Annotated in this window: 46 protein-coding genes (2 of these 46 cut by a window edge); 31 read left to right on the top strand and 15 right to left on the bottom strand. The window is 63.5% G+C overall.

Going from position 1 to position 57,671, the window contains the following annotated elements; translation table 11 throughout:
* From prpC to SB822_RS13920, 4 genes are all read right to left on the bottom strand, one after another.
* Window positions 1-626: the 5' portion of a 2-methylcitrate synthase gene (gene prpC, locus SB822_RS13935; protein ID WP_410854937.1), read on the bottom strand. Its footprint begins 550 nt before the window's first position; only the first 626 of its 1,176 coding nucleotides appear in the window; its start codon is at window positions 624-626; the stop codon falls past the left edge of the window.
* 25 nt (window positions 627-651) lie between these two features.
* Window positions 652-1,563: a methylisocitrate lyase gene (prpB, locus tag SB822_RS13930; protein ID WP_091790457.1), complete on the bottom strand. Its 912-nt coding sequence runs from the start codon at window positions 1,561-1,563 to the stop codon at window positions 652-654.
* Complete coding sequence (locus tag SB822_RS13925) at window positions 1,560-2,567, bottom strand: HpcH/HpaI aldolase/citrate lyase family protein (RefSeq protein WP_410854936.1); 1,008 nt, start codon at window positions 2,565-2,567, stop codon at window positions 1,560-1,562. Before SB822_RS13925 ends, prpB begins: the two co-directional genes overlap by 4 nt.
* Before the next feature lie 212 nt (window positions 2,568-2,779).
* Window positions 2,780-3,763: a malate dehydrogenase gene (locus tag SB822_RS13920; protein WP_007579561.1), complete on the bottom strand. Its 984-nt coding sequence runs from the start codon at window positions 3,761-3,763 to the stop codon at window positions 2,780-2,782.
* 547 nt (window positions 3,764-4,310) lie between these two features.
* Here SB822_RS13920 and SB822_RS13915 point away from each other — a divergent pair.
* From SB822_RS13915 to gltA, 7 genes are all read left to right on the top strand, one after another.
* Entirely contained in the window at window positions 4,311-5,111 is an 801-nt protein-coding gene (locus SB822_RS13915; RefSeq protein WP_007579562.1) for a GntR family transcriptional regulator, read from the top strand.
* A 151-nt stretch (window positions 5,112-5,262) separates the two neighbouring features.
* A complete protein-coding gene (sdhC, locus tag SB822_RS13910) occupies window positions 5,263-5,679 on the top strand; it encodes a succinate dehydrogenase, cytochrome b556 subunit (RefSeq protein ID WP_079487703.1) in 417 nt (138 codons plus the stop codon).
* A gap of 4 nt (window positions 5,680-5,683) precedes the next feature.
* Window positions 5,684-6,052 (top strand): succinate dehydrogenase, hydrophobic membrane anchor protein, encoded by a 369-nt coding sequence (gene sdhD / locus SB822_RS13905; RefSeq protein WP_007578582.1) that lies wholly within the window; start codon window positions 5,684-5,686, stop codon window positions 6,050-6,052.
* 3 nt (window positions 6,053-6,055) lie between these two features.
* Window positions 6,056-7,831: a succinate dehydrogenase flavoprotein subunit gene (sdhA, locus tag SB822_RS13900; protein WP_007736307.1), complete on the top strand. Its 1,776-nt coding sequence runs from the start codon at window positions 6,056-6,058 to the stop codon at window positions 7,829-7,831.
* A gap of 20 nt (window positions 7,832-7,851) precedes the next feature.
* Window positions 7,852-8,556 (top strand): succinate dehydrogenase iron-sulfur subunit, encoded by a 705-nt coding sequence (locus SB822_RS13895; protein WP_115104951.1) that lies wholly within the window; start codon window positions 7,852-7,854, stop codon window positions 8,554-8,556.
* A 1-nt stretch (window position 8,557) separates the two neighbouring features.
* Entirely contained in the window at window positions 8,558-8,827 is a 270-nt protein-coding gene (locus tag SB822_RS13890) for a succinate dehydrogenase assembly factor 2 (protein WP_114222014.1), read from the top strand.
* A 92-nt stretch (window positions 8,828-8,919) separates the two neighbouring features.
* Window positions 8,920-10,221 carry a citrate synthase gene (gene gltA / locus SB822_RS13885; RefSeq protein WP_007579626.1) on the top strand — a complete coding sequence of 434 codons (1,302 nt, stop codon included), beginning with the start codon at window positions 8,920-8,922 and terminating at the stop codon, window positions 10,219-10,221.
* 293 nt (window positions 10,222-10,514) lie between these two features.
* Here the strand turns inward: gltA and SB822_RS13880 are convergent, their stop codons facing one another.
* Window positions 10,515-11,102: a hypothetical protein gene (locus tag SB822_RS13880; protein WP_410854935.1), complete on the bottom strand. Its 588-nt coding sequence runs from the start codon at window positions 11,100-11,102 to the stop codon at window positions 10,515-10,517.
* A 366-nt stretch (window positions 11,103-11,468) separates the two neighbouring features.
* Here SB822_RS13880 and leuC point away from each other — a divergent pair, with 366 nt between their 5' ends.
* The 17 genes from leuC to SB822_RS13795 all read left to right on the top strand — a co-directional run bounded on the left by leuC (window position 11,469) and on the right by SB822_RS13795 (window position 30,352).
* Window positions 11,469-12,878 carry a 3-isopropylmalate dehydratase large subunit gene (gene leuC, locus SB822_RS13875; RefSeq protein WP_007579624.1) on the top strand — a complete coding sequence of 470 codons (1,410 nt, stop codon included), beginning with the start codon at window positions 11,469-11,471 and terminating at the stop codon, window positions 12,876-12,878.
* Between the two features lie 7 nt (window positions 12,879-12,885).
* On the top strand, window positions 12,886-13,038 hold the full coding sequence (locus SB822_RS13870; protein WP_007579623.1) for an entericidin A/B family lipoprotein: 153 nt from the start codon (window positions 12,886-12,888) through the stop codon (window positions 13,036-13,038).
* 76 nt (window positions 13,039-13,114) lie between these two features.
* Window positions 13,115-13,768, top strand: coding sequence for a 3-isopropylmalate dehydratase small subunit (leuD, locus tag SB822_RS13865; protein ID WP_007734827.1), 654 nt, complete (start codon window positions 13,115-13,117; stop codon window positions 13,766-13,768).
* Window positions 13,769-13,824: 56 nt separating this feature from the next.
* Window positions 13,825-14,892: a 3-isopropylmalate dehydrogenase gene (leuB, locus tag SB822_RS13860; RefSeq protein WP_007579621.1), complete on the top strand. Its 1,068-nt coding sequence runs from the start codon at window positions 13,825-13,827 to the stop codon at window positions 14,890-14,892.
* Between the two features lie 300 nt (window positions 14,893-15,192).
* Window positions 15,193-16,314, top strand: a complete 1,122-nt coding sequence (asd, locus tag SB822_RS13855) for an aspartate-semialdehyde dehydrogenase (protein WP_079500469.1) — start codon at window positions 15,193-15,195, stop codon at window positions 16,312-16,314.
* Between the two features lie 146 nt (window positions 16,315-16,460).
* The gene (locus SB822_RS13850; protein WP_410854934.1) at window positions 16,461-18,773 is read left to right on the top strand and encodes a FimV/HubP family polar landmark protein; all 2,313 of its coding nucleotides are present in this window, start codon (window positions 16,461-16,463) and stop codon (window positions 18,771-18,773) included.
* A complete protein-coding gene (gene truA, locus SB822_RS13845) occupies window positions 18,773-19,576 on the top strand; it encodes a tRNA pseudouridine(38-40) synthase TruA (protein ID WP_410854962.1) in 804 nt (267 codons plus the stop codon). The genes SB822_RS13850 and truA overlap by 1 nt, the downstream gene beginning before the upstream one ends.
* A complete protein-coding gene (locus SB822_RS13840; RefSeq protein WP_410854933.1) occupies window positions 19,573-20,280 on the top strand; it encodes a phosphoribosylanthranilate isomerase in 708 nt (235 codons plus the stop codon). The genes truA and SB822_RS13840 overlap by 4 nt, the downstream gene beginning before the upstream one ends.
* Window positions 20,281-20,340: 60 nt before the next feature.
* A complete protein-coding gene (gene trpB / locus SB822_RS13835) occupies window positions 20,341-21,534 on the top strand; it encodes a tryptophan synthase subunit beta (RefSeq protein ID WP_007734833.1) in 1,194 nt (397 codons plus the stop codon).
* 11 nt (window positions 21,535-21,545) lie between these two features.
* Window positions 21,546-22,460 (top strand): DNA-methyltransferase, encoded by a 915-nt coding sequence (locus SB822_RS13830; protein WP_410854932.1) that lies wholly within the window; start codon window positions 21,546-21,548, stop codon window positions 22,458-22,460.
* Between the two features lie 37 nt (window positions 22,461-22,497).
* Window positions 22,498-23,313, top strand: a complete 816-nt coding sequence (gene trpA, locus SB822_RS13825) for a tryptophan synthase subunit alpha (RefSeq protein ID WP_410854931.1) — start codon at window positions 22,498-22,500, stop codon at window positions 23,311-23,313.
* A gap of 82 nt (window positions 23,314-23,395) precedes the next feature.
* Entirely contained in the window at window positions 23,396-24,268 is an 873-nt protein-coding gene (gene accD / locus SB822_RS13820) for an acetyl-CoA carboxylase, carboxyltransferase subunit beta (protein WP_007579613.1), read from the top strand.
* A gap of 121 nt (window positions 24,269-24,389) precedes the next feature.
* Window positions 24,390-25,700, top strand: coding sequence for a bifunctional tetrahydrofolate synthase/dihydrofolate synthase (folC, locus tag SB822_RS13815; protein ID WP_410854930.1), 1,311 nt, complete (start codon window positions 24,390-24,392; stop codon window positions 25,698-25,700).
* Between the two features lie 27 nt (window positions 25,701-25,727).
* The gene (locus SB822_RS13810; protein ID WP_410854929.1) at window positions 25,728-26,654 is read left to right on the top strand and encodes an SPOR domain-containing protein; all 927 of its coding nucleotides are present in this window, start codon (window positions 25,728-25,730) and stop codon (window positions 26,652-26,654) included.
* A 7-nt stretch (window positions 26,655-26,661) separates the two neighbouring features.
* Window positions 26,662-27,156 (top strand): CvpA family protein, encoded by a 495-nt coding sequence (locus SB822_RS13805; protein ID WP_007579610.1) that lies wholly within the window; start codon window positions 26,662-26,664, stop codon window positions 27,154-27,156.
* A gap of 135 nt (window positions 27,157-27,291) precedes the next feature.
* On the top strand, window positions 27,292-28,842 hold the full coding sequence (gene purF / locus SB822_RS13800) for an amidophosphoribosyltransferase (RefSeq protein WP_007579608.1): 1,551 nt from the start codon (window positions 27,292-27,294) through the stop codon (window positions 28,840-28,842).
* Window positions 28,843-29,161: 319 nt separating this feature from the next.
* The gene (locus SB822_RS13795) at window positions 29,162-30,352 is read left to right on the top strand and encodes an O-succinylhomoserine sulfhydrylase (RefSeq protein ID WP_410854928.1); all 1,191 of its coding nucleotides are present in this window, start codon (window positions 29,162-29,164) and stop codon (window positions 30,350-30,352) included.
* A gap of 86 nt (window positions 30,353-30,438) precedes the next feature.
* Here SB822_RS13795 and SB822_RS13790 read toward each other — a convergent pair whose 3' ends face one another.
* Together SB822_RS13790 and SB822_RS13785 are read right to left on the bottom strand one after the other, a co-directional pair.
* Window positions 30,439-31,209 carry a helix-turn-helix domain-containing protein gene (locus SB822_RS13790; protein ID WP_410854927.1) on the bottom strand — a complete coding sequence of 257 codons (771 nt, stop codon included), beginning with the start codon at window positions 31,207-31,209 and terminating at the stop codon, window positions 30,439-30,441.
* Window positions 31,210-31,252: 43 nt separating this feature from the next.
* Window positions 31,253-31,594, bottom strand: a complete 342-nt coding sequence (locus SB822_RS13785; protein WP_007579605.1) for an FKBP-type peptidyl-prolyl cis-trans isomerase — start codon at window positions 31,592-31,594, stop codon at window positions 31,253-31,255.
* A 124-nt stretch (window positions 31,595-31,718) separates the two neighbouring features.
* Here SB822_RS13785 and SB822_RS13780 point away from each other — a divergent pair, with 124 nt between their 5' ends.
* The 5 genes from SB822_RS13780 (at window position 31,719) to SB822_RS13760 (ending at window position 35,461) form a co-directional block, all read left to right on the top strand.
* Window positions 31,719-32,519: a sensor histidine kinase gene (locus tag SB822_RS13780; protein WP_410854926.1), complete on the top strand. Its 801-nt coding sequence runs from the start codon at window positions 31,719-31,721 to the stop codon at window positions 32,517-32,519.
* A gap of 124 nt (window positions 32,520-32,643) precedes the next feature.
* On the top strand, window positions 32,644-33,987 hold the full coding sequence (locus tag SB822_RS13775) for a hemolysin family protein (protein WP_007579603.1): 1,344 nt from the start codon (window positions 32,644-32,646) through the stop codon (window positions 33,985-33,987).
* A 197-nt stretch (window positions 33,988-34,184) separates the two neighbouring features.
* Entirely contained in the window at window positions 34,185-34,667 is a 483-nt protein-coding gene (locus SB822_RS13770) for an Hcp family type VI secretion system effector (protein ID WP_114222003.1), read from the top strand.
* A gap of 12 nt (window positions 34,668-34,679) precedes the next feature.
* The gene (locus tag SB822_RS13765) at window positions 34,680-35,162 is read left to right on the top strand and encodes a DUF2778 domain-containing protein (protein ID WP_410854925.1); all 483 of its coding nucleotides are present in this window, start codon (window positions 34,680-34,682) and stop codon (window positions 35,160-35,162) included.
* Window positions 35,159-35,461, top strand: a complete 303-nt coding sequence (locus tag SB822_RS13760; RefSeq protein WP_410854924.1) for a hypothetical protein — start codon at window positions 35,159-35,161, stop codon at window positions 35,459-35,461. The genes SB822_RS13765 and SB822_RS13760 overlap by 4 nt, the downstream gene beginning before the upstream one ends.
* Before the next feature lie 29 nt (window positions 35,462-35,490).
* Here SB822_RS13760 and treY read toward each other — a convergent pair whose 3' ends face one another.
* From treY to SB822_RS13720, 8 genes are all read right to left on the bottom strand, one after another.
* Window positions 35,491-38,328: a malto-oligosyltrehalose synthase gene (gene treY / locus SB822_RS13755; RefSeq protein WP_410854923.1), complete on the bottom strand. Its 2,838-nt coding sequence runs from the start codon at window positions 38,326-38,328 to the stop codon at window positions 35,491-35,493.
* The gene (gene malQ / locus SB822_RS13750) at window positions 38,325-40,505 is read right to left on the bottom strand and encodes a 4-alpha-glucanotransferase (protein ID WP_079500460.1); all 2,181 of its coding nucleotides are present in this window, start codon (window positions 40,503-40,505) and stop codon (window positions 38,325-38,327) included. The genes treY and malQ overlap by 4 nt, the downstream gene beginning before the upstream one ends.
* 12 nt (window positions 40,506-40,517) lie before the next feature.
* A complete protein-coding gene (gene treZ / locus SB822_RS13745; protein ID WP_410854922.1) occupies window positions 40,518-42,419 on the bottom strand; it encodes a malto-oligosyltrehalose trehalohydrolase in 1,902 nt (633 codons plus the stop codon).
* Between the two features lie 90 nt (window positions 42,420-42,509).
* On the bottom strand, window positions 42,510-44,723 hold the full coding sequence (gene glgX, locus SB822_RS13740; RefSeq protein WP_007579599.1) for a glycogen debranching protein GlgX: 2,214 nt from the start codon (window positions 44,721-44,723) through the stop codon (window positions 42,510-42,512).
* 872 nt (window positions 44,724-45,595) lie between these two features.
* Window positions 45,596-47,821, bottom strand: a complete 2,226-nt coding sequence (gene glgB / locus SB822_RS13735; protein ID WP_410854921.1) for a 1,4-alpha-glucan branching protein GlgB — start codon at window positions 47,819-47,821, stop codon at window positions 45,596-45,598.
* The gene (treS, locus tag SB822_RS13730) at window positions 47,814-51,272 is read right to left on the bottom strand and encodes a maltose alpha-D-glucosyltransferase (protein WP_007582613.1); all 3,459 of its coding nucleotides are present in this window, start codon (window positions 51,270-51,272) and stop codon (window positions 47,814-47,816) included. Before treS ends, glgB begins: the two co-directional genes overlap by 8 nt.
* Window positions 51,269-54,712: a maltotransferase domain-containing protein gene (locus tag SB822_RS13725; RefSeq protein WP_410854920.1), complete on the bottom strand. Its 3,444-nt coding sequence runs from the start codon at window positions 54,710-54,712 to the stop codon at window positions 51,269-51,271. Before SB822_RS13725 ends, treS begins: the two co-directional genes overlap by 4 nt.
* A 485-nt stretch (window positions 54,713-55,197) precedes the next feature.
* The gene (locus tag SB822_RS13720) at window positions 55,198-55,848 is read right to left on the bottom strand and encodes a DUF1345 domain-containing protein (protein WP_410854919.1); all 651 of its coding nucleotides are present in this window, start codon (window positions 55,846-55,848) and stop codon (window positions 55,198-55,200) included.
* A 375-nt stretch (window positions 55,849-56,223) separates the two neighbouring features.
* Between SB822_RS13720 and SB822_RS13715 the strand changes: the two genes are divergently transcribed.
* Together SB822_RS13715 and SB822_RS13710 are read left to right on the top strand one after the other, a co-directional pair.
* Entirely contained in the window at window positions 56,224-56,799 is a 576-nt protein-coding gene (locus SB822_RS13715; protein ID WP_410854918.1) for a sugar dehydrogenase complex small subunit, read from the top strand.
* Window positions 56,800-56,916: 117 nt separating this feature from the next.
* Window positions 56,917-57,671, top strand: partial view of a GMC family oxidoreductase gene (locus SB822_RS13710; RefSeq protein WP_007750153.1) — the 5' end (the start) only. It continues 847 nt past the right edge of the window; 755 of the gene's 1,602 nt are visible here — the first part of the coding sequence; its start codon is at window positions 56,917-56,919; its stop codon lies beyond the right edge, outside the window.

Raw genomic sequence — 57,671 nt, 5'->3', positions numbered from 1 at the left:
AACGTCGATGCGTTGAATTCATGTTCCGCGTACAGGTTCAGCGACACATGCATCGCATCGACCCATGACTTCGGCGGCTCCACGCCATGCAGCAGATGCAGGAAGTGGCCACCGATCGAATCGTCGTCGGTTTCGACTTCGATCCGCTTGCCGTTGTGCGAGTAGTGATACCAGTACAGCAGCATCGAGCCGAGCGAGGCCATCAGCTTGTCGGCGATATCGCGCGCGCCCGGCAGGTTGTGATCGTCTTTTTCCGGCAGCACCGTGCCCAACACGGAGACGCCCGTGCGCATCACGTCCATCGGGTGCGCGGCGGCGGGAATCCACTCGAGCGCGGCCTTCACGTTCGCGGGCAGGCCGCGCAGCGCTTTGAGCTTTTTCTTGTAAGCGGCGAGTTCGGCGACGTTGGGCAGCTTGCCGTGCACGAGCAGATACGCGATCTCCTCGAATTCGCTGGCGCAAGCGATATCGAGAATGTCGTAGCCGCGGTAGTGCAGGTCGTTGCCCGTCTTGCCGACCGTACACAGCGCGGTGTTGCCCGCCGTCACGCCCGACAGGGCCACGGATTTCTTCGGCTTGAAGCCGCTTGTTGTTCCCGGTGCAGCCGCTTGCGTCGTATCGCTCATTCCAGGGGTCTCCTTGATGTGCCGCTCACTTGTCCTGCTCGTTGTTCCGCGTGCCTTGGCTGAACAGCGCGTCGAGCTTTTGCTCGTACGCGTGATAGCCAATGCGATCGTACAGTTCCTCGCGCGTCTGCATCGTGTCGACGACGTTCTTTTGCGTGCCGTCGCGGCGAATGGCCGTGTAAACGTTTTCAGCGGCCTTGTTCATCGCGCGGAACGCCGACAGCGGATAAAGCACCAGCGAGACATCCGCGCCACGCAGTTCATCGACGGTGAACAGGGGCGTCGCGCCGAACTCGGTGATGTTCGCGAGAACGGGGACCTTCACGGCCTGCGCGAACTGCCGGTACATGCCGAGCTCCGTCATCGCTTCCGGGAAGATCATGTCGGCGCCGGCTTCGACGCAGGCCATCGCGCGGTCCATCGCCGCTTGCAGACCTTCGACGGCGAGCGCATCGGTGCGCGCCATGATGACAAAGTTGGGATCGGTGCGCGCGTCGACGGCCGCCTTGATGCGGTCGACCATCTCGTCCTGCGTCACGATCGCCTTGCCCGGCCGATGCCCGCAGCGCTTCGCGCCGACCTGATCTTCGATATGCATCGCGCCCGCGCCGGCCTTGGTCAGCGCCTTCACGGTGCGCGCAATGTTGAACGCCGACGGGCCGAAGCCCGTGTCGACGTCGACCAGCAGCGGCAGATCGCACACGTCGGTGATGCGGCGCACGTCGGTCAGAACGTCGTCCAGCGTCGAAATGCCGAGATCGGGCAAGCCCAGCGAGCCAGCCGCGACGCCGCCGCCCGACACGTAGATCGCCTTGAAGCCCGCGCGTTGCGCAAGCAGCGCGTGATTCGCGTTGATCGCGCCGACCACCTGCAACGGTTTTTCGGTGGCGACGGCTGCGCGGAACGCGGCGCCCGCGGATGTGTTTGCGTTGCTCATGATGCGGATTCCTCGTTCGGTCCGAACAGCGGGGCGGCTTCGGCGGGCACGCTGCGGCCCGTCGAGCGGGCGCGGCGCAGCACCGACCAGTAATAGCGATAGCTCGCGCGATCGTGCAGCGTGTCGCGATGGCGCGTCGGGCCCCATTGCGCGGATTGCGCGGCGAGCAGGATTTCCGTCGCCGTCGTGATCTCTTCGTCGCGCGGCGCAAAGGCCGACACGATTGCGGGGATCTGCGCGGGGTGAATGCTCCACATGCGCGTGTAACCGAACTCGTTGCGCGCGCGCAGCGCGTCGTTCGCGACGACGTCCATGTCGCGCACTTCCGTGGATACGTTGTGCGACGGCACCTTGCCGTGTGCGTGGCAGGCCGCCGAAATCTCAAGCTTCGCGCGCCGCACGAGCGGGTGATCGAACTGGCCCGGCGAGCGCATCGCGGTATCGGGAATCGCGCCGTCGTGCGCGGAGACGAAGTCCATCAGGCCGAAGCTCAGGGATTCGACGGCGGGCAGCGCGGCCAGATCGAACACGCGCGTGAGCGCGCCATGCGTTTCGATCAGCAACTGGACGGGAACGGGCTTCGCGATGCCGAGCTCGCGCCGCGTGGCCTCGATGAACGCGCACATTTCGGCGGCGTCGGGCACGTTGCGGATTTTCGGCAGAGTAATGAAGGCAGGCGCGCGCTTCGCCGCGCGCAGGATGACGCGCACGTCGTCGCGCCAGTGCGCGTGGTTGAAATCGTGAATCCGCACGCCGACGCGGCCAAAGCGGTCATGCTCGCTGCCCAGCAGCGACGCGACCAGTTCCGCGTGTTCCGCCTCGCGGCCCACTTGCGCGCCGTCTTCGCAATCGAGCGTGATGTCGAAGACAGGACCCAACTCCTGCTGCAAAGCGAGCGATTTGAGCATCAGCTTCTCACTGCCGGCGTAGTGGTCGCAGGCAGGCAGCACAGTGGGCGGCGCTTCGCCGTCAAACAGGACTTCGGCGGGAGTCAATGCGCGCATTATCGGCGTGTGGGTACTGTTTGGAAATTCTGATTCGGGTGCGTTCTGGTCTGTTGCGGCCGTGATATATGACGGTCAGATCAAAACGCGCTCGAATCAGTTGCGAACCCCTGCATGCGCTTGCTGCGCGAACCATCATGCAGGATTGTCAAACGTAAAAAACCGGAACCCGCCGCGCTGCAACGGAGTCCCGGTTGTTCGGCATCAGGCGATTAGCCGAGCAGGTGCTGAACGCCTTCGCGCTCTTCGAGCAGCTCGTTCAGCGTGTTGTCCATCTTTTCGCGCGCGAATGCGTCGATCTGCAGGCCTTCGACACGCTTGTACTCGCCGTTTTCGCACGTCACGGCAACGCCGTAGACGATATCTTCGGGGATGCCGTACGAACCGTCCGACGGAATGCCCATCGTGACCCACTTGCCGTTCGTGCCGAGCACCCAGTCACGCACGTGGTCGATGGCTGCGTTCGCTGCCGAAGCCGCCGACGACAGGCCGCGCGCTTCGATGATCGCCGCGCCGCGCTTGCCGACCGTCGGGATGAACGTGTTGCGGTTCCATTCTTCGTCGTTGATCAGCTTGGTCAGATCCTGGCCTTCAGCCGTGGCGATGCGGAAGTCCGGGTACATGGTGGGCGAGTGGTTGCCCCACACCACGAGCTTTTCGATCGAAGCGACCGGCTTGCCCGACTTGGCAGCCAGTTGCGACAGCGCGCGGTTGTGGTCCAGACGCAGCATGGCCGTGAAGTTCTTCTTCGGCAGATCCGGTGCCGATTTCATCGCGATGTAGGCGTTCGTGTTCGCCGGGTTGCCGACGACCAGCACCTTCACGTCGCGGCTCGCCACTTCGTTCAGTGCCTTGCCTTGCACCGTGAAGATTTCGGCGTTGGCCGACAGCAGGTCCTTACGCTCCATGCCTTTCGAACGCGGACGCGCGCCGACCAGCAGTGCGACGTCGGCATCCTTGAACGCAACCTTGGGATCGTCAGTGACCACGACACCCGCGAGCAGCGGGAACGCGCAGTCTTCGAGTTCCATCACGACGCCTTTGACGGCGGCTTGCGCTTGCGGCAGGTCCAGCAGTTGCAGGATGACCGGCTGATCCTTGCCGAGCATGTCGCCATTGGCGATGCGGAACAGCAGGGAGTAACCGATTTGACCTGCGGCGCCGGTGACGGCAACGCGCTTTGCGGGCTTAGCCATTGAGAAATCTCCAGGACGATGCGTTGAACGCTAGGGAAAACGCCATTCTATATGGGCGTTACGCGAAGCGTGGTTTTAGCACGGCGAATTCGCTGCGCGAGCCCTGCAGGCGGTCCGAAGAAGGCCCGAAGGCACGCTGCCGGCGAAGCCGCCGTGCCGGATAATCTGTGCTGCCGAGCGCGGGGACGGACATTGCTTGCAGCGATCGGCGTCATGATAGACGCCACATCAAGGCCGCTGCATGGCGCGGCTCCTGCAAACAGCGCGTTTCGGCGGGGCATTGCGGCGCACTTGCCGGGCAATGCAGGGCGAAGCGAAACCTGGACTGCGTGAGGGAACAGCGTGATGCAGGGTGGCCTTCCGGTGCATCACGCTGTTGACATAAAGCGCTGTCAAAAATGCGTGGCACAACCCGCAAACCCTTGCTCGACAAGGAGTGTAGGAGTCGGGCGAGACAAAGTCAACCGTATCTTATGTCTTATATAAGACATATCTATTACGGCAAAAAATCTGGACGGCATGAGGCGCTTTGTGTTGAAATGCGCGCATGAATTCGAACCCGGCCAGCACAGCGAACCCTCCCGGCGCGTCCGGTGCGGGTGACGCTGCGCCTGTTTCCGCGCCAGCGCCGTCGCCGACGTTCAGTCCTCTCTACCAGCAGATCAAGGCGCTCATCACGCAGAGCCTCGAGTCGGGTGAATGGAAGCCTGGCGAGATCATTCCCAGCGAAGTCGAACTGGCCGCGCGTTACAAGGTCAGCCAGGGCACGGTGCGCAAGGCGATCGACGAGCTTGCCGCCGACAATCTGCTGGTGCGCCGCCAGGGCAAAGGCACTTTTGTTGCTACGCACAACGAAGAGCGCGCGCAGTTCCGCTTCCTCCGTCTTCTCGCCGACGACGGCGCCGAGCATCCGCATATCAGCCGGCTGCTCGAATGCCGGCGCTTGCGCGCGTCGGCGGATATCGCGCGGCAGCTGGACCTGAAGCCGGCCGATCCCGTCGTGCTGATCAAGCGTCTTTTGACATTCGACGGCGAAGACACGGTGCTCGACGAGATCTGGTTGCCGGGCGGCGTGTTCCGCGGGCTGACGCTCGAGCGCCTGTCGGAGTACAAGGGGCCGCTCTACGCGATGTTCGAAACGGAGTTCGGCACGCGCATGATTCGCGCGTCCGAGAAGATTCGCGCCGTTGCCGCGGACCCGTCCGTTGCCGATCTTTTGCACGTGCCGACGGGATTTCCGTTGCTGTCCGTCGAGCGCGTGTCCTATACCTATGGTGACCGTCCCGTCGAAGTACGTCGCGGATGGTATGTCACAACCGGGTATTACTATCAGAACGATTTGAGTTGAAAGAAGAAGCGTTGCCGTGGGCTTGCGGCAAGGCTTGCGCGGGCCTTCATGCGCGCTTCGCGGCACGCTCGCCAGAGCAGTGTTACGCTGCAGCGCGAAATGAAAAGGCGCTAAAATTGCGGATTAGTGTGACTACAAGTAGGGGTCTAGCATGGCAGAAGCCGTAAAAAAACCGAGGCCGGAATACCGGAACATCGGTATCGGGCAGATATTGACGGCGTACCGTCTTCCTCTCGCGGGGCGGGTGTCGATCCTTCACCGCCTGAGCGGCGGCCTGCTGTTCATCTTCCTTCCGTTCCTGCTTTACCTCTTTGACCAGAGCCTGACCTCCGAACTGAGCTTCGAGGTGTTCAAGGGCTTCCTGTCCAACATCATCGTCAAGCTGATCACGCTGGTGCTGGCCTGGGCGTTCCTGTTCCACTTCTGCGCGGGCGTGCGCCATCTGATGATGGACATGAATCACGACGCGGTGTCGAAAGAGCGTGGCAAGAGCACGTCGGTCGTCGTGCTGGTGGTGTCGTCGATCCTGACGATCGCCTTCGCGCTCAAACTGTTCGGAGCATTCTAAAAACATGTCCGCTAATAACCGAGTTGGCTCCAAGCGCCTGGTGGTCGGCGCGCACTATGGTCTGCGCGACTGGCTCGCGCAGCGCATCACGGCCGTCATCATGGCCGTGTACACCGTCATCCTGCTCGCCTGGTTCTTCGGCGCGCACGCATTCTCTTACGACGGCTGGGCCGGGATCTTCGCCACGCAGTGGATGAAGCTCGCCACCTTCGTCGCGCTGCTGTCGCTGTTCTATCACGCGTGGGTCGGCATCCGGGACATCTGGATGGACTACATCAAGCCCGTTGGCACGCGGCTTCTGCTGCAGGCGTTGACGATCGTCTGGCTGCTCGCGTGTGCGGGCTACGCTGCGCAGATTCTCTGGAGAGTGTAAAGAATGGCTGCAATCAAGAATTCCCTGCCGCGTCGCCGCTTCGACGTGGTCATCGTTGGCGCGGGCGGCTCGGGGATGCGCGCGTCGCTGCAACTCGCGCGTGCGGGCCTGTCCGTCTGCGTGCTCTCGAAAGTGTTCCCGACGCGCTCGCACACGGTTGCGGCGCAAGGCGGCATCGGCGCGTCGCTCGGCAACATGAGCGAAGACAACTGGCACTACCACTTCTACGACACGATCAAGGGCTCCGACTGGCTCGGCGACCAGGACGCGATCGAGTTCATGTGCCGCGAAGCACCGAACGCCGTCTACGAGCTGGAACACTTCGGCATGCCGTTCGACCGTAACGCGGACGGTACGATCTACCAGCGCCCGTTCGGCGGCCACACGGCCAACTACGGCGAGAAGCCCGTTCAGCGCGCGTGCGCCGCGGCTGACCGTACCGGCCACGCACTCCTGCACACGCTGTACCAGCAGAACGTCGCGGCGAAGACGACGTTCTTCGTCGAATGGATGGCGCTGGACCTGATCCGCGACGCTGAAGGCGACGTGCTCGGCGTGACCGCGCTCGAAATGGAAACGGGCGACGTCTATATCCTCGAAGGCAAGACCACGCTGTTCGCCACGGGCGGCGCGGGCCGGATCTTCGCGGCATCGACCAATGCGTTCATCAACACGGGCGACGGCCTGGGCATGGCCGCACGCGCGGGCATCCCGCTCGAAGACATGGAATTCTGGCAATTCCACCCGACGGGCGTCGCAGGCGCAGGCGTGCTGATCACGGAAGGCGTGCGCGGCGAAGGCGGCATCCTGCGTAACTCGGACGGCGAGCGCTTCATGGAGCGCTACGCGCCGACGCTGAAGGATCTGGCGCCGCGCGACTTCGTTTCGCGCTCGATGGACCAGGAAATCAAGGAAGGCCGCGGCGTGGGTCCGAACAAGGACCACGTGCTGCTCGACCTGTCGCACATCGGCGCCGAGACGATCATGAAGCGTCTGCCGTCGATCCGCGAAATCGCGCTGAAGTTCGCGAACGTCGACTGCATCAAGGAGCCGATCCCGGTTGTGCCGACCATCCACTACCAGATGGGCGGCATTCCGACGAACATTCACGGTCAGGTCGTCGGCACCGCGAAGGGCCACGAAGACCCGATCAACGGCTTCTACGCAGTGGGCGAGTGCTCGTGCGTGTCGGTGCACGGCGCGAACCGCCTGGGCACGAACTCGCTGCTGGATCTCGTGGTGTTCGGCCGCGCGGCCGGCAACCACATCGTCAAGCATGTGAAAGAAATCAAGGATCACAAGCCGCTGCCGGCCGATGCTGCTGATTTCGCGCTGTCGCGTCTGGCGAAGCTGGACAACTCCAGCTCGGGCGAATACGCGCAGAACGTGGCGAACGATATCCGCTCGACGATGCAGGCGCACGCGGGCGTGTTCCGTACGTCGGCGCTGCTGGCTGAAGGCGTCGAGCGCATTCGCGAAGTGGCCGCGCGTGTCGGGAATATCCACCTGAAGGACAAGTCGAAGGTGTTCAACACGGCGCGCGTCGAAGCGCTCGAAGTGGAGAACCTGATCGAGGTCGCGCGCGCGACGATGGTGTCGGCGGAAGCCCGCAAGGAAAGTCGCGGCGCGCACGCGCAGAACGACTTCGAACATCGCGACGACGAAAACTGGCTGCGCCATACGCTGTGGTACAGCGAAGGCGACCGCCTCGACTACAAGCCGGTGCACATGAACCCGCTGACGGTCGAATCGGTGCCGCCCAAAGCGCGTACCTTCTAAAGCACAAAGGACCCCACACCATGGCCAAGCGTACATTCGAAATCTACCGCTACGACCCGGACAAGGACGCCGCGCCGCGCATGCAGACGTACGAGATCGAGATCGACTCGCACGAACGCATGCTGCTCGACGCGCTGGTGAAACTGAAGGCACTGGACGAAACGCTGTCGTTCCGCCGCTCGTGCCGCGAGGGCGTGTGCGGCTCGGACGCGATGAACATCAACGGCAAGAACGGTCTTGCCTGCCTGACGAACCTGAACGACCTGCCGCAGAAGATCGTGCTGCGACCGCTGCCCGGGCTGCCCGTGGTGCGCGACCTGATCTGCGACTTCACGCAGTTCTTCAACCAGTATCACTCGATCAAGCCGTATCTGATCAACGACACGCCGCCGCCGGAGAAGGAGCGTCTGCAGTCGCCGGAAGAGCGCGATGAGCTCGACGGCCTGTACGAGTGCATCCTGTGCGCGAGCTGCTCGACGTCGTGCCCGAGCTTCTGGTGGAATCCGGACAAGTTCGTCGGCCCGGCGGGGCTGCTGCAAGCCTACCGTTTCATCGCGGACAGCCGCGACGAGGCGACGGGCGAGCGGCTGGACAACCTGGAAGATCCGTACCGTCTGTTCCGTTGCCATACGATCATGAACTGCGTCGACGTGTGCCCGAAGGGGCTCAACCCGACGAAGGCGATCGGCAAGATCAAGGAATTGATGGTTCGGCGTGCGGTCTGAGATGGACACGCCGCATCAGTCCGACCCGCTGCGTCGCGCGCGTCTTCGCTGGCGCGCCCGGCGTGGTCTGCTGGAAAACGATCTGATCTTCGAGCGTTTTTTTAGCCGATATGAGCATGATCTCAGTGATGCAGACGTAGGCGCGCTCACGCGCCTGCTCGAACTAAGCGATAACGACCTGATGGACTTGCTGCTCGCCCGCAAGGAACCGGAGGGCGACCTCGCCGACGCAGATGTCGCGCGGGTGCTGGAGATACTGCGTAACGTGTAATCAAGGCGTAAGCCTCGCCATTACGCAGGTGAGTTTGATCCAGGCGTGCAATTATCGAAACCCTGTTTCCATACTTCGATTGAGGATGTGCTATGACCCCGTCAGATGTTAAAGCCACGCTATCGTTCAGCGACAACTCGCCGAGCGTTGAAATGCCGATTTACAAGGGCACGATGGGCCCGGATGTGATCGACATCCGTAAGCTGTATGGTCAGACCGGCAAGTTCACGTACGATCCGGGCTTTATGTCGACGGCTTCGTGCAACTCGGCTATCACCTACATCGACGGTGACAAGGGCGAGTTGCTGTACCGCGGCTTCCCGATCGACAATCTCGCGCAAAACGCGGACTTCCTCGAAACGTGCTACGCGCTGCTGAAGGGCGAATTGCCGAATCAGGCGCAGAAGGACGAGTTCGTGAAGACGGTCACGAACCACACGATGGTTCACGAGCAGATGCAGTTCTTCTTCCGTGGTTTCCGCCGTGACGCGCACCCGATGGCGATTCTCGTCGCCGCAGTCGGCGCGCTGTCGGCGTTCTACCACGACTCGCTCGACATCAATAACCCGCGTCACCGCGAAGTCTCGGCGATCCGCATGATCGCCAAGCTGCCGACGCTCGTCGCGATGGCGTACAAGTACTCGATCGGCCAGCCGTTCGTGTATCCGCAGAACAATCTGTCGTACAGCGCGAACTTCATGCGCATGATGTTCTCGAACCCGTGCGAAGAGTACCAGGTCAACGAAGTGCTGGTCCGCGCACTCGACCGTATCCTGATCCTGCACGCCGACCACGAGCAGAACGCGTCGACGTCGACGGTTCGTCTGGCGGGTTCGTCGGGTGCGAATCCGTTTGCGTGTATCGCAGCTGGTATCGCGTGTCTGTGGGGCCCGGCGCACGGCGGCGCGAACGAAGCGGCGCTGAACATGCTGGAAGAAATCGGCTCGGTCGACAACATTCCTGAGTTCATCAAGCAGGTGAAGGACAAGAACTCGGGCGTGAAGCTGATGGGCTTCGGTCACCGCGTCTACAAGAACTACGATCCGCGCGCCAAGCTGATGCGCGAAACGTGCTACGAAGTGCTGAACGAACTGGGCCTGCACGACGACCCGCTGTTCAAGCTCGCCATGGCGCTGGAAAAGATCGCGCTGGAAGACGAATACTTCGTGTCGCGCAAGCTGTACCCGAACGTCGACTTCTACTCGGGCATCGTGCAGCGCGCGCTGGGCATTCCGACGTCGATGTTCACGTGTATCTTCGCAATGGCACGTACGGTCGGCTGGATCGCACAGTGGAACGAAATGATCGGCGATCCCGAACAGAAGATTGGCCGTCCGCGTCAGTTGTTCATCGGCGAAACGCCGCGCGAAGCCAAGCCGATCGCTCAGCGCTAAGCCACGGGCGCGTCAGCGCTCTACGCTTGCGTTAAACACATCGAGTGAAACACCCCAACGGTTCGCCGGTGGGGTGTTTTGCTTTATATGCCGTTTGGCCAGGTCGGGGCGCGCTTGACCGGCGGTGGGCAAAAGGCAATAATGATGGCTCAAAACTACGTACCAGCGGGTGCGAAAAACGTAGCGCCGCCCGGCAAGCCGGGTCCCACCAGGAGTGGGAGTTTTGTCGAACGACAGATAGAGAATCCCGCATGCAACGGCCACCTTAGGTGGCCGTTTGTTTTTCTGCGGACCTACCCGCGAATCCTTTTGCCAAGGTACGTCGCACGCAGTAGTGTCGCGAAGCCGACTTTACCGGCCTTTTCCTGGCGCCTCGTCAGCCCGTTGTCCAGCACGTAGGCCGACTGGATGCGCAGCACGATGCGTCGCTTGCGGCTCCGGTCTCGCTCGGCTTCGAAGAAAACGGCATAGAGCGATGTCGTGCCGTCTTCGTTCAGCTGTTCGAGCGTAACGAAGTTGGGTTGTTTCTCGTTGGCAATCGTAATGCGCCGGAACGGCAATTGAACGACGATTTCTCTTAGATGCCTGCGTGAAAGTTCGTAGCGCTGCGGGTCGAGTACACGGCGCTCTTTGCCATCGTCGTAGATTTCATCCGCAGGTATCAGATGAGTTGCGCGCGCGTCCCATCGGAAGCTACGGGAAAAGCAGTGGCAGGAGAAAAGTACGAGTACGGTCATGTCTCCGCCTAATCCCAGATCGATCTTGAATGTGAAGGCATCGAGATGATTGAGATTCCACTTGGTTCCACGATAGCTCACCCCTGAGAATCGATGTCCAGGTTCAGGCGGTGAATCGACGATCAAATATTCGAGTTGCGACATCGTTAGCATGGTTAGGGTGACTAACCATGCTATGGCGAACGCTGGAGTGGCCGCTATACGCCGTTCGGCCGACTGCCGCGTGTTTTGTCGCTACCGCGTCGCAGGACGTGCCTTACACACGTTCCCCCGTTCCAGCGGCAGTTGCCGAGCTTTCTGCGCAGCGAACGGCCGCCCGGCTTTCCATCCGATCATTTCGAAACGAGCGCGGGCGCCCACCTCGGGTAGTGCCGATACAGGTATCGGTACTACCACCCAACTCCATGTTTTTTATCGGTTTTCTCGATACGTGATGGTCCCGGAATGTCAACTGCGTGGCATAATTGACCGGACACGAACTGCCCGATGTCATTACTATCCCCGCATACCATGGCACAGACTCTCTACGACAAATTGTGGAACACACATGTGGTCCACACGGAAGAAGACGGCACGACGATTCTCTATATCGACCGTCAACTGCTGCATGAAGTGACCAGCCCGCAGGCATTCGAAGGGCTGAAGCTCTCGGAGCGCCCGGTGTGGCGCATCAGCGCGAATCTGGCGGTGTCGGATCACAACGTGCCGACCACGGATCGCAGCCACGGCATCGCTGACCCCGTGTCGAAGCTGCAAGTCGATACGCTCGACTCGAACTGCGACGCGTTCGGCATCACGCAGTTCAAGATGAATGACCTGCGTCAGGGCATCGTTCACATCATCGGGCCGGAACAGGGCGCGACGCTGCCGGGCATGACGATCGTCTGCGGCGACTCGCATACGTCCACGCACGGCGCGTTCGGCGCGCTGGCGCACGGCATCGGCACGTCGGAAGTCGAGCACGTGCTGGCCACGCAAACGCTTCTGCAGAAGAAGAGCAAGAACATGCTGGTCAAGGTCGAAGGCCAGTTGCCGCGCGGCTGCACCGCGAAAGACATCGTGCTCGCGATCATCGGCAAGATCGGCACGGCGGGCGGCACGGGCTACGCAATCGAATTCGGCGGCTCGACCATTCGCGCGCTGTCGATGGAAGGCCGCATGACCGTCTGCAACATGGCGATCGAAGCGGGCGCGCGCGCCGGCATGGTCGCCGTCGACGACACGACGGTCGAATACCTGAAGGGCCGTCCGTTCTCGCCGCAAGGCGTTGAATGGGATCAGGCCGTCGAATACTGGAAGCAGTTCACATCCGATCCTGGCGCGCATTTCGATCGCGTGGTCGAACTGAACGCCGCCGAGATCGTGCCGCAGGTCACGTGGGGCACGTCGCCGGAAATGGTCACGTCCATCGACGCACGCGTGCCGGACCCGGAGAAGGAAAAGGATCCGGTCAAGCGCGACGCAATGGAACGCGCGTTGCAGTACATGGCGCTCGAACCGAATCTCCCCATCGAATCGATCAAGCCGGACAAGATTTTCATCGGCTCGTGCACGAATGCGCGCATCGAGGATTTGCGCGCGGCAGCGTGGGTCGTGAAGAAACTCGGCCGCCGCGTCGCGCCGAACATCCGTCTCGCGATGGTCGTGCCGGGCTCGGGCCTCGTGAAGGCGCAAGCCGAGCGCGAAGGTCTCGACAAAGTCTTCACGGACGCGGGTTTCGAATGGCGCGAGCCGGGCTGCTCGATGTGTCTCGCGATGAACGCCGACCGCCTGGAGCCGGGCGAGCGCTGCGCATCCACGTCGAACCGCAATTTCGAAGGCCGCCAGGGCGCGGGCGGACGCACGCACCTCGTGAGCCCCGCCATGGCAGCGGCTGCCGCCATCGAAGGGCATTTCGTCGACATTCGCAAGCTGGGATGAACGCCACATGAACATCGATCGCATCGCACTTTTGCGCCGATTCGCACTCGCGACGCTAGCCGGGCTGCTGCTCGGCCTCGCTGGTTGCAACACGGTGCATGGCTTTGGCGAAGACCTGCAGCATCTGGGCGGGTCGATCAGCGACAAGGCGGCAAAGTAAGCGGTTTTTGATTCGCCGGAGGGCGTGGGTGATGCGCATGTGCACCGCCGTCCGGCTTCGAACAGGCTAAAGCGTCATGGAAAAATTCATCGTACATACCGGCGTCGTGGCGCCGCTCGATCGCGAAAACGTCGACACCGACGCGATCATTCCGAAGCAGTTCCTGAAGTCGATCAAGCGCACGGGCTTCGGTCCGAACGCGTTCGACGAATGGCGGTATCTCGATCACGGCGAGCCGGGACAGGACAATTCGAAGCGTCCGCTGAATCCGGATTTCGTGCTGAACCAGCCGCGCTATCAGGGCGCGTCGGTGCTGCTCGCACGCCAGAACTTCGGCTGCGGCAGCTCGCGCGAGCACGCGCCGTGGGCGCTGCAACAGTACGGCTTCCGCGCGATCATCGCGCCGAGCTTCGCGGACATCTTCTACAACAACTGCTTCAAGAATGGTCTGCTGCCCATCGTGCTGACGAGTCAACAGGTCGACCATCTGTTCGACGAAACATTTGCGTTCAACGGCTTCCAGCTGACCGTCGATCTGGAAAAGCAGGTCGTGCGCACGGCTGACGGCAGCGCCGAATATCCGTTCGAAGTCGCTGCGTTCCGCAAATACTGCCTGCTGAACGGCTTCGACGACATTGGCCTCACGCTGCGTCACGCGGACAAGATTCGCCAGTACGAGGCAGAGCGCATCGCGAAGCAGCCGTGGCTCAATAATCGCCTCGTGCGCTGAAGATTTCGCGAAAGCGCGCCTGATCCAGCCCAGACAGAAACCAACGAGGAATACGCATGAAGATCGCAGTGTTGCCGGGCGACGGCATTGGCAAGGAAATCGTCAAGGAAGCCGTCAAGGTTCTGAACGTGCTCGGCGAGAAGTTCGAGCTGGAAGAGGCGCCCGTTGGCGGCGCGGGCTACGAGGCGGCGGGTCATCCGCTGCCGGAAGCCACGCTCAAGCTCGCGAAGGAAGCGGACGCGATCCTGTTCGGCGCGGTTGGCGACTGGAAGTACGATTCGCTCGAGCGTTCGCTGCGTCCAGAACAGGCAATCCTGGGCCTGCGCAAGCATTTGCAACTGTTCGCGAACTTCCGTCCGGCGATCTGCTATCCGCAATTGACGGGCGCGTCGTCGCTGAAGCCGGAGATCGTATCGGGCCTCGACATCCTGATCGTGCGCGAACTGAACGGCGACATCTATTTCGGCTCGCCGCGCGGTGTGCGTGCAGCGCCGGACGGTCCGTTCGAAGGCGCGAAAGAAGGCTTCGACACGATGCGTTATTCGGAACCCGAAGTGCGCCGTATCGCGCACGTCGCGTTCCAGGCGGCCCAGAAGCGCGACAAGAAGCTGACGTCGGTCGACAAGGCGAACGTGCTCGAAACGTCGCAATTGTGGAAGGACGTGATGATCGATGTCTCGAAGGAGTACGCGGAAGTCGAGCTGTCGCACATGTATGTCGACAACGCGGCAATGCAGCTCGTGAAGGCGCCGAAATCGTTCGACGTGATCGTTACGGGCAACATGTTCGGCGACATTCTGTCGGACGAAGCGGCAATGTTGACGGGTTCGATCGGCATGCTGCCGTCGGCTTCGCTCGACAAGAACAACAAGGGTCTGTACGAGCCCTCGCACGGTTCGGCGCCGGATATCGCGGGCAAGGGCATTGCGAATCCGCTCGCCACGATTCTGTCGGCCGCGATGATGCTGCGTTATTCGCTGAACCGGGCCGAGCAGGCCGACCGCATCGAAAGCGCCGTGAAAAAGGTGCTGGAGCAAGGCTATCGCACGGGCGATATTCTCACGCCGGGCTGCAAGCAGGTCGGCACGGAAGCGATGGGCGACGCCGTGGTGGCCGCGCTGTAATTCTTCAGCAAACACGCGTGAATCTGCCAATTTTGCGCGGATTCACGCAAATCGCGGCGCCCGTGCCGCAAAAAACGGGTTTTCGTGTAGACTCATGTGATGGCGACGATTCCTCAAATCTCCTCGATTTCGACACTGCGCGGCAAAACGGCCCGCGTGGTTGCGCTCGCCATTACCATCAAAACGATTACCCCGAAAACGATCACGAAGCGCTGATCGTCCGTCGTGCCCGCCCATCTTCCCCGCGCGGTCACTGCGGGCAAAGATGCGGGGAAGTGTCCACTCGAAGGGTATGAAGTCATGAACGTAGGTCTCGTAGGTTGGCGCGGCATGGTCGGCAGCGTCCTGATGCAACGCATGCAACAGGAAGGCGATTTCGATCTGATCGAACCGGTGTTTTTCAGCACCAGCAATGCGGGCGGCAATGCGCCGTCGTTTGCCAAAAACGAGACCAAGCTCAAAGATGCGACAAGCATCGACGACCTGAAGAAGTGTGACGCCATCATCTCCTGCCAGGGCGGCGACTACACGAACGAAGTGTTCCCGAAGCTGCGCGCAGCGGGCTGGAACGGTTACTGGATCGACGCGGCTTCGTCGCTTCGCATGAAAGATGACGCCGTCATCATTCTCGATCCCGTCAACCTCGACGTGATCAAGAACGCGCTGGTCAAGGGCCAGAAGAATTTCATCGGCGGCAACTGCACGGTCAGCCTGATGCTGATGGCGCTGGGTGGCCTGTTCCGCGAAAACCTCGTTGACTGGATGACGGCCATGACGTATCAGGCTGCTTCCGGTGCGGGCGCGCAAAACATGCGTGAACTGCTGAGCCAGATGGGCACGCTGCACGGCGCAGTGAAGGATGAGCTGGCCAATCCGTCGTCGGCCATTCTCGATATCGACCGCCGCGTACTGGCCGCTATGAACAGCGACAGCATGCCGACCGATCACTTCGGCGTGCCGCTCGCGGGCTCGCTGATTCCGTGGATCGACAAGGATCTCGGCAACGGCATGTCGAAGGAAGAGTGGAAGGGCGGCGCGGAAACCAACAAGATTCTCGGCAAGCCGGCGATGGGCGAGCCGGGCTCGATTCCGGTCGACGGTCTGTGCGTGCGTATCGGCGCGATGCGCTGCCACTCGCAGGCGCTGACCATCAAGTTGAACAAGGACGTGCCGCTTGACGAAGTGAACGGCATTCTCGCTTCGGCGAACGACTGGGTGAAGGTCGTGCCGAACGAGCGCGAAGCGTCGATGCGCGATCTGTCGCCCGCCGTGGTGACAGGCACGCTGACGGTGCCGGTCGGCCGTCTGCGCAAGCTCGCGATGGGTGGCGAATATCTGTCGGCATTCACGGTCGGCGACCAGTTGCTGTGGGGCGCTGCTGAGCCGCTGCGTCGGATGCTTCGCATTCTGCTCGACAAGTAAAGTAAACTACGCGCGTTAACTCATCGACGCGTAGAAAACTCCCAAAAAGCGTCGCGATTTTCGCGGCGCTTTTTTATTGTGTATTTCCGAATCTTGTCGCCAACACTTCTAAGCATGCGCCGCACGACCGCGCACGAAAGGTCCCGATGACGGCCCGATTCCCTCTTATTCCCGCCGCCACACGCAGCGGCTCGCATCGGATCGCGGCAGCGGTCGCGATCGTTTTTGCCGGTGCACTTTCGATACCGGTCGCGGCATACGCGCAAACCACGGCCACTGCGGCGGCGAGCGCACCGGTTGGTGCTGCTTCCGGCGTCACGCAGTTCACCGTTCAGCCGGGGCAATCGCTAAACGACGCTGCGGTCGCGATGACGCAGTCGCACGATCGCGCCGTGCTGGCGCGCGCGGGGAAAGCGATCTTCGACGCGAATCCGAACGCGTTCATGGGGCACGATCCAAGCCGGTTGCGGCTGGGCGCTGTCCTGAATCTGCCTGCCGTCGATGCGACGGGGGTGGCCATCGGCGCGGCGTCGGCTGCGACGGCCGCTTCTGCTGCGTCCGGCGCGGCGGCGCAGGCTGCGACTACCAACAACGCTGCCGTGACGACTTCGGCATCCGCGCCCGCTGCAACGGCTGCTGGCGCGAGTGCTGCGGCAACCGGCGCGTCGTCGCCGGCCGAAGCGGCCGCCACGATTCCAACGCAGAGCGCCAGCGCGCCGGCCACGGCCGAGGCGACGTCCGCGCCCGCAACCGGCGCGCTGCCCACGAGCGGCGCGGCTGCATCTTCGGCTTCGGGTGCGAGCGGCACGCGTTCATACACGGGTTCCATCCAGGGCAGCGAGTCCGCTGCTACGCCGCCCAGTACGCCCGCAACCAGCAACGCGCAGCCCGCGTCGCAGCCGCGTCCGTCGAGCTTGCAGCAACTCCTTGCGCTGAAGAACCGCGTGCTGATGGAATTGCAGAAGCACGGTATCGGCAAGCAGCCGGGCGCAAACGAAAACGCGTCGACGGCACCGGGCGCGACGCAGTCGTCGAGCGCGACGCCGGGCGCTGGCGCACCCGCTCATGCTGCGCCGGCGGCAACGCAGCCCGCGAACCAGCCGATGGGCATTTCGCAGGAATATCTGGGCGTGGCGGCTATTGTCGGCGCGGGGCTTGTGGCGCTGCTGGCCGGTTTGACGATGCGCCGGCGTCGCAAAGCCGCGCGCGCGCAGGAAGTGGCGAACGACGACGTTGCACGCGAAGCTGAAACGCCCGTTGCGCCGACGGCTGTCGAGCCGGTTGCAGTCGCGCGTAGCGATGAGTCGCCTGCGTCGCTGCACGAACCGTCTGAAACCGGGTCGCGCGAGGCCGGTCCGGCTGCGGTTGTTGCGGCTGCTGCGATTTCGCCCGCATTCGATCACGGCGCAGCACCGAAGCCCGAGCCCGAAACGTTCGACAGCGCATCCGCGGAGGCCGCGCTCGACGCCGCCACAACGCTCGGCGCCGATGCGTTGCCGCGCGAATCGCTCGATCCGGCACGCGAAGAAGCGCGTGCTGCCGAAGCAGCCGAACGGCAACAGGCCGCGCGCGAACAGGAACTGACGACGAGCAAACTCGCCGCCGATACGCCATCCGCCGAACTGCCGCTCGACGAGCAGCCGATCCACGAACCGGTCGAGCCGCATTTTGCCGAGCCGATCGAGGCACCGCACGACGAATCCGGCGCGAAACCCAAGCCTTTCGCACTCGACCTTGGCGCGACGCCGGGAGCCGGGCAGCACGAACCCACGTTCGAGCAACCTACCGCGTCCATTGCGCCGCCCATCCAGTTGAGTCATGTGGAACCGGCCGGGCAGCACGAGCAACTGATCGAGCCGCTGCCCGAGCTCAATGAACTGCACCCAGCCGACGCCGAGGACGCAGCGGAACAACGCGCGTCGGCGTCGCTTCCGCTCGGCGCGCCGCCGCCGCTGGAGCCGGCTGTGCCGGACGCATTCCCGCGCGACGCGATGCGCGCGCTCGACAGCATCGACGACTTCGCTTTGCCGCCGCGCGTCGAGCGCTCGGCAACCGACGCACCCGCTGTGACGCAGCCCGTCGTCGCGCCCGAAATCACGGCGCAACAGGCGGTGCCGGCGCAGGTGCCGCAGGCGCCTGCTGTCGCCGACGAGATCATCGCCGGCACGGCCGGTGCGGCCGCCGTCGCCGGTCTGGGCGCAGCGCGCTTCGGCGCGTTGAAACTCGATTTCGACCTCGAACTGCCGCCGTCGCCGTCGCCGTCGCAGGTCGTGCCCGCGTTCACGCCGGACGAAGTCGCGCGCATCGCCCGCAACAAGCTCGACCTGGCTGTGGAGTACATCGATCTCGGCGACGTCGTTGGCGCGCGCACGCTGATCAACGAAGTCATCGAATCGAACGATGTCGACACGCGCGCCGACGCACGCGCGTTGCTGTCTACGCTCGCGCCGCTTTCGTGATGACGCGGATCGCGCTTGGCATCCAGTACGACGGCGCGGCGTTTTGCGGCTGGCAGTCGCAGCCGCACGGCAAGACCGTGCAGGACACACTCGAACTGGCGCTGCGCGAATTCGCGCAGACGCCGCTGCAAACCGTAGTGGCCGGCCGCACGGATACGGGTGTTCACGGTCTCGGGCAGGTCGCGCATTTCGAGACGGAACTCGACCGCAGCGACTTTTCGTGGGTGCGCGGCACGAACGCGTTCTTGCCGTCGACGGTCGCCGTGCAGTGGGCCAAGCCGATGCCCGACACGTTTCACGCGCGCTTTTCGGCCTTCGAGCGCACGTATTATTACGTGCTGTACGTGCATCCCGTGCGCTCGCCGATGCTCACGGGTCGCGCCGGCTGGATTCACACGCCGCTCGACGTCGACGCGATGCGCGATGCCGCCGCCTGCCTGATCGGCGAGAACGATTTCTCGGCGTTCCGCTCGTCGGAATGCCAGGCGAAGACGCCCGTCAAGCATCTGTATCAGATCGATATCCGGCCACAGGGCGATTTCATCCACTTCCGCTTCCGGGCCAACGCGTTCCTGCATCATATGGTCCGCAACCTGATGGGCTGCCTCGTTGCCGTGGGCCGCGGGCGCTATCCGGCAGCGTGGCTAGCGGAGGTACTGCAAGGCCGCGACCGGAAACGCGCGGCGCCCACCTTCATGCCCGACGGACTGTATCTCGCTCAAGTGGGCTATCCTGAGGCGTTCGCCGTGCCTGCACCACAGGCGGGCAGCGTTCCGTGGAGCACCGTTTGGACCGACTCATGACTTCCGCCGACACTCAAGCCGCAAGCCTTTCGCCCGCCCCCGACACCGTGCCGCACCGCACACGCATCAAGCTGTGCGGCCTCGCCAATGCCGCCGATGTCGCCCATGCCGTCGCCCTTGGCGCCGATGCGATCGGCCTCGTGTTCTACCCGCCCAGCCCGCGCGCGTTGAGCATCGCGCAGGCGGTCGAGATGACGCGGGTCGTGCCGCCGTTCGTGTCGATCGTTGGGCTGTTCGTGAATCCGACGCCGGAGTGGTTCGGCGAGGTCACCTGCAACGTGCCGCTGACGATGCTCCAGTTCCACGGCGACGAAACGCCTGAGCAGTGCGAAAAGCTGGCGGGCGTTGCGGGTTTGCCTTGGTTGCGCGCGTTGCGGATTGCGGCAGATACTCAACCGGCCGATTTGGTAGAATCGGCGCTTAACTATTCAGCTGCCAGTGGTCTTCTGTTCGACACACATGTCGAAGGCTATGGCGGCGGCGGGAAGGTCTTCGATTGGTCACTTATTCCACAAGAGCTCGCGCGTCGGGCCGTTTTGAGTGGTGGGTTGAACACGCAAAACGTCAGTGATGCGATTCATCGCGTGCGCCCGTACGCGGTCGATGTCTCGAGCGGCATCGAGGTGCCGGGTGCAAAGGGCGTGAAGGATCACGCCCGGATGGCGGCGTTCGTGCGCGCAGTGCGCGAAGCGGACGCCCGGTGATTCCCAGGCCGCGCCTCGCAGCGAGCGGGTGTCGCGGCATACTGAGAAGAGTGACGGAATATGTACAACTTACCCGATGAACGTGGCCATTTCGGCCAATATGGCGGCGTGTTCGTTGCCGAGACGCTGATGCACGCGCTCGACGAACTGCGCCAGGCCTACGAGAAATACTCCCAGGACGCTGACTTCATCGCCGAATACGAGCGCGAATTGAAGTACTTCGTCGGTCGTCCTTCCCCGGTTTATCACGCCCAACGCTGGAGCGAACTGCTCGGCGGCGCGCAGGTTTATCTGAAGCGCGAAGACTTGAATCACACGGGCGCGCACAAGGTGAACAACGTGATCGGTCAGGCGTTGCTCGCCAAACGTATGGGCAAGCCGCGCGTGATCGCGGAAACGGGCGCGGGTCAGCACGGCGTTGCCACCGCGACCATCGCGGCGCGCTTCGGCATGGAGTGCATCGTCTACATGGGCGCGGAAGACGTGCGCCGCCAGGCCGCGAATGTCTACCGGATGAAACTGCTGGGCGCGACCGTCGTGCCTGTCGAATCCGGCTCGCGTACGCTGAAAGACGCGTTGAACGAAGCGATGCGCGACTGGGTCACGAACGTCGAAAACACGTTCTACATCATCGGCACGGTGGCGGGGCCGCATCCGTATCCGATGATGGTGCGCGACTTCCAGCGCGTGATCGGCGACGAATGCAAGGTGCAGATGCCCGAACTGACGGGGCGTCAGCCGGATGCCGTGATCGCGTGCGTTGGCGGTGGATCGAATGCGATGGGTATCTTTTATCCGTACATTGACGACAAATCGGTGAAACTGATCGGCGTGGAAGCCGCCGGCGACGGCATCGACACGGGTCGTCACGCGGCGTCGCTGATCGGCGGCAGCCCCGGCGTGCTGCACGGTAACCGCACGTATCTGCTGCAAGACGAGAACGGCCAGATCATCGAGACGCATTCGGTGTCGGCGGGCCTCGACTATCCGGGCGTCGGTCCCGAGCACGCATGGCTCAAGGACAGCGGCCGCGCCGAATACGTCGGCATCACCGACGAAGAGGCGCTCAAGGCGTTCCACGACTGCTGCCGGATCGAGGGCATCATCCCCGCGCTGGAGTCGAGCCACGCGCTCGCGTACGCGGCGAAGCTCGCGCCGACTTTGCCGAAGGACAAAATCCTTCTGGTGAACCTGTCGGGCCGGGGCGACAAGGACATGCACACGGTCGCCGAGCGATCGGGCATCCAGTTCTGAGCGCCCAGGCGATGCGCGACGAGTTCGAGGAGCCGCAGCAGCCCGCGCTGGACGGCGACGCCGAAGCCGACGTTGCCGAGGCGTTGCGCGCGGGCGCTGTGCCGCTGTTGCCGGTGCCTGCGGGCATCGAGCTCCTGAACCGCGATTTTCTGACCGATGCAGCGAACCTGCCGGACGGCTCGATCGATCTGATCGTCGCCGATCCGCCGTACGGCCTCGGCAAGGACTATGGCAATGATTCAGACATGCGCTCGGGCGAGGATTTTCTCGCGTGGACGCGTGCCTGGCTCGAACTCGCCATTTCGAAGCTGAAGCCGTCGGGTTCGCTGTATATCTTCTGCACATGGCAGTACGCGCCGGAAATCTTCGTGTTTCTGAAGAGCCGCCTGACGATGGTCAACGAGATCATCTGGGACCGGCGCGTGCCGAGCATGGGCGGCACGACGCGCCGCTTTACGTCCGTGCATGACAACATCGGTTATTTCGCGGTGTCGAAAGACTATTATTTCGACCTCGATCCCGTCCGTATCCCATACGATGCCGCCACGAAGAAGGCGCGTTCGCGTAAATTGTTCGAAGGAAGCAAGTGGCTGGAGATGGGCTACAACCCGAAGGACGTCTGGTCGGTCTCGCGTCTGCACCGGCAACATGCCGAACGCGTCGACCATCCGACCCAGAAGCCGCTCGAAATCGTCGAGCGGATGGTGTTGGCCAGTTGTCCGCCGGGTGGCCGCGTGCTCGATCCCTTCATGGGGAGCGGCACGACGGCAGTCGCTTGCGCCCGCCAGAATCGCGAATTCGTCGGCTATGAGATCAATGAAAGTTACTGCGCGATAGCGCGAGAACGTGTCAGTTTGGCGGCAAATCCGCCGGAACCCGTTTCGCGCCGGAAAGCAGCCGTTGCCAACACTACGACGACGGCTTGACGCCAAACCGCGCAGTCATCGACTTCGAGAAAATTCCATGTCCCGTATTCAATCCACGTTCGCGGCACTGGCCGCGCAGGGCAAGAAAGGTCTGATTCCGTTCATCACCGCCGGCGATCCTGATCCGGCGCGTACCGTCGAGTTTATGCACGCGCTCGCGAGGGGCGGCGCCGACGTCATCGAACTCGGCGTACCGTTCTCCGACCCGATGGCCGACGGTCCCGTGATCCAGCAGTCGTCGGAACGCGCGCTGGCAAAGGGCGTGTCGCTGAAACACGTGCTCGCCGACGTCAAGCGCTTCCGCGAAACCAACGACAAGACACCCGTCGTGCTGATGGGCTACGCGAATCCCATCGAGCGCATGGGCGCAGACGCGTTCGCCGCTGCCGCGAAGGAAGCGGGCGTCGACGGCGTGCTGGTTGTCGACTATCCGCCTGAAGAATCCGGTATCTTCGCCGAAAAGATGAAGGCGGCCGGGATCGATCCGATTTTCCTGCTCGCGCCCACGTCGACGGACGAGCGCATCGCGGAGGTTGGTAAAATCGCTAGCGGTTACGTCTACTATGTATCGCTCAAGGGTGTCACGGGCTCTGCAAATCTGGACGTTTTGAGCATCGCGGGTAAAATCCCGGCCATCAAGTCGCGCGTACCGCTGCCGGTAGGCGTCGGTTTCGGCATTCGGGACGCGCAATCCGCGCGCGCCGTGGCCGAAGTCTCCGATGCCGTCGTGATCGGCAGCCGTATCGTGCAGTTGCTCGAAGAAGCAGCACCCGAGTCCGCTGCGAGCAAGCTGACGAGTTTCATTGCTGAAATTCGCCAGGCGCTCGACAGCATCGGCGCGACTGCCCGATAAACATCATTTTTGTCGCGGTTAACATGGCGGCGCGGTTCCTGCTGCGCCGTCTTTGGTATCGCGAATCCTGGAAGGAATCATCATGAGCTGGCTCGACAAACTGTTGCCGCCGAAAATCAAGCAAACCGACCCGAAGAGCCGCAAGGGCATTCCGGAAGGGCTGTGGATCAAATGTCCGGCGTGCGAAGCGGTGCTGTACCGCAACGACGTCGAGGCGAATCTGCACGTCTGCCCGAAGTGCGACCACCATATGCGGATCGGCGCGCGCGAACGGCTCGACGGCTTACTCGATCCGGAAGGCCGCTATGAAATCGGCCAGGAAATCCTGCCGGTTGACGCGCTCAAGTTCAAGGACAGCCGCAAGTACCCCGACCGCCTGAAAGAGGCGATGGACGAAACTGACGAAACCGATGCGATGGTCGTGATGGGCGGCGCGATCCATACGCTGCCCGTCGTGGTCGCGTGCTTCGAATTTGCGTTCATGGGTGGTTCGATGGGTTCCGTGGTCGGCGAGCGCTTTGCGCGCGGCGCGCAGAACGCGATCGAGCAGCACGTGCCGTTCATCTGCTTCACCGCCTCGGGCGGCGCGCGGATGCAGGAAAGCCTGCTGTCGCTGATGCAGATGGCCAAGACCACCGCGATGCTGACCAAGCTCGCCGAAGCCAAGCTGCCGTTCATTTCCGTGCTGACCGATCCGACGATGGGCGGCGTGTCGGCGAGCTTCGCGTTCCTCGGCGACGTCGTGATCGCCGAGCCGAAGGCGCTGATCGGCTTTGCCGGGCCGCGCGTGATCGAGCAGACCGTGCGTGAAAAGCTGCCGGAAGGCTTCCAGCGCGCCGAATTCCTGATGCAAAAGGGCGCGATCGACATGATCATCGACCGTCGCAAGCTGCGCGAAGAAATCGCGCAACTGATGGCGCTGCTGACGCGCCAGCCGGCTGACGCGGTCGCCTGACGCCGTCCCTGGCCGTGACGCAACGCGCGGCTGACAGGAACAACCAACGCGCCGCGAGAAGTCTCCAAGCGGCGCGTTGTCATTTCTAGGATAATTCCGGTCCGCACTGCCAGTTTTTCAGATGACCACTTTCCCCACACTCGACGCGTGGCTCACGCACCTGGAATCCGCTCATCCTGTCGGAATCGACATGGGCCTCGCGCGCATCAGCAAGGTGCGTGACGCGTTGGACCTCAAGTTCGCGTGCCCGGTGATCACCGTCGGCGGCACGAACGGCAAGGGTTCAACCTGCGCAATTCTCGAATCGATCCTGCTGCGCGCGGGTTACACCGTCGGCTGCCACACGTCGCCGCATCTGCTCGCGTTCAACGAGCGCGCGCGCATCAACGGCCAGGTAGCGACGGATGCCGAACTGCTGCCGCACTTCGAGGCCGTCGAGAAGGCGCGCCAGTCGCTGCCCGAGCCCGTCTCGCTGACGTATTTCGAGTTCACGACGCTGGCGATCATGCATCTGTTCGCCGAGCGCGGGCTGGACGCGGTGATTTTCGAAGTGGGGCTCGGCGGGCGGCTCGATGCCGTCAACATCCTCGATACCGATTGCGCGATCATCACGAGCATCGACATCGATCACACCGACTTCCTCGGCGATACGCGCGAGAAAATCGCGTTCGAAAAGGCGGGCATTTTCCGCGCGGGCAGGCCGGCGATCTGCGCGGACCCCGTTGCGCCGCAAACGCTGATCGATCATGCGGAGAAAATCGGCGCGGAGTTGTGGCTGTTCGGCCGTGATTTCCGCTACGAAGCGCAACCGGGCAACGAGCGCCAGCAGTGGAGCTACATCGGTCCGACGATGCGTCGGTCCGCACTGGCCTATCCGGCGCTGCGCGGCGCGAATCAGCTGCTCAATACGACTGCGGCGCTCGCAGGGCTCGAAGCGGTGCGCGACCGTTTGCCCGTGTCGGCGCAGGACATTCGTCTGGGTCTCGCCAATGTCGAGCTGCCGGGACGTTTCCAGGTGCTGCCGGGCAAGCCGTCGGTCGTGCTGGACGTCGGCCACAACCCGCATGCCGCCGCCGTGTTGGGTCAAAATCTCGGCAATATGGGCTTTTTTCCGTACACGTACGCCGTTTTTGGCTCGATGCGCGACAAGGACATCGCCGGCGTGCTCGAACATCTGAAAGGCGAGATCGATCACTGGAACGTGACCGATCTGCCGACGCCGCGTGCCGCCAGCGCGGAAGAGCTGGAAACGGCGCTGCGCGATGCGGGCGTCAGCGACGGCCCGGATTGCAGCGTGACGCGTTTTGCGACACCAGCAGAAGCTTTCCAGGATGCGCTAAAACGAGCCTCGGACAATGATAGAATCGTGGTCTTCGGCAGCTTCTTCACGGTTGCAGGCGTCATGGCCTACCGTAAATCGCAGCAACACTGAACGCGCGGGCCTCGAACCAAGCCATTCATGGGTATTTTCTCGTTCGGCAAGAAAGACGACGCACCGACACGGCGCGGCGCAAATTCCAGTTCCAGTCGCGGTAGTCGTGCCGAGCGCACTGAACGCGCGGAACGCGTCGAACGGCGCAGCCGCCGCACGGACCGTTCCGGCGACGCCGACGCGATGCTGCTCGATCCCACGCTTCCCGAGAAGCAGCGCGCGCGACGCCGCCTCGTCGGCGCAATCGCGCTGGTGATCGCTGCCGTCGTCATTCTGCCGATGGTGCTGGATTCGCATCCGAAGCCCGTCACCGACGACATTTCCATCGACATTCCAAGCCGTCCTGCGCCGAAGCCGCGCGCGTCGGTTGACAGCGACACGCAAGCCGCCGTCGCGCCGGACAATCCCGCCGCGCCGGACGCCGCGCTGGCGGCCTCGGGTCTCGCGCCCGCTGCGTCGGGCGCGGCCGCTACGGGCGCCGTGGCGTCGCAGCGCGACGGCAGCAACAGCAAGAACGCGCCAATCGCGATGACGCCTGCGAAGCCGCAAGCGCCCGCTGTCGTCGGCAATAACGCGCCGGCTGCAAAGCCCGCAGCGAAACCGCAGGCTGACGCAAAGCCCGCGGCAAAACCGGAACAGAAACCCGCAGCCACGGAAACGGCGCAAGCAGCCGCGTCGGGCACCGAAACGGGTACGCCCGCGGCGCCTCCGGGCAGCCGCTTCGCAGTTCAGCTCGGCGCGTTTCAGGACGATGCCAGCGCACACGCGTGGGCGACCAAGTTGAAAGCGGCGGGTGTGCCCGCATATACGGAGCGTCGCAAGCAGGCTGACGGCTCCAGTCGAACCCTGTTGCGCGCCGGTCCGTTTGCGGACCGTGCGGCGGCGTCGGCGGCAATCGCGAAGGTGCGCGAGGCCGGTCTGACGTCGGGCGCGAACAACGGCGCAGCGCAGTAATCCGGCGATGTTCACCGCGTTCGACTACGCTGTAATGGCGGTGATCGCCCTGTCAGCCATGCGCGGAACGTGGCGCGGCTTTTTGTCCGAGGTATTCGGGCTGATCGGCTGGATCGTCGCGTTCTTGGTGGCGGCGCGTTTCGTGGGCCTGTTGGTACCCTACGTGCCGGCGAACTGGCCGGGCGGCGCGTTGACGCAGTGGCTGATCGCGTTCGCTTTGATCGTCATTGGCGTGATGCTGGTGGCGAGCGTGGCGAACGCGTTGCTGAGCCGGCTGGTGCAGGTGTCCGGTCTGGGCGGCGTGGATCGCTCGCTTGGACTGGTGTTCGGCCTCGTACGCGGGGTCATATTGGTGCTGGTTCTGGTCGCCCTCGGTGGCTTGACCGAACTGCCCAAACAGGAATTCTGGCGCAACGCGCTGCTGCGGCCCTACGCCGAGCAGGGCGTGCGAGAGTTGAAGCCTCTGCTTCCCGAAACGCTCGCCGCCTACGTCCACGTGTAACGATCGCGTTGCACGCAAAGGGCGAAGGCGGATGACAAGGCGGGCCGATGGTGAAGCAAGCAGAACCACGGCGCGCGCGGCTGTCTCCCAGGCAGGCCGCACTGATCGAATTTCGTACCCTTTGAAGGACATGCCATGTGCGGCATCGTAGGCGTAGTTTCCCAGTCACCCGTCAACCAGCTCCTCTATGACAGCCTGCTGCTCCTGCAGCACCGCGGTCAGGACGCGGCCGGCATCGCCACCGCGAACGGCAACAATTTCCACATGCATAAGGCCAACGGCATGGTGCGCGACGTGTTCCGCACGCGCAACATGCGCAGCCTGCCCGGCAACAGCGGCATCGGCCAGGTGCGTTACCCGACGGCGGGGTCTGCGTCGAGCGAAGAGGAAGCCCAGCCGTTCTACGTGAACGCGCCGTTCGGCATCATCCTCGCGCACAACGGCAATCTGACCAACTGGCAGCAGTTGAAAGACGAGATGTTCCGCATCGATCGTCGCCACATCAACACGAATTCCGACACCGAAGTGATGCTCAACGTGCTCGCACACGAAGTGCACACGGCGAGCACGGGTCTGCAACTCGATCCGGCAGCGATGTTCAAGGCCGTGACGGGCGTGCACCGCCGCGTGCGTGGCTCGTACGCGATCGTGTCGCTGATTTCCGGCTACGGTCTGCTCGGCTTCCGCGACCCGTTCGGCATCCGCCCGCTGTGTATCGGCAAGCTGGAAACGGCGTCGGGCACGGAATGGATGCTAGCGTCGGAATCGGTGGCGCTGGAAGGTATCGGCTTCGAGTTCGTGCGCGACGTCGCGCCGGGCGAGGCGATCTTCATCGACTTCGAAGGCAACTTCCACGCGCAGCAATGCGCGCCGAACGCGAGCCTGAACCCGTGCATTTTCGAACTCGTGTATCTCGCGCGTCCGGATTCGGTGCTCGACGGCGTGCCCGTCTACAACGCGCGTCTGCGCATGGGCGACTATCTGGCCGAGAAGATCCTGCGCGTACTCCCCGATGACGTGAAGATCGACGTCGTCATGCCGATCCCCGATTCGTCGCGTCCGGCAGCGATGCAGGTCGCAGCGAAACTCGGCGTCGAATATCGCGAAGGCTTCTTCAAGAACCGTTACGTGGGCCGCACCTTCATCATGCCGGGCCAGGCGGTGCGCAAGAAGTCGGTGCGCCAGAAGCTGAACGCGATGGGCATCGAGTTCAAAGGCAAGACCGTGCTGATCGTCGACGATTCGATCGTGCGCGGCACGACGTCGCACGAAATCGTGCAGATGGCGCGCGATGCGGGCGCAAGCAAGGTGATCTTCGCGTCGGCGGCGCCGCCCGTGAAGTTTCCGAACGTCTACGGCATCGACATGCCCACGCGCAGCGAACTCGTCGCGCACGGCCGCTCGGACGAAGACGTGGCGCGCCTGATCGGCGCCGATTTCCTCGTCTACCAGGACGTCGACGCGCTGAAGAACGCGATCCGCGACATCAACCCGGCGCTGAAGGAATTCGAAGCGTCGTGCTTCGACGGCAACTACATCACGGGCGACGTGACGACGGAGTACCTCGACCGCATCGAAACCGCGCGTCTCGCACCGTCTGCGCAATCGGATCGCGACGCGGCGAGCGACGCGATGGAAGGCGGCGCTGCGCGTTCGCAATTGCACCTGCAACTGTCGGTCGAGTAACGCGTTGTAAGCGCGCGAACATCGGGTCAACCGCGGTTTCGCGCGCTGCAACAGCCTCTGAAACCCGGCGCGAAAACCCGGGCGCAGTGTTACCATCGGGTCTTGCGTCGATTTGATCTCAGCTTGCGGACGCGGGGAAACCCAAAACAGCTAAAGCGAACGGTGAGCAGCAGCACAGCCATCGCGCTTATAGCGTTCCCCGCACACGAAGCCCGCTTATGCCGACGCAAAGCGGGCTTTTTTGTTGCCCTCGCGTGTGCGAACCTTAATGGCGAGTGCGCGGCGAGTGCGTGACTTCGAAAAACGGAACAGAACGAACATGGACGACTCCCTCAACTTCGACACACTCGCAGTCCGCTCGGGCACGTTGCGCAGCGAATTCGGCGAACATTCGGAAGCGATCTTCCTGACGTCGAGCTTTGTCTTTGCGAGCGCCGCAGACGCTGCTGAGCGCTTCAAGAATTCCGAAGACTATTACACGTACTCGCGCTTCACGAATCCGACCGTGACGATGTTCCAGGACCGTCTCGCGGCGCTCGAAGGCGGCGAGGCGTGCATGGCGACGGCGTCGGGAATGAGCGCGATCATGTCGGTGGTGATGTCGGCGTTGCAGGCGGGCGATCATCTCGTCAGCTCGCAGAGCCTGTTCGGTTCGACGCTCGGCATGTTCTCGCAGATCTTCAGCAAGTTCGGCATCACGACGACCTTCGTCGATCCGACTGATCTCGACGCGTGGAAAAACGCCGTGCGTCCCGAGACGAAGATGTTCTTCCTCGAAACGCCGTCGAACCCGCTGACGGAGATCGCCGATATCGAAGCGATCAGCAAGATCGCGAAGTCCGCGAATGCGCTGTTCGTCGTCGACAACTGCTTTTGCAGCCCGGCGCTGCAACAGCCGCTGAAACTCGGCGCGGACGTCGTGATGCATTCGGCGACCAAGTTCCTTGATGGGCAAGGGCGCGTGCTCGGCGGCGCGCTGGTCGGCTCGAAGCAGTTCATCATGGAAAAGGTGTTCCCGTTCGTGCGCAGCGCGGGTCCGACGCTGTCCGCGTTCAACGCGTGGATTCTGCTGAAGGGCATGGAAACGCTGTCGCTGCGCGTCGAGCGCCAGTCGGCGAATGCGCTCGAAATCGCGCGCTGGCTCGATACGCATCCCGCTGTGGAGCGCGTGTTTTATCCGGGCCTCGAATCGCATCCGCAGTACGAGATCGCGAAGCGCCAGCAGAAAGCAGGCGGCGCGATCGTCTCGTTCGAACTGAAGGGCGACACGCCGGAAGCGATGCGCGCGAATGCGTGGCGTGTGATCGACAGCACGAAGATCTGTTCGATCACCGGCAACCTCGGCGACACGCGCACGACCATCACGCATCCCGCCACCACGACGCACGGCCGCATCACGCCGGAAGCGCGCGCGGCAGCGGGCATCACGGAAGGTCTGATCCGGCTTGCCGTTGGTCTGGAGAATGCAACCGATATCCGCGACGATCTGGCGCGCGGCCTTGCAGGCTGATGAAGTGAAGAAGTGAAGAAGTGAAGAAGTGAAGAAGTGAAACGAAACGGGCGCTGCGGAGCGCCCGTTTTGTCATACAGCAACGCTCAATGCAGCAAGGCGCGCCATTGACCCGGCGCCATCCCGAAGCGCCGCGTGAACGCATGCGTGTAGGCGCTCTGATCGCCGAAGCCGACTTCGAGCGCGACGTCGGTCAATGAGCGGCGCGGATCGGCGAGCAGCGTGACGGACGTATCCAGCCGCAGCCGCTGCAAATAGCGATGCGGCGTTTCGCCGAATGCGTCGATGAACAATTGATGAAAGCGCCGCATGCCGAAGCCGCAGTGCGCGGCGAGGTCAGCGATGCGCAGCGGTTCGGACAGACGCGCGCGCAGCCAGGCGTCGATGCGCGCGAAGTCGAGACCGGCGCCCGGCGCAGCATCCGCCATGCCCGTGTCTTCGATGATCGCCGCGCATAAGCGGGCGGCCGCGTCCCAGTTGAAGCGCCGCCATGCGGCATCGCCATCGATATGTCCCGTCGCGCGGCCCGCAATATGCGAAACCAGTTGCGTGAGCGACGAATCGACGGTGACGGCGCGCGCCCGGTCGAACAGACGTTGCGGCACGGCGACCGACGACGCGGGCAGATCGAGCACGAGCTGCCGGTTCTCGCCGATGCCCGCGTAGTCGTGCCGCGAGCCCGCGGGAATGAGCCACGCGGACGTCCGGTCGATTTCCTGCGCGACGCCGTCTACGGCCATCACCATCGACCCGTCCAGACCGAGCACGATCTGATGGAAGTCGTGCACGTCCGACGCTTCCACGGTGCCGTAACGGCGCAGGGAAACGTTGGGTGCATCGATGACGGCGTGGCTCACAGCATGGCTCACGGCAGAGCAACCGGAAAAACGGCGGAAACGCTCAGACGCCGAGCAATTCGACTTCGAACACGAGCGTCGCGTTCGGCGGAATCACGCCGCCCGCGCCGCGCACGCCATAGCCGAGTTGCGGCGGAATGGTCAGCTTGCGCACGCCGCCGACCTTCATGCCCTGTACGCCTTCGTCCCAGCCCTTGATGACCATGCCGCCGCCCAGCACGAACGCGAACGGGTCGTTGCGGTCCTTGCTCGAATCGAACTTCTGGCCGTCCGTCAGCCAGCCGGTATAGTGAACGCTGACGGTCTGACCGGCCTTCGCTTCTGCGCCCGAGCCTTCCGTCAGGTCTTCATATTGGAGACCCGAGGCCGTGGTGACAGTAGACATGCAATGCTCCTTGTAATCGTTCGAAACCGCTATTGTAGGCGTGTTGTCCTACCGTCGCGAAGATCGGCCAAACGGCCATGCCTATAATGTCCAGACTGCAACCAACGGTGAACCGCCAACGAGGATGTCGATCGTGACCACGTCTACTCCGTCTTCTTCCGGCAGCAACGAGGAGACGTCTGCCGTCGCCGAACGAACCGCGCGACGCTGCGCCGAAACGGCGCTTTTCATGCGCGATCATGTGCTGTCGCTGGTCTCGCACGACCTGCGCAGCCCGCTGAATGCTATTCATAGCTGGGCCTATGTGCTCGACCGCAAGATCGACACGAACGATGCCACCGCGCAACGCGCGCTCGAAGGCATTCGCAACGGCGTCGAGCAGCAGGTGAAGCTGCTCGAATCGATCGTCGATACAACGCGCGCCGAGACGAAAGCGCTTGCCTTGAAGCGCGCGCCGTTCGCGCTGCGCCCATTGCTCGATGAGACGATCGGTGATGTGCGCGACGCGCTCGCCGTGCGGCGTGGCGTCGCACTCGAACTCAACTCGCCGCTCGCCGCGCAGCAGATGGACGGCGACCGGGAGCGTCTCGCCGCCGCGTTGTGGCTGCTCGTCGCGTTTGCGGTGGAAGCGAGCGCGAGCGGCGCGACCGTCACGCTCGATGCCGACGTCGATACGTCGACGTTCCGTGCCACGGTCGCCTGGCAAGCAACCTCTGCTGCACTGACTGACGCTGCGCTGCCTCACGTGCTCGAAAACTTCGCGCGCGCGCAAGCGACGCAGCCGCGCGAAGCCAGCCGCATTTCGTGGGTGCTCGGACTGTGCAAGCGCATCGCGGAAGCACACGGCGGCGCGTTCGAACAGGGCGAATGGGCAGACGGCCAGCCGACGACACTGAAGCTGCGTGTGCCGCTCGCCGGCGCATGACTCACACGCACACGCGCATGGAATCGCACGCGACCTGGCCGGATGGCCAGTTCATGCGCGCTCAGCGCTTTCACGTGCCTTTCGCGCTCTATACTGACGGCTTTTGTTGCCGGAGTTCTTCGCTTTGATCCAGTTCGTCGCCCTCATTGGCGCGTTGTTGCTCGTTGCCCTCAACGGTTTCTTTGTTGCTGCGGAATTCGGTCTCGTCAAGCTGCGGCAGACGCGCGTGCAAACGCTCGCGGCGAAGCATGGCTTGCGCGGCAAGCTGCTTGGGAAGGTGCATGGGCGGCTGGATGCGTATCTGTCCGCATGTCAGTTGGGCATCACGCTCGCGTCGCTGGGGCTTGGCTGGATCGGCGAGCCGGCCTTCGCGGAACTGCTGAACCCCGTGTTCCATCTGCTCGGCATTCAGAACGAGCACCTGATCCACGGCATCTCACTGTTCTTCGCGTTCTCTTGCATTTCGTTCCTGCATATCGTGGTCGGCGAACTCGCGCCGAAGTCGCTGGCGATCCGCCAGTCCGAGCAGATCTCGCTGTGGACGGCAATGCCGCTCTACGGCTTCTACTGGGCGATGTACCCGGCCATCTGGGTGCTCAACTCGAGCGCGAACGCCGTGCTGCGCATAGCGGGTCTGACGGCCGATCACGGCGGCGATCTGCACTATTCGACAGAGGAACTGAAGCTGATTTTGCGAGGCCGCCGCGCGAGCGTCACGAACGAACTCGACGGCTCGAAGGACGCCTATTCGCAGGACGAATGGAACACGATCGCGCATTCGCTCGATTTCTCGCGCATGACCGTGTCCGACCTGATGCGGCCCGCGCATGAACTGGTGAGCCTGCGCCGCGATCTGCCGTGGCGCGAGAACATGCAGATCATCGCGCGCCATCGTTTCAGCCGTTATCCGTTGCTCGAGGACGCGACGGGCGAGCGCGTCGCGGGCACGATCCATCTGAAGGATCTGCTGCTGGCGCGCCACGCGGGCAGCACGCTCGAGGACCTGTCGCACTACGTGCGTCCCGTGCAGTACGTGAAGCCCGAGATGCCCGCGTTGGAACTGTTCCGGCGCTTTCGCAAGGGCGCGCCGCATCTCGCGCTGGTCGGCCGGAAGAACGCGAAGCCGATCGGCTTCCTGACGCTCGACAATCTGCTCGGCGCGCTGGTCGGTCAGATTCACGACGAGTTCCGTCAGGGCGACGCCGACTGGACGCGCATGGACGACGGCACGCTGATGGGCAAGGGTAGTTTGCCCGTGGTGTCGCTGGAGCGCGCGCTTGGTATCGATATCGACGAGGGCAGCGCAGAGTCCGTCGGCGGTCTGGTGATCAACGCACTCGGCGATCTGCCGGAAGAAGGGCAGCGTGTCGATTTCGACCGTTTCGATGTGGTCGTGAAGAGGATGAAAGGGCCGCGTATTGTGCTGGTGCGGGTGTATCCGAAGACCTTTGATGATGAGGGTGGTTAGGGCGTCGTCTCGCCGGTAAGGGCCAGCCGAACTTTTCTCAATCGGTGGAGCGCGTTTTTCCGGTAGCAGTGCAGCGTTCTCTGTCAGCGAAGTCGAGGCCGACCGGTTTTCAAGCGAGCGGCCTTGACCCTTTTTGACATCAGTTTGCCGATGTATGTGTTAGAACGGGAGACTCACTTCATAAGGAGGCCTACCCGATGGCAGTTCCATTGCATCTTTGGCTGAAAGACGAAGGCGGTGCGGACATTCTCGGCTCCAGCGAGGTTTTCGGACGGGAAGGAAGCATTGAAGTTCTGAGTCTGACGCACGGCGTACATTCGCCCACGGACAGCAACACTGGAAAGCTTATTGGCGCGCGATCCCATCGTCCGTTGACCATCGAAAAGGAAATAGACCGTTCGTCCGCGCTTCTTTACAGGGCAGTCGCGCGTGGAGCAACGTTACAGTCGGGCGAATTGAGGTTCTATCGTGCGACCGATGCCGGAAGGGAAGAAGCTTACTTCACGGTATCCATGAAGAATGTGAAAGTCGTTGGTGTGTCGCCGAAGGTGCTGAACATCAGGGAAGTCGAGAGTCAACATCGCAATCACTTCGAGATAGTGGAATTTCGTTATGAAGAGATTGCGTGGACGTATGCCGATGGCAACATGATCTTCAAAGACGCTTGGTCGTACATCTGAAGGTGCCTTGCCATGCCGATAAGGTGCACCTTTCTGTTGAATGACAAGGCGACTTCACAGTTGTATTACTCAGGGTTCGGTTCGGTCGAGGCGTACTCTGGAACGAAACAAGGTCGCGACAATCCGCGCGATACAGCCATACCGAATGTCGGGCCACTACCGGTTGGAACGTATTACCTCGTTGACCGGGAATCTGGAGGCATGTTCGGATGGGCTAAAGACTGGTTTTCCGCACATGGGTGGGGAACAACCGACCGTTCGAAGTGGTTTACGCTTTGGAACCCAAATGGCGGTGACACGACGATGATCGACGGTATTCAGCGGGGGAACTTCAGGCTTCACCCCGAGGGACCGATGCATCTAAGTGAAGGCTGCATCACCGTCGTCAACCCATTTGCGTTCGACAATCTGCAACGGTACATTCGCGCGCGCAAGCCTGATGTGCCAGTTCCCGGTGCTCCGATGCGTGCTTATGGAACCGTTGAGGTGAGATGAAAGCGGTTCACTTTCGTATCGCGTACGCCCTCGGATTCATCGCCGCATCGTGCATTGGTGGTTGGTATCTGGGCGCGTTTATTTCCCGGCTGCCATTCTGGATACCGTCATGGCTGTTTGAGGCGATTCACTCTGCCTTGAAGTTAAGCGGCCAGAACAAGATAGACAACGAAGACGATATCGAAACGCTAGGTTTGATTTGTTTGCTCGTAGCGTGTTGTGCCGTGGTAGCGCTTGTATTGCGCATTGCTTCAATTCTGATCGGGCGATATGTGCGAAGACGGCTTCGTTCCCCATGACGAAGCGCTATTCAGAGGCCTGCCAAGGCCTACACCCGCGGCACCCCATCCTCAACCAGCACGGCAACAGGCATCGTCGTCAGCGCATCGCGCAGATACAGCAACCCAGTATCTTCAACCTTCGGCGCAGCGGGACTCACCCAGTCGAACAACGCGCGCCCGAACAGTTCTTCGGGCATCTGCACGGCAGTATCGTCCCACGCAATCGGATCGACGATAGGCAAGTCGCTGCTGGCATCGAGCAGCGCCATCGACAGCCGCGTCGCAATCACCACCGCCCAGCAGTTGCCTTGCCGCCGCGCGAACGCAATGGCGTGCGCGGCGTGCTTGCCCCGCACTGTGAGCGGTGTATAGCTACCGCTGCTCAGCAACTCAGGGATCTGCATGCGTAACGCGAGCATCCGCTGATTGATCGCGAGCTTCACGCGGCCATCGCGCCAGCCAGCGAGGTAATCGGAAGGCGGCGCCTCGGCGAGCAGCGCCTGCCGCTGCGCGAAATCAACAGGCCGCCGGTTATCTGGATCGACGAGACTGAAATCCCATAGTTCGGTACCCTGATAAAGATCGGGCACGCCAGGCGAAGCGAGCCGAAGCAAGGTCTGCTGCAGACTATTCACGACGCCCGCCCGGCCGATGTGCGCAACGAACCCGCTCAGTTCGCGCAGGAATCCATCGCGGCGCTGCGGCGCAAGAATATCGAACAGAAACTCGCGGCAGCCGTTCTCAAATACTTCGTCAGGCGCAAGCCACGTAGTGCGCAACTTCGCTTCGCGCAGCGCTTTCAACTGCCATTGCGCGACGCGTTCGGCGAGCGCCTTGACGCCCGCTTCGTCGTCGGGCGACAGACCGGGCGGCCAGCAGCCGACCAGCGTCTGATACAGCATCGCTTCGACGCAGGGACCAGGCGCCAAGTCGTCGGCGTTACCATCCAGCGCGCGCCGATGCGGCGTGTTCAACGTCGTCCATGCGCGCAGCGTCGCAGTCCACTCGTCGGCGATTTCGCTCAGCACGGCGAGGCGCGCGCGCGTGTCTTCGCCGCGCTTGTGGTCGTGGGTCGCCGTCGCGAGCAGCGCATGAGGAAAGCGCCGCGCGCGTTCCTGATTGCCCGCGTGAAACTGCTCGACCGTCAGCGCGAACTCGCCCGGGTCCGCGCCGACTTCGCAACGCGACAGCAAACGTCCGTAGCGATAGCACGCAGTATCTTCGATAGCTTTCGCGGCGACGGGGGCCGTCAATTGCGAGAACAGCGTCTGCACGGTACGTCGCGCCGACGCCGTGTGATTGAACGCGCCCGCGCCGCCATTCTGCTGAGGCGGCTGATACGCAGCGTTGCGTCCATTGCCGTTCTCGTCGGCGCCGCTGCCGAGCCACGCATCGACGCGCGTCAGCACGCCATGATCGGCGCGCGACAGCGTCTGCTTCGCGGCATCGAGCGCGATGTCGAAGTACGCGTTGTCGGCGGCGCTGCGCAGGCCGTTTTGCGGATAGATGCGATAGACGGGGAAGTACGCGGCAAGCTCGTTGGTCACGCGGCGGATCGCCGTGTACGTGAAGTCGCGCGTCGTGATGCTGTCGCGCGCAAGCCGATGCAGCGCGCGCGACACGCGGTCCAGTTCAGCAGGCAGATTCTCCGCGAGAATCTTGCGGCGCGCGGGCAGCGCTTCGTCTGCAAAGTTCGCCGGGCGGCCGCTCAGTTCGGCCCATGCATCGGCGAGCGGCGCCGCGCCCGCCGGGTCGTGCAGCAGCGCCCCAGCGTCGTTCATGAAGTCGTAGCCTGTCGTGCCGTCCACAGGCCAGTCGTCGCGCAGTGCTTCGCCGCGTCCGAGTATCTTCTCGACGACGATATACGGCGTCGTGCCCTCGCGCAGTTCCGACAGCCGTTGACGCAGCCGCTGCGTGTACTCGCGCGGTTCCGCGAGCCCGTCGATATGATCGATGCGCACACCGTCGATCACGCCTTCCGCATAGAGCCGGAAGATCAGCGCGTGCACGGCGTCGAACACTTCGGGACGCTCGACACGCACGGCCGCAAGCGTACTGATATCGAAGAAGCGCCGCCAGTTCACTTCATCCGACGCCGTGCGCCACCACGCGAGCCGGAAGTGCTGCCGCTCGATCAGCCGGTGCAGGCGGTCGCGGCTGACGGGCTCATTGGGCGAATACGCTTCGAGCACGAACTCGATCGCCGACGTGCCGTTCTGCCGCACGAATTCGCGTAGCGCTTCGCGGCCTTCGACCGCGCGCGGATGATCCGCGGGTTGCGTGGTGATCGACGTGAAGCGCTCGGCGAGCGCGCTCAGATCCGCGCGATCCGCCGATTGCAGGATCGCCGCGTAATCGATCGGGCAGACGGGGCACTCGTGCTCGCCATAGACGATGTTGAAGCGCCCGTTGTCGGCGTCGAAGCGCAGCGCGATGCGGCCCGCGATCAGTTCCTCGCCGTAAGCCGCGCCGAGCACGGGCATCAGCACCTTGCCGCGCAGCGCCGGGTCGGGCGAGTGCCAGTCGACATCGAAAAAGCGCGCAAAGGCGCTATGGCGGCCCCATTCGAGAATGTCCTGCCACCACGCGTTGTGCCTGCTCATGCCCATGTGATTCGGCACGACGTCGACGATCAGGCCCATGCCGAGTTCATGCAGCTTGTCGGTCAGACGCCTCAAGCCGGTTTCGCCGCCGCACTCGGCGCTGACCTGGCCGTAGTCGACGGTGTCGTAGCCGTGCGTGGAGCCGGGCGTGGCCGTCGTGATCGGCGACGCGTACAGATGGCTCACGCCGAGCGCGGCGAAGTAGTCGACGCGCGCGAGCGCATCGTCGAACGTGAAGTCGCGATGGAACTGGAGTCGGAGCGTGGCGCGCGGAACAGTCATGGCGTATCGGACAACGAAGATGCTGAGGTTGAGTCGGTACGCGCCTGCTGGATGGCGAGCAGGCGGTCGCAAAAGGTGTCGTCGGCGAACAGCGCGTCGACGGGCTGGATCACGCGGCGGCGCCAGTTCGGATGCTCGTCGATCGAGCCGGGCAGATTCGGCTGATCTACGAGACTGAGCAGGTCTTCCAGCGGAAACGTGACGAGCGGCGACGGCGTGGCGGCGACGAAGGCGAGCGCTTCATCGACGGGTGCCTCGCCGGGCGGCGGCGGATCGACATCGGGCGCGGCGACCCCGGCTTGCTGGAACGCCCGCCATAGTGCGGCGCGGTCGTCGTCGCGTTCAGCCTGCGCGAGCGCGACAGGATCACGCCCGTCGGCGCGCGGTGCCGTCTGACCGATACGATTGCGCCACACGATGTCCTCGCCGCGCCACCAGCCGGAGACAGTCGGCAGATCGTGCGTGGTCGTCGTCCCGACGGCGCCGCTATCCCATTCGGCGGGCGGCATGAAGCCGTTGCCGTCCCTCGTGCGCTCGAACCACAGCACGCGGATACCGGCCAGGCCATGCTCGCTGAGCCGCTCGCGAAAACCCGGCGGCACGGTGCCGAGATCTTCGCCAATCACGATCGCGCGATGCCGCCACGATTCGAGCGCAATCAGCCGCAGCATGTCTTCGAGTGGATAGCGCAGGTACGCGCCGTTTTTCGCGCTCTCGCCTTCGGGCACGAGCCACAGCCGCCGCAGCCCAAGGATGTGATCGATGCGGATGCCGCCCGCGCAGGCGAACGCGGAGCGCAGCATGTCGATGAACGCCGAGAAGCCCTGATTGCGCATTGCACGCGGCGAGAAGGTGGTGAGGCCCCACGCCTGGCCCGCCTGGTTGAACAGATCGGGCGGTGCGCCGACGGACACGCCGTGCAGCATGTCGTCGCGATACGACCACGCGTGCGAGCCCGCGCTATCGCAGCCAACGGCGAGATCCGCGATCAGTCCGATCGCCATGCCCGCGTCGCGCGCCGCATGTTGCGCGTGCGACAGTCCCTTCGACGCGAGCCATTGCAGAAACAGATGAAACTCGACTTCATGCCGATGCTCGTTCGCGAATGTTTCGACTTCCGGGCTGCGCGGGTCCTGCAGCGCATCAGGCCATTTGCGCCAGTACCCTTCGCCACTGTGCAGCAACTGGAACGCATGCAGCGCCTCGAAGCGCGCGTGATCTTCGAGCGCGCGGCCGCCGCGCTCGCAAAAGCCGTGAAATTCCAGCGCGCGCGGCGAGTCCTGCGCGCGGTCGTTCGCGCAGAATCGCTCGAACAACACACGCAGCACCTTGAGCTTGAGCGGCGTCGCTGTCTTCCAGTCGATCAGCGGCAGTGTTTCGAGTTGCGGCCAGACGTCGGTGCCGCCCGCCGCATCGAGGGCGGCCTGTGCGGCATGCGTGCCGAACACGGCGGCGGGATCGATATGCGTGACGTTCAACCACAGCCGCGACGACGGCGAATACGGACTGAACGAGCCCGGCAACGCGCTGAACATCGCGTGCGTCGGGCTGACGGCGAGCGCATGCGCGCCGCGTTTCGCGCTTTCGATCGCGAGCGTGGCCAGCGCCGTGTAATCGCCAATCCCGCCGTCGCCGACCCGGCGCAAGCCGTAAATTTGCGCCGCGATGCCCCACAGCGGCGGCGCGTTCGTGTCGTCGCCGTGCATCGCGCGCCACGCGTCGGTGACTGTGTAGCACTGCGAGGGCGCGACGGCGAGCGTCATCCGGTGATCGTTGAGCACGAGCGTGTGATAGCCGGGTTCGTCGATAGGTGACAGCAGCGCCGCTTCGCCCTTCGGCGCCGTGAAGCGTCCATCGATCAGCGAGCCGTTTTCCAGTTCGATCCGGTAGTGGCTGCCCGCCTTGATCGCGGCGGCGGGCAACCCGATACCGCGTCCGCATTCGACCGTCATCAGCTGCGGCAGCTTGCGGCCGGACAACTCGGCTTCGAGCGCGCCCGCGCTCTGGCGAATCTGCGTGGCGTTGCCGCACGGCAGGCCCATGCGTTCGAGCAGCGCGGCGAGCGTGCTGTCGGGCACGCGCTTCCTGTTGTGATGCGCGTCTTCCCATTCGACTTCGAAGCCTGCGCGTGCGGCGAGGGCGTCGATGGAAATACCTGGGCGTCGGGTTGTGGCCACGCGTGTCACTCCTTAGGTCTGCACGTGCTTGCGCGCGTCGTGGCCGATGGCATATTCGCTGACGTCGCCGGTCAGCCAGGCGACGAATGCGTTTGGCGGCAACTCGCCCGCGTCGACGCGATCGCGCACGCGCGGCGGCGTTTCGAAGATCACCTTGCCGGCAGGGCGCTCGACGAGCGGCACGGCTTCATTGCCGAGATTCAGCACGATCGACAGCGTCTCGCCGTCGTCGAGTTTCCAGCGCGCGGTTAGCGCGTTCGCGTCCTGATCGCCGGCTGCCTTGAGGATCGTTGCACCGAGCGCCTTTGCATGACGCAGGCGCGGCGCGATCAGCTTCGCGCGCACGGCGAGCGCGGATTTGTAGAAGTGCATCCAGTCGAGCGCGTCCTTCGCTTCAGGCGTGTCGCCGTGCCGCTCAGCAGGCGGCGACGACATGGCGAGCGTCTGCGGATCGTTCGGATCGGGAATCAGCGCGCGGCGCTTCTCGTCGGCGAATGCGGAGAAACGCGCGAATTCCTTGCGGCGTCCTTCGCGCACGGCGTTCGCCAGATCGCCGGTGTAGTCGGTGAAAAAAAGGAACGGCTGTTTCGAGCCATATTCCTCGTCCATGAACAGCAGCGGAATCTGCGGCGACAGCAGCAACAGACCCGTCGCGGCGCGCAGCGCGTCATCGGAGCACAGCGTGCGCAGACGCTCGCCCATCGCGCGATTGCCGATCTGATCGTGGTTCTGCAAGAACGCCACGAACGATGTGGGCGGCAAATGGCCGCTCGGCTGGCCGCGCGGTTTGTCGTCGTGGATCGGCGAAGGGTCGCCCTGATAGCCGAAGCCGCTGCCGAGTATCCGCGCGAGCCGCTGGATCGGCTGATCAGCATACGCGGCGTAGTAGCCTTCGTGTTCGCCCGTCAGCAGCACGTGCAGCGTGTTGTGCGCGTCGTCGTTCCATTGCGCGGTGAAATGCCTGTCGAGCAGGTTCGCCGTATTGCGCTCGTTTTCCAGCACGAGATGCACGTGACGTCCGTGCTGCACATGCGCGCGCACGTGATCGGCGAAACGGCGCAGCCAGTCGTCGTTGTCGATTGCGTGCACGGCGTCGAGGCGCAAGCCGTCGAAGCGATATTCGTTGAGCCAGTAGAGCGCGTTGTCGCAGAAGAATTCGCACACTTCGCCGCGCTCGAAGTCGATTGCGGGCCCCCACGGCGTGTGCGTGCCTTCGCGGAAAAACGGCTTCGCATACTGATGCAGATAATTGCCGTCCGGACCGAAGTGGTTGTAGACCACGTCGAGGAACACCGCGAGGCCGTGCGCGTGCGCGGCGTCGATTAGCGTTTTCAGGTCGTCGGGACGCCCGTACGCGGAGTCAGGCGCATAGGGCAGCACGCCGTCATAGCCCCAGTTGCGCTTGCCGGGAAAATCGTTGAGCGGCATCAGTTCGATTGCGGTGACACCCAGCTCCGCGATGGCGGGCAGGCGCTTCATCACGCCGCCGTAGCCGCCCAGCGCGCCGACATGCAGCTCGTACAGCACCGTTTCTTCCCACGGCCGGCCGCACCAGCCCGTGTGCTCCCATGTGTAGGCGCGCGGATCGATGACTTCGCTCGGGCCGTGCACATCCTGCGGCTGAAAGCGCGATGCGGGGTCGGGAATCAGCAGCGCGCCGTCGAGCTTGTAGCGATACAGCGTGCCCGCGCCGCAACCGATTTCCGTTTCGAACCAGCCATTGCCCGTCGCGCTCATGTCGTGCGTGCCGGACCCATCGCCGTTTTCGACTACCACCTGCACCTTCGCGCACGACGGCGCCCACAAGCGAAAGCGCGTGCGCTGCCTCGCGCTCGCCGCACCGAGCAGCTGCGCGCCGAACGGCAGGCAGTGCGCGTTATGATGCGCGTGAGGGTCGATCGGACGTTCATGCATGATTGTCACCATTCGTCGGCATGTTGATACGCACACTCATTGCAGACCTTCCGGCATGGGCTTGCTGTCGATAACCGGGCGCACGCGCCGTCAACCCGACTGCTCCGTGTCGGGCATCGACGTGCCCGGGTCCGGCGGCAACGCGGTCAACAAACGCGGTCCGTACTGCGCGCCCGCGCGCCAGCTTGCCTGCCAGTCCGCGTCGCCCGTGGGCTGCGCCGCGAGCACCACCATGCTGTGCGCGGGCACTTCCAGGTCGGGCGTCGCGAGCGGCGCAGGCGGCGCTTCCGGGTTCGCCGTATCCAGCAGCACATGCCATTCCAGGTGCGGCGGCGGGGGCATAAAGCGCAGCGCCGCCCCCGACGCGTTCAACATCATCAACAATACTTCCGTTTCTCCATTCAGGCCTGCGCCCGCGCGCCGCAGCGTGAACGCGCGGCCCTCGGGGTCCTGCCAGGCTTCGATGGTCAGCGCTTCGCCGTGCTCGTCGAACCAGCCGACGTCGTAGAGACCCGGCAGCACTTCACGGTCGCCGAACAGGAAGCGGTTTTCGCGCAGCAGCGGATGCTGTTTTCGCAGCGCGATGATGCGCGCGAAGAACATAGTCATTTTGCGCCCGTGTGGGAGCGCGGCACGTTCCCAATCTATCCAGGAAATTTCGTTATCCTGGCAATACGCGTTGTTGTTGCCGCGCTGGGTGCGGCCCATTTCGTCGCCGGCGAGCATCATTGGTGTGCCGAGCGCGATGAACAGCGTTGCGATCAGCGAACGCGAGACACGCTCGCGCGCCTCGGAGATCGCGGGTTCGTCGGTCGGGCCTTCGACGCCCCAGTTCGAGCTGTAATTTTCGTTGTGGCCGTCGTTGTTGTTCTCGCCGTTGATCTCGTTGTGCTTCTGCGAGTACGCGACGAGATCGGACAGGGTGAAGCCGTCGTGCGACGTGACGAAGTTGACCGACGCCGTCGGCTTGCGAAAGCGCCGGTTGAACAGATCCGCCGATCCCGTCAGCCGCGCGGCGAGATCGGGCCGCATGCCCGCGTCGCCGCGCCAGAAACGGCGCACGGAATCGCGGAAACGGTCGTTCCATTCGCTGATGCCGGGCGGATGATTGCCGAGCTGATAGCCGCCGGGGCCGATATCCCACGGCTCGGAAATCAGCTTGCGTTGCGACAGGATGGGATCTTGCCGTAGCGCGTCGAAGAAGCCCGAGCCGGGATCGAAACCCGAATGCTCGCGCCCTAGCGTGACGCCGAGATCGAAACGGAAGCCGTCGATATTGAACGCGGTCGACCAGTAGCGCAGTGAATCCATCACCATTTGCAGCACGCGCGGATGAGGCATGTTGAGCGTGTTGCCGCAGCCGGTGTCGTTGATGTGATGGCGTTCGTCGCCTGGAACGAGGCGGTAATAGCTGGCGTTATCGAGTCCGCGCCACGACACGGTGGGGCCCATCTCATTGCCTTCGCACGTGTGGTTGTAGACGACGTCGAGTATTACCTCGATTCCCGCCGCGTGCAGTTGACGGACGGCGATGCGCATCTCATCGAGCCGGTGTGCGGTCAGATAAGAGGGTTCTGGCGCGAAGAACGCGGCCGTGTTGTAGCCCCAGTAGTTGCGCAGTCCGCGCTCGACGAGAAAGCGGTCGTTGAGGAATGCGTGGACGGGGAGCAGTTCGACGGCGGTGACGCCGAGCTTCAGCAGATGCTCGATGAATTCTGGCGATGCGAGTGCGGCGAACGAGCCGCGTTCGGGTGTGCGCAGGTCTTTGCGGAGCATCGATGTGCCGCGCACGTGGGTTTCGTAGATGACGGTTTCATTCCACGGGACGTTGGGGCGGGTGTCGTGGGACCAGTCGAAGGCTTCGTCGACGACCACGCACTTGGGCATGGCTGGCGCCGAGTCTCTTCGGTCGATCGAGAGGTCCATTCTGTTCGAGTGCACGCGGTAGCTGAACAGTGCGTCCGACCATCGGAACTGGCCAATGAGCTTTCTTGCGTAGGGGTCGAGCAGGAGCTTGTGTGGGTTGAAACGATGCCCATGCTGCGGTTGATATGGGCCGTGGGCCCGGAATGCGTATACCGTGCCTGGGTGCGCGTGTGGCAGGTAGCCGTGCCATACCTCGTCGGTGCACTCTGGCAGCGTGTAACGCTTCAGTTCTTTTCTGCCTGTCGGCTCGAAAAGGCATAGCTCGATGCGTTGCGCGTTCGCGGAGAAGACGGCGAAGTTCACGCCTAAGCCGTCCCAGGTTGAGCCTAATGGGTACGGGGCGCCCGGGAGTAGTCTGTCTGGTAGTACGTGCGGCATGGCAAGTGTTCCCGTTGTTGTTGGTTTTGCTTTTGCTCCTGCGGTGGCTTCCGTTTTTTGCGTTTGCGTTTTCGCTGCCGCTTTCGCTTTCGCTTTCGCTTTCGCTTTCGCTTTCGCTGGCATCCGCGATTAGTTAGCGCGCTTCAAGCGTCGCCCCTGTGCGGGGCGGCACCTACTTTTCTTTGCCGCCGCAAAGAAAAGTAGGCAAAAGAAAGCGGCTAACACCGCCAACATTTCTTCCTGCCTGAGGGACCCCAACCGGTCCCTCACTTCACACGGCAACTTTCCTGTTCGCGTTCGTTGCCAACGCTTTCGCTGTGCGCCTCACCCGCTTCACGCACGCCAGTTACTGCATGCCGTTCCAGACATTCCACCGCCGCCCAGGTGGCAAACTGTGTGTCGGCCCAAGTGCTCCACACGCCTTACTCCGGACCGATAGCGCACGCGTCCCACCCTGTAAGAGCGTCGTGCTATACGACGGGACAACCTACACACAGTTTGCCACCTGGGGGACGCAAACCATTCGCTGCCGCTAGCCCATGCGTGGGTGCGTGAAGCGGGTGAGGCGCACAGAGAAAGCGTTGGCAACGAGCGTGGGTCACGTGAATGCCGTATGAAGCGTAAGACCCTTTGGGGGCCCTCAGGCAGACACAAAAACTGGCGGTGTTAGCCGCTTTCTTTTGCCTACTTTTCTTTGCGGCGGCAAAGAAAAGTAGGTGCCGCCCCGCACAGGGGCGACGCATGAACGGCAGACACCGTAACGCGGATGCCAGCGCAAAGTCCAAAACACCAACCCTGCCAGCCCAAACACCAAAACCCCAACCCTAACCTCACCAGCCTCGTAGAGAAAAACCAAACCCAAACCCAAAACCTCAATCCGCCCGCAGCACAACAGTCCCAAGCGGCGGCAGCACTAAAGAGGCCGACTGCGGCCGCCCATGCGTCGCTACCTCATCTGTATAGATGACACCACCATTCCCAACATTAGACCCACCATAAACCGCAGCATCGGAATTAACGATCTCAACCCACCGCCCCGCGCGGGGCATCCCAATCCGATACCCATGCCGGGGCACCGGCGTAAAGTTGCAAACCGTAATCAGCTCACGCCCAGCACCATCCATCCGCCGCCAGGCAAAAACCGAATTCGCACTATCGTCACCGATGATCCACTCAAACCCACCCGGCTCAGTATCGAGCCGATGCAACGCCGGCTCCTCGCGATAAAGCCGGTTCAAATCCCGCACAAGCCGCTGCACCCCATGGTGCAACTCATCATCGAGAAGATGCCAATGCGGCGACCCATCGTGATCGAACTCGGCCATCTGCCCAAACTCGCCGCCCATGAACATCAGCTTCTTGCCCGGATGGGCCCACATAAACGCAAAGTACGCGCGCAGATTCGCAAACTTCTGCCAGCGGTCGCCCGGCATCTTGCCCAGTAACGATCCCTTGCCATGCACGACCTCGTCGTGCGAAAGCGGCAACACGAACTTCTCGGAGTACGCATACACCATCGCGAACGTCATGTTGTGGTGATGCCATCGACGGTTGATCGGGTCCTCTTCCACGTAGTGCAACGTATCGTGCATCCACCCCATGTTCCACTTGAACTGGAAGCCGAGCCCGCCATCCTCGATGCGCGCCGTCACACCCGGCCATGCCGTCGATTCCTCCGCGATCGTGATCGCGCCATGCACGTCCGGCATATGCTGCACTTCATGATTCAGACGCTTCAAAAACGCAATCGATTCGAGATTCTCGCGTCCGCCATGCACGTTCGGCACCCACTCGCCCGCCGCGCGCGAATAGTCGCGGTAGAGCATCGACGCGACGGCATCCACCCGCAAGCCATCGACGTGGTAGCGCTTCAGCCACGCCAGCGCCGATGCAATCAGGAACGCGCTCACCTCGTTGCGGCCGAGGTTGTAGATCATCGTGTTCCAGTCCTGGTGATAGCCTTCGCGCGGATCCGCATGCTCATACAAAGGCGTGCCGTCGAACTCGATCAGCCCGTGTGCATCATTCGGGAAGTGCGCAGGCACCCAGTCCAGTATCACGCCGAGCCCCGCCTCGTGCGCACGGTTGATAAAGCCCGCGAACTGCTCCGGCGTGCCGAAGCGCGCTGACGGCGCGAACTGCGCCAACGGCTGATAACCCCACGATCCGCCGAACGGATGCTCGGCAATCGGCATGAACTCGATATGCGTGAAGCCCATTTCCTTCGCATAAGGAATCAGGCGGTCCGCCAGCTCGGACCAGGTCAACCCGCGATGCCCTTCCTCCGCGACGCGCAGCCACGATTCCGCATGCACCTCGTAAATCGAGATCGCGGATTGCGCGGTCTGCTTCGACGCGCGTGTCTGCATCCAGTCTCCGTCGGTCCACGGAAAACGCTCGACGTCGTCGACGTGCGCGACCACGGACCCCGTCGCGGGTGGCCTCTCGGTCTGCATCGCGCAAGGGTCGGCCTTGAGCGGCAACGGATGGCCGTCGCGCGTCAGCATCTCGTACTTGTAGCGCGTGCCCGGGCCGATGCGCGGCACGAACAGTTCCCACACGCCGGCCTGATGGCGCAGCCGCATCGGATGACGGCGGCCGTCCCATGAATTGAAGTCGCCCACCACCGACACGCGCCGCGCATTCGGCGCCCACACGGCAAAGCGCACGCCCGGCACGCCGTCCGCCGTGAACGGCCGCGAGCCGAGGCATTCGAGCACCGCGTAGGGATCGCCCCACGCGACGCGCTGCAACGGCTCCTCGCCCAGCACGGGGCCGAACGAATACGTGTCTTCGATTTCCTGAACCGACCCATGCCAGTCGATCCGCAAGCGATACGCCACGGCTTCGCTGACGGGACCCGCGAACAGGCCGCCCGGATGCAGTTGCTCCAGTTCGCCGAGCAGCCTGCCGTCGTCGCGCGCAATCACCGACACGCGCGCCGCGTTCGGCAGCATCACGCGCACGACGGGGCCGGCGCTCGTCTCGTGCATGCCGAGTTGCGAGAACGGATCGTGATGGCGCGCATCGACGAGCGCATCCAGATCCACGCGATGCAGACCGGCCGCCTCTAATTGAACGTTGTAGTGCTCACTCATAATCGCCCTCTGATGCTGCGGGAGGCGCCGAGGCAGCCGCCGGCGAATGCGGCGCTGCGCCCGTGTCGCCCAGCAGGCGGCTCGTCAGCGCGGCGAGGCCGCGCACCGGCAAGCCGAGCCATGCCGGCCGGTTGGCCGCTTCGTAGCGGATTTCATAGGCGGCTTTCTCGATCAGGAACAGATCGAGCAACGCCTGTTCGTGCTCCGGCGCGACGAGCCGTTGCGACGCGGCTTGCGTTGCCGCGCGGTACTCGGTGAGGAACGCCTCGGCAGCGGCGGCCCGGAAGCGCTCGAACAGCGCGCGCTTGCGGTCGGCCGTCATCTGCGGCGCGGCTTCCATCGTCGATTGCGCGGCGGCGCTCGCGTACGACAGCGAACGCAACAGCCCCGCGACGTCGCGCAGCGGGCTGGACTTCGCGCGGCGCTCTTCGAGTTCGCGCGCCGGCTCGCCTTCGAAGTCGATCAGGAAGGCGTCGCCTTGCGCCACGAGCACCTGGCCGAGATGGAAGTCGCCGTGAATGCGCGTGCGCAGCGCATGCGCGTCGGGCTTCACGAGCTTCGACACCGCTTCGACCAGCTTGTCCTTGCGGTCGAGAACGCTGCGGCCGAGCAGTGCGGCATCTTCGCCGAGCTGATCGACGTTCTTCTCGAGCAGCTCGAGCGCGCTGGCAAGCAATTTCTGCGTGCCGTCGATCCACGCCTGCACCTGCTTGCTGTCAGCGAGTTCGGGATCGAATGCCGGATTGTCCGAAGGCGTCGCGAGCGCGACGTGCAGCTCGCCGAGCCGCTTGCCGATGATGCCCATGTACGACGCGTAGCCTTCCGTCGCCTCTTCCTCGTTCACGCGGTCCTGGTTCGCCTGGTTCTCGTTGTTGGCGCCATCGACGGCGAGCGCGAGTTCGTCGATCGAACGGCGCAGCGTGTCGAGCGCCCAGTTCCACGCGTCGCCCTGGTTGTCGACGAAGCCTTGCAGGATACACAGCGTATGCGGCACGTTCTCCGGATCGACGCGCACCACTTCGCCATACAGCGGCGCCGTGTTCGCATAGCCGAGCTGCGTCAGATAGCGGCTCATTTCCGCTTCCGGGTGCATGCCCTTCAACAGGCGCCGCACGAGCTTCAAGACGATCTTGTCGGCGATCACGAGCGAGCTGTTGCTTTGCTCGGCGGCGAGCCAGCGGATTTCCGGCGCATCGCCAAGATCGAGGTCGGCGAAACGGTCGGTCGGAATGAAATGGATCGTGCTCTTCTGGAAAGTCGCCACGGCGGCGCGCTCGCGCAGTTTGCGCAGCGTGCCGTACGCGAACTGCGGCAACGCGAACGCATCCGTCAGATGGCCGACGTTGCGCCCGCGGCGCACGCGCGCCAGCGCCAGTTGCATGAAGAGCGGCGTGGTCGTGTCGGCGCCCCACGTGATCGCGAGCGGCAGCACGTAACGCTCGGTGTGGTTGCCGACATCCGCTTCGATCTCCGTGAACGCGAAGCCCGCTTCGGGGATCGTCGTGAGCGCGGCGAGGCGCACGGCATGCAGCTTCTGATCCTTCGACGCATACCATCTGCGGCGTCCCAGCCACGACGGCAACACTTCCGATTCGAGCAGCCGCACGTTCTCGGGCGTCGGGCCCGCCTGACCTTCGCGGATCACGATGGTCACGAAATCGGGCAATGGTTCGGACGGCGCCTGGCTCCATGTCGGACGGCCGCCGCCTTCGCAAAGAAGGAACCACAGGAAGCCGTACGGCGGGAACGTCAGCAGATACGTCAGTTGCCCGATCGCGGGGAACACCGAATCCGCCGTCATTTCGATGGGCACTGCACCGTTGAATTCGGACAGATCGAGTTCGACCGCCTGCGGCGCGCGCGACAGGTTCGCCACGCACAGTATGGGCGGCTGGCCGGGCAGTTCGCGCAGATACGCGAGGATCTTGCGATTGCTCGGTTTCAGGAAGCGGATCGTGCCGCGCCCGAACGTGTGCTTCGAGCGGCGCGTCGCGAGCATGCGCCGCGTCCAGTTGAGCAGCGAATGCGGATCGCGGCTCTGCGCTTCGACGTTCACGGCGTCGAAGCCATACAGCGAGCCCATCACGGGCGGCAGCACCAGTTGTTCGGGATCGGCGCGCGAGAAGCCGCCGTTTCTGTCCGACGACCATTGCATCGGCGTACGCACGCCGTCGCGGTCGCCGAGGTGAATGTTGTCGCCCATGCCGAGTTCGTCGCCGTAGTAGATGACGGGCGTGCCCGGCATCGACAGCAGCAGCGAATTGATCAGCTCGATGCGGCGGCGGTCGCGCTCCATCAGCGGCGCGAGGCGTCGGCGGATACCGAGGTTCAGGCGCGCGCGCCGGTCGCTCGCATAGGTATTCCACAAGTAGTCGCGCTCGGAGTCCGTGACCATTTCGAGCGTGAGTTCATCGTGATTGCGCAGGAAGATCGCCCATTGGTTCGTCTCGGGGAGATCCGGTGTCTGCTTCATGATGTCGGTGATCGGGAAGCGGTCTTCGCTCGCAATCGACATGTAGATGCGCGGCATCAGCGGGAAGTGGAACGCCATATGGCATTCGTCTTCGTTGCCGAAGTATTCCTGCACGTCTTCCGGCCACTGGTTCGCTTCGGCGAGCAGCATCCGGTTCGGATATTCGGCGTCGATGGTCGCGCGAATCTTCTTCAGGATCGCGTGCGTTTCGGGCAGATTCTCGTTGTTCGTGCCTTCGCGCTCGACGAGATACGGCACGGCATCCAGCCGCAACCCGTCGATGCCCAGGTCGAGCCAGAAGCGCATCACCTGCAGCACTTCGCGCAGCACAGCGGGATTGTCGAAGTTCAGGTCGGGCTGGTGCGCGTAAAAGCGGTGCCAGTAGTACTGGCCTGCGACGGGGTCATGCGTCCAGTTCGACGGTTCAGTATCGATGAAGATGATGCGTGTCTTTTCATACTTCTTGTCCGTGTCGGACCATACGTAGTAGTTGCGATGATTCGAGCCGGGCTTCGCGCGGCGCGCGCGCTGGAACCACGGGTGCTGGTCCGACGTGTGGTTGATGACGAGCTCGGTGATCACATGCAGTCCGCGCGCGTGCGCTTCCTGAATGAAGCGCTTGACGTCGCCAATCGAGCCGTAGTCGGGGTGCACGCTCTTGTAGTCGGCGATGTCGTAGCCGTCGTCGCGGCGCGGCGACGGATAGAACGGCAGCAGCCAGATCGCGCTGACGCCGAGTTCCGCGATGTAGTCGAGCTTCGCGATCAGGCCGGGGAAATCGCCGACGCCGTCGTTGTTCGCATCGAAGAACGACTTGATGTGCACCTGGTAGATGATCGCGTCCTTGTACCAGAGCGGATCGTCGGCGAGCGTCGACACCTTGGCGCGGCGCGACGGGCGCGGCTTCGCTGGAACGGCCTCGGCTGTCGTGTCGGTGAAATGCTGCGACGTGCTTTCGGCGGAATCGTCACGTTTCATATCGCACCTTCATTGAATGTCGTGTCGTGGGCGGCCCGATGCGTGTCGCTTTCATCGGGAACAGCGTCGCGCGGCAGGCCGGCCGCGGGCGCGATGCGCCAGATCGCGAACGGCCGCGTGCCGGGATCGAGCCGCACGTGTTGCCATCTGCCATGCCATTGAAACCGCTCGCCCGTCATCTGGTCGATCACGTCGATGGCGCCGTGATCGGGCAGGCCCCAGCCGTTGAACGTGCTCCACGACAACTCGATATCCGCGCCCTGCTCGTTATACGGATCGAGATTGATCGCGACGATGATCACGTTGTCGCGCGCTGGTGTGGCCTTCTCAAAGAACAGGATGCTCTCGTTGTGCGCGGGCAGGAACGTGAGATTCAGATGAGAGTGCAACGCCGGGTTCGTGCGGCGAATGCGGTTCAGTTCCGTGATCTCGCGCACGATGTTGCCGGGTCTGTTCCAGTCCCATGCGCGGATCTGATACTTCTCCGAATCCAGATACTCTTCGCTGTTCGGCAGCGCGGCGGCTTCGCACAGCTCGAAGCCGCTATACACGCCCCAGAGTCCCGACAGCATCGTCGCGAGCGCGGCGCGAATCAGGAAGCCCGGACGCCCTTGCGACTGCAGATGACGCGGGTTGATGTCCGGCGTGTTGACAAAGAAGTTCGGCCGGAAGAATTCGCGCAGATCGGTTTGCGTCAGTTGCGTCAGATACTCGGTGAAGTCGCGCTTCGATTCGCGCCAAGTGAAGTACGTGTATGACTGCGAAAAGCCCAGCTTCGCGAGCCGCGCCATCACGCGCGGACGCGTGAACGCTTCGGCGAGGAAGATCACGTCAGGATGCCGCACGCGCACGTCGTTGATCATCCATTCCCAGAACGGGAAAGGTTTCGTGTGCGGATTGTCGACGCGGAAGATGCGCACGCCCGCATCGATCCAGAACAGGATCACGTCGCGCAGCGAAAGCCATAAATCGGGCTTCGCGTCGTGCGCGTAGAAGTCCGGATTCACGATGTCCTGATACTTCTTCGGCGGGTTCTCCGCGTAACGCAGCGTGCCGTCGGGACGCCACGCGAACCATGTGGGATGCTGCTTCAGCCACGGGTGGTCGGGTGAGCATTGAATCGCGAAGTCGAGCGCGATTTCGAGGCCGTGATCGTGCGCGGCGGCGAGCATGCGCTTGAAGTCGTCGAGCGTGCCGAGCTGCGGATGCACGGCGTCGTGGCCGCCCGCTTCGCCGCCGATCGCATACGGGCTGCCCACGTCGTCAGGGCCCGGCGTCAACGTGTTGTTGCGGCCCTTGCGGTTGGCGATGCCGATGGGATGGATCGGCGGAAAGTACAGCACGTCGAAGCCCATGTCGCGGATGCGCGGCAGTTTGGCCGTAACGTCGTCGAAGTTGCCGTGCCGATGTTCGTCGTCACTCATCGAGCGCGGGAAGATCTCGTACCAGCTGCCAAAGCGCGCGCCCGCGCGTTCGGCGTCGATGCGATACACGATCGGATCGCGCGACAGCCCTGGCCGGTGACGCGCGGCGGCGAACGCTTCCGCCGTCGTGGGCGCCAGCACGATCGCGAGGCGCTCGCCCGTGTCCGCTTTCATGAATTCCTTGACGATCACTTCGAGCTGCTGCCGTTGCGAACCTTCGACCGTCTCCGTTTCAGCCAGCGCAAGCGCGAACAGATGCTTCGCCTCTTCGACTTCGAGTTCGACCGATTGATCCGCCTTCAGCTTTTTCTGCATGTGATCGACGAGCGACGCGAAATCGTCGCGCCACGCGATCACCGTGTACTCGTGACGCCCGATGCGTTCGAGCGGAATGCGCGCTTCCCAGATGTCGTTGCCGGCGGGCTTCGCGGGCGTCATCGGCGCTTCGTGCCAGGCGGTTTCATCGGCGGCGCGCCAGATCACGGCGGCGGCGATCTTGTCGTGACCTTCGGCGAACACGGCGGCCGTGATGTGCACGCGTTCGCCGACGATGCGCTTGGCGGGGAAGCGTCCGTGATCGACGGCGGGCGACACGCTTTCGATCGCGACGCGCGAGCCCGCGATCGCATCGAGCACGCTCTTGTGTCCCGACGTCTTGGTGCTCTTTTTGTCGATGGGCGGCGCGAGCACGATCGGTTTCTCGGCGACCGCGCGGAACAGGCGGCACGCACCCGGCGCGAGCGTGAATGCGGCAAGCGGCTGCGGCGCGCCGCGCGTGTCGGTGCCGAGTGGCACGAAGCGCGTGAAGCCGCCCGGCACGCCGTCGAGCAAGCGCGCGGGATCGACGCGCACGGGCGTGCCCAGCTCCGGGTTGATCGCGACCATCACGGCTTCGCCCGCGTCGCGCAAATCGCGCTGATCGCCGCGCAAGAGGATCGCGGCATGGGTGTCCGGGCCGGACAGCGAACGCAGCTCGCCATTGGTTTGCAGCGACCAGGTGTCGCGTGCGATCGCGTTCGCGTGCCGTACGCGCTCGGAGAGATCGAAGCGCGCCGCGCCGCGCAGGCTCGCGTAGTGGTCGGCGTCGCCGAGCGTATGCGAGATCGGTTCGGCGATGCCGTATTCGAAGCCCATCGGCATCATCCAGCCGGTGCCCGTCGAAACAGCCGTCAGCAAGGCGCGGCGATACGCGCGCTCGACGATCGCGGAATCGTGCACATGTTCGAGGTCCGCCGCGAGCCGCGTGCCGTACGGCGCTTCGGGAAAGGCGACGGGCGAAGCGATACGCGTCAGCAGCGCATGTTCGTCGAGCATCCACGGCGCGCGGAAGTCCCACCAGCGCGACGACGAGAACACGGCGTCGAAGCCCACGCCTTCGAGCGCGGCGACGTCCGAGCGCACGAGGCCGGGCGTCGCGGCGAGAAAGCGTGAGGACGGATGGCGTGACGCACGCACGGCATCGAGCAGCCGCCGCCACGCGAAGGCGGGCACGCGGTGCGGCGAATCGAAGCGGAATCCGCCGATGTCCGCATCCGCGAGCGCATCGAGCGTTTGCGCCCACCAGTCGAGCAGCGGTGCGGCCGCGTGCTCGTCGTTGAAGTTCGCATACGCGACGTTGTCTTCGTGACGCGCGTGGCGCGGATCGAGCCGCGCCTCTTCCGGCTCGAACGGATGAAACCAGTCGCGATGCTCGCGGAACAGATGGCCGTCGGCCGCGGCGCGGTCGATCACCAGATCGACGAGTAGCGTCAGGCCATGCTGGCTCGCCGTCTCGGCGAGGCGCTGCAGCACGTCGTGCGCGCTCTCGGTGCTAGCGAGCGCGGGATGCAGCCGCGCATGATCGCTGACGATCTGCGCGTGGCCGGCCTGTCCCGGCTGGAACAGCCCGCCGATCAGCACATGATCGAAACCGAGCGCGGCGGCATGCTCGAACTGCGCGGGCCACGCATCCAGCCGTCCGACGAGGGGAGAATGAACGAAGTAAATCCGCGGCGCATAGGCGTGAGGAGCTTCCATCGGTCGTTTCCAGATTTCGTCCTGCTTTGCGGCGTGGATGCACATTCGTGCGATCACGACCGCCTATTAGGCTTCAGAGCCGGATGCCGCGCGATGCGTCCTGCGACGGCGCGTACTGCTCAATGTAGTGCATTCATTGATCGACAGGCGGCGCGTCAGTTCAAAGAGTCTACGACGGCGCTGCATGTCGTCTGTCCGGGTTCAATCAACAGGCGGTGAAGGAGCAAGCGGTATGCCAGAAAGCGATACAGCAAGGTCAGGACTGAAACGGCGAGATGCGTGCAAGGACGGCTGGTGCAGCCTGGTACGGCACGACGAAAAAGATGCGGGCGCGGCGTCGTTCATACGAATGATGCCGCGAAACCGAAGGAAGACGTGTAATTAGGGCGAGTCGTCCGGCGGCCGTTACATGCCATGTTGCCATAGCCGGGGGCGCGCGGCTGAGAAAGGACTTCGAGCGCGCCTGGTTTTGGCGGCGCGGCCCGCTATGAACCGAGCAAACCCGCCGCCATGTTGATGCACAGCCCGAGCACGGCCAGGTTGAAATAGAACGACAGCACCGACTGCGCGAGCGCCGCGCGGCGTACCTCGCGTGAGCGCAGCACGACGTCCGATGTCTGCGATGCGACGGCGATCGTGAACGAGAAATACAGGAAGTCCCAATAGTTCGGATCGAGCTTGTGGTCGGGAAACTTCAGCACGGTTTCCTGCATGTCGGTTGCGAAGTACAGGCGCGCGTAGTGCAGCGTGAAGATGGTCGGTATCAGGAACCACGCGCCGATCAGCGTGACGCCCGTCACGATGTAGTGCGACACGCCCGTGCTGCCTTTCGACGACGCCAGCTCCAGCACGATGGCGGCAACGCTCGCGACCGTCGCGAGGCAAACGATAGCGAGCACGACGCCCGCGTTCTCGTCTTCGCGCCGCGCAATGTCGCGCACGCGATCGTGATCGGCGCGTGCCATCTCCAGCCACATCAGCGCGAGATAGGTCCATACGGCGACATCCCACGAGACGAGCACGCGGATCATCGGGCGCATGTGCGCGCCCGCGAGCAGCGCGCCGACCGCCACGCCGAGCACGAAGCCCGTGACCATGCGCGGCCGGTTGCGCAATACCTGCGGATAGACAGTCATGGGCGCGTGCTCCTGGCAGCGGGGTGTGACATGGGTATGTCTCGATGCATGTTCGAAAGTCGTGGTGAAGATTGCGGCGATTCTACCGGGGGCATGCTGGATGATTTGTCGAAAGGGGTGCCGGGACGTTATAGTTTTCCCGCAGTTTTGCTCAGTGGCCTTGCATGCGGCTTTCACCCGTGGCTTCGTTCTCGCGCGCAGCGAACGGCGAGCATGCAAGGGCGGCAGGAAACGCCTGCCGCGCCCGGACATCAGAGACCGCGAGACAGCGGCGCAAGACCAGTTTTGGGGCGGACGCCTGGCGTGCACGCATGGTTCGGCCAACAGCCGGACGCGGCGCGCGCCGGGCGAATACACACATCATCTGGAGCCCCCATGACAGATGTTGATCGACACGCTGCGCGCTCGCCGCGCCGCCGTGCGTGGCTGCTCGGCGCGTTCGCTTCGGCTGCCGGCCTCGCGTTTGCGTCGGCGGCGCGCTATGGCGCAGCGGGTACAGCGCCCGGCATCATAGGCATTTCGCCTGCCTTCGCCGACACGCCGCCGCCCGCAGGCGGCGGCATCGACGCCTTCATCGCGCTCTCCAGCAAGCTCACAGGACACACCAGCTTCGACCCGCTGCACGGCAAACGCGCGTATGACGCGTTGTCCAGAGCGGACGGCCAGTTCACGCAGAACGTCGCCGCGCTCAACACCTGGCTGCAGACGCATGGCGGCGTGCCGTCGGACGTCGTCACGCAGGCCTTGCAGGCCGACCAGCCGCAGCTCGCGAAGACCGTCAGCGCGATCACGCGCGCGTGGTATCTCGGCCTCGTCGGCGACATGCCGAATGTGCAGGTCATCGCGTTCGAACGCGCACTGATGTTCGAACCCGTCAAAGACATCCTGACGATCCCGTCGTACTGTCGCGACGTGCCGTTTTACTGGGCACACAAGCCGGCGAATGCGTAAGCCGCTGCGCGTGACGTCGCGCGTGCGCGTCTCACTGCATTCGCGCGTGGAGCTTGCGAAAGAACAAACAGCAGACATAAGCCAGCAGACAAATAAGAGGGCACCGCAGAGGCAAGCATGGCAAACGCAAATTCCGCCGACGTCGTCGTAGTCGGCTCGGGCGTCGCGGGCAGTCTCGTCGCGCATCAGATGGCGCTCGCGGGCGCCTCGGTGATCCTGCTCGAAGCCGGGCCGCGTCTTCAGCGCGGGCAGATCGTCGAGAACTTCCGCAATTCGCCTGCAAAATCGGACTTCGCGACGCCATATCCGTCGACGCCTTACGCGCCGCATCCGCAGTACTCGCCCGCCAACAACTATCTGATCCAGAAGGGCGACTATCCGTATGACTCGCAGTATGTGCGGCTCGTCGGCGGCACCACCTGGCATTGGGCGGCTGCGACGTGGCGTCTGCTGCCGTCGGACTTTCAACTGAAGAAGCTGTACGGCGTGGGCCGCGACTGGCCTTATCCGTATGAAACGCTCGAACCGTGGTACTACGCCGCCGAAGTGCAACTGGGCGTGTCCGGCCCCGACGCAACCGTCGATCTCGGCTCGCCGCGCTCGAAGCCTTATCCGATGACAGCCTTGCCGCTGTCGTACATGGACCAGCGTTTCTCCGTCGTGCTCAACGCGAACGGCTTCAAGGTCGTGCCCGAGCCCGTCGCGCGCAACAGCCGTCCGTACGACGCGCGCCCCACCTGCTGCGGCAACAACAACTGCATGCCGATCTGTCCGATCGGCGCGATGTACAACGGCATCGTGCACGCCGACAAGGCCGAACGCGCGGGCGCGAAGCTGATTGCGCAGGCCGTCGTCTACCGCGTCGAGGCGGA

The organism is Paraburkholderia sp. SIMBA_054 (assembly GCF_046534875.1).
GTDB classification, from domain to species: Bacteria; Pseudomonadota; Gammaproteobacteria; order Burkholderiales; family Burkholderiaceae; genus Paraburkholderia; species Paraburkholderia hospita.
Note: the sequence above shows the minus strand (reverse complement) of the source record. Positions and strands in the feature narration are given on the sequence as shown.

Bases quoted from the DNA above. Each gene is read 5' to 3' on its own strand.
- prpB (WP_091790457.1), bottom strand. From the start codon at position 1,563: ATGAGCAACGCAAACACATCCGCGGGCGCCGCGTTCCGCGCAGCCGTC.
- SB822_RS13925 (WP_410854936.1), bottom strand. From the start codon at position 2,567: ATGCGCGCATTGACTCCCGCCGAAGTCCTGTTTGACGGCGAAGCGCCG.
- SB822_RS13920 (WP_007579561.1), bottom strand. From the start codon at position 3,763: ATGGCTAAGCCCGCAAAGCGCGTTGCCGTCACCGGCGCCGCAGGTCAA.
- SB822_RS13915 (WP_007579562.1), top strand. From the start codon at position 4,311: ATGAATTCGAACCCGGCCAGCACAGCGAACCCTCCCGGCGCGTCCGGT.
- sdhC (WP_079487703.1), top strand. From the start codon at position 5,263: ATGGCAGAAGCCGTAAAAAAACCGAGGCCGGAATACCGGAACATCGGT.
- sdhD (WP_007578582.1), top strand. From the start codon at position 5,684: ATGTCCGCTAATAACCGAGTTGGCTCCAAGCGCCTGGTGGTCGGCGCG.
- sdhA (WP_007736307.1), top strand. From the start codon at position 6,056: ATGGCTGCAATCAAGAATTCCCTGCCGCGTCGCCGCTTCGACGTGGTC.
- SB822_RS13895 (WP_115104951.1), top strand. From the start codon at position 7,852: ATGGCCAAGCGTACATTCGAAATCTACCGCTACGACCCGGACAAGGAC.
- SB822_RS13890 (WP_114222014.1), top strand. From the start codon at position 8,558: ATGGACACGCCGCATCAGTCCGACCCGCTGCGTCGCGCGCGTCTTCGC.
- gltA (WP_007579626.1), top strand. From the start codon at position 8,920: ATGACCCCGTCAGATGTTAAAGCCACGCTATCGTTCAGCGACAACTCG.
- SB822_RS13880 (WP_410854935.1), bottom strand. From the start codon at position 11,102: ATGTCGCAACTCGAATATTTGATCGTCGATTCACCGCCTGAACCTGGA.
- leuC (WP_007579624.1), top strand. From the start codon at position 11,469: ATGGCACAGACTCTCTACGACAAATTGTGGAACACACATGTGGTCCAC.
- SB822_RS13870 (WP_007579623.1), top strand. From the start codon at position 12,886: ATGAACATCGATCGCATCGCACTTTTGCGCCGATTCGCACTCGCGACG.
- leuD (WP_007734827.1), top strand. From the start codon at position 13,115: ATGGAAAAATTCATCGTACATACCGGCGTCGTGGCGCCGCTCGATCGC.
- leuB (WP_007579621.1), top strand. From the start codon at position 13,825: ATGAAGATCGCAGTGTTGCCGGGCGACGGCATTGGCAAGGAAATCGTC.
- asd (WP_079500469.1), top strand. From the start codon at position 15,193: ATGAACGTAGGTCTCGTAGGTTGGCGCGGCATGGTCGGCAGCGTCCTG.
- SB822_RS13850 (WP_410854934.1), top strand. From the start codon at position 16,461: ATGACGGCCCGATTCCCTCTTATTCCCGCCGCCACACGCAGCGGCTCG.
- truA (WP_410854962.1), top strand. From the start codon at position 18,773: ATGACGCGGATCGCGCTTGGCATCCAGTACGACGGCGCGGCGTTTTGC.
- SB822_RS13840 (WP_410854933.1), top strand. From the start codon at position 19,573: ATGACTTCCGCCGACACTCAAGCCGCAAGCCTTTCGCCCGCCCCCGAC.
- trpB (WP_007734833.1), top strand. From the start codon at position 20,341: ATGTACAACTTACCCGATGAACGTGGCCATTTCGGCCAATATGGCGGC.
- SB822_RS13830 (WP_410854932.1), top strand. From the start codon at position 21,546: ATGCGCGACGAGTTCGAGGAGCCGCAGCAGCCCGCGCTGGACGGCGAC.
- trpA (WP_410854931.1), top strand. From the start codon at position 22,498: ATGTCCCGTATTCAATCCACGTTCGCGGCACTGGCCGCGCAGGGCAAG.
- accD (WP_007579613.1), top strand. From the start codon at position 23,396: ATGAGCTGGCTCGACAAACTGTTGCCGCCGAAAATCAAGCAAACCGAC.
- folC (WP_410854930.1), top strand. From the start codon at position 24,390: ATGACCACTTTCCCCACACTCGACGCGTGGCTCACGCACCTGGAATCC.
- SB822_RS13810 (WP_410854929.1), top strand. From the start codon at position 25,728: ATGGGTATTTTCTCGTTCGGCAAGAAAGACGACGCACCGACACGGCGC.
- SB822_RS13805 (WP_007579610.1), top strand. From the start codon at position 26,662: ATGTTCACCGCGTTCGACTACGCTGTAATGGCGGTGATCGCCCTGTCA.
- purF (WP_007579608.1), top strand. From the start codon at position 27,292: ATGTGCGGCATCGTAGGCGTAGTTTCCCAGTCACCCGTCAACCAGCTC.
- SB822_RS13795 (WP_410854928.1), top strand. From the start codon at position 29,162: ATGGACGACTCCCTCAACTTCGACACACTCGCAGTCCGCTCGGGCACG.
- SB822_RS13785 (WP_007579605.1), bottom strand. From the start codon at position 31,594: ATGTCTACTGTCACCACGGCCTCGGGTCTCCAATATGAAGACCTGACG.
- SB822_RS13780 (WP_410854926.1), top strand. From the start codon at position 31,719: ATGTCGATCGTGACCACGTCTACTCCGTCTTCTTCCGGCAGCAACGAG.
- SB822_RS13770 (WP_114222003.1), top strand. From the start codon at position 34,185: ATGGCAGTTCCATTGCATCTTTGGCTGAAAGACGAAGGCGGTGCGGAC.
- SB822_RS13765 (WP_410854925.1), top strand. From the start codon at position 34,680: ATGCCGATAAGGTGCACCTTTCTGTTGAATGACAAGGCGACTTCACAG.
- SB822_RS13760 (WP_410854924.1), top strand. From the start codon at position 35,159: ATGAAAGCGGTTCACTTTCGTATCGCGTACGCCCTCGGATTCATCGCC.
- treY (WP_410854923.1), bottom strand. From the start codon at position 38,328: ATGACTGTTCCGCGCGCCACGCTCCGACTCCAGTTCCATCGCGACTTC.
- treZ (WP_410854922.1), bottom strand. From the start codon at position 42,419: ATGCATGAACGTCCGATCGACCCTCACGCGCATCATAACGCGCACTGC.
- glgX (WP_007579599.1), bottom strand. From the start codon at position 44,723: ATGCCGCACGTACTACCAGACAGACTACTCCCGGGCGCCCCGTACCCA.
- glgB (WP_410854921.1), bottom strand. From the start codon at position 47,821: ATGAGTGAGCACTACAACGTTCAATTAGAGGCGGCCGGTCTGCATCGC.
- treS (WP_007582613.1), bottom strand. From the start codon at position 51,272: ATGAAACGTGACGATTCCGCCGAAAGCACGTCGCAGCATTTCACCGAC.
- SB822_RS13725 (WP_410854920.1), bottom strand. From the start codon at position 54,712: ATGGAAGCTCCTCACGCCTATGCGCCGCGGATTTACTTCGTTCATTCT.
- SB822_RS13720 (WP_410854919.1), bottom strand. From the start codon at position 55,848: ATGACTGTCTATCCGCAGGTATTGCGCAACCGGCCGCGCATGGTCACG.
- SB822_RS13715 (WP_410854918.1), top strand. From the start codon at position 56,224: ATGACAGATGTTGATCGACACGCTGCGCGCTCGCCGCGCCGCCGTGCG.